At 37.1% G+C, this 57,671-nt stretch carries 46 protein-coding genes, 2 tRNA genes and 8 pseudogenes (2 of these 56 only partly in view); 23 read left to right on the top strand and 33 right to left on the bottom strand.

Annotated elements, in window-relative coordinates; translation table 11 throughout:
- Positions 1-6, bottom strand: partial view of a bile acid:sodium symporter family protein gene (locus WG932_RS07350; protein ID WP_483087484.1) — the start only. The gene continues 906 nt to the left of window position 1, outside the view; the window shows 6 of its 912 coding nt (coding positions 1-6); its start codon is at positions 4-6; its stop codon lies beyond the left edge, outside the window.
- 272 nt (positions 7-278) lie between these two features.
- Here WG932_RS07350 and gap point away from each other — a divergent pair, with 272 nt between their 5' ends.
- Entirely contained in the window at positions 279-1,283 is a 1,005-nt protein-coding gene (gene gap / locus WG932_RS07345; protein WP_483087483.1) for a type I glyceraldehyde-3-phosphate dehydrogenase, read from the top strand.
- Positions 1,284-1,574: 291 nt separating this feature from the next.
- Here the strand turns inward: gap and WG932_RS07340 are convergent, their stop codons facing one another.
- From WG932_RS07340 to WG932_RS07320, 5 genes are all read right to left on the bottom strand, one after another.
- Positions 1,575-1,787: a DUF1801 domain-containing protein gene (locus WG932_RS07340; RefSeq protein ID WP_483087482.1), complete on the bottom strand. Its 213-nt coding sequence runs from the start codon at positions 1,785-1,787 to the stop codon at positions 1,575-1,577.
- Between the two features lie 103 nt (positions 1,788-1,890).
- Positions 1,891-3,381, bottom strand: coding sequence for a hypothetical protein (locus tag WG932_RS07335; RefSeq protein WP_483087481.1), 1,491 nt, complete (start codon positions 3,379-3,381; stop codon positions 1,891-1,893).
- Positions 3,382-3,550: 169 nt separating this feature from the next.
- Entirely contained in the window at positions 3,551-4,684 is a 1,134-nt protein-coding gene (locus tag WG932_RS07330) for a mannonate dehydratase (protein WP_339675050.1), read from the bottom strand.
- Complete coding sequence (locus tag WG932_RS07325) at positions 4,677-5,885, bottom strand: glucuronyl esterase domain-containing protein (RefSeq protein WP_483087480.1); 1,209 nt, start codon at positions 5,883-5,885, stop codon at positions 4,677-4,679. Before WG932_RS07325 ends, WG932_RS07330 begins: the two co-directional genes overlap by 8 nt.
- A gap of 121 nt (positions 5,886-6,006) precedes the next feature.
- Entirely contained in the window at positions 6,007-8,349 is a 2,343-nt protein-coding gene (locus WG932_RS07320; protein ID WP_483087479.1) for a M56 family metallopeptidase, read from the bottom strand.
- Positions 8,350-8,979: 630 nt separating this feature from the next.
- Here WG932_RS07320 and WG932_RS07315 point away from each other — a divergent pair.
- Entirely contained in the window at positions 8,980-9,399 is a 420-nt protein-coding gene (locus WG932_RS07315) for a transposase (protein WP_014022615.1), read from the top strand.
- 451 nt (positions 9,400-9,850) lie between these two features.
- Here WG932_RS07315 and WG932_RS07310 read toward each other — a convergent pair.
- Positions 9,851-9,924: transfer RNA gene (locus WG932_RS07310), tRNA-Arg, on the bottom strand.
- Between the two features lie 36 nt (positions 9,925-9,960).
- Positions 9,961-11,174: pseudogene (gene sucC, locus WG932_RS07305) on the bottom strand (ADP-forming succinate--CoA ligase subunit beta).
- Positions 11,175-11,426: 252 nt separating this feature from the next.
- On the opposite strand from sucC, the gene WG932_RS07300 reads away from it, so the two are divergent.
- The 6 genes and pseudogenes from WG932_RS07300 (at position 11,427) to WG932_RS07275 (ending at position 15,914) form a co-directional block, all read left to right on the top strand.
- Positions 11,427-12,080, top strand: a complete 654-nt coding sequence (locus tag WG932_RS07300; RefSeq protein ID WP_149392902.1) for an ABC transporter ATP-binding protein — start codon at positions 11,427-11,429, stop codon at positions 12,078-12,080.
- A gap of 88 nt (positions 12,081-12,168) precedes the next feature.
- Positions 12,169-13,115, top strand: a pseudogene (locus tag WG932_RS07295) (acetyl-CoA carboxylase carboxyltransferase subunit alpha).
- Positions 13,116-13,205: 90 nt separating this feature from the next.
- Entirely contained in the window at positions 13,206-13,649 is a 444-nt protein-coding gene (locus WG932_RS07290) for a patatin-like phospholipase family protein (protein ID WP_483087478.1), read from the top strand.
- A gap of 65 nt (positions 13,650-13,714) precedes the next feature.
- Entirely contained in the window at positions 13,715-13,972 is a 258-nt protein-coding gene (locus tag WG932_RS07285; RefSeq protein WP_483087477.1) for a hypothetical protein, read from the top strand.
- A gap of 3 nt (positions 13,973-13,975) precedes the next feature.
- Positions 13,976-14,533 (top strand): 1-acyl-sn-glycerol-3-phosphate acyltransferase, encoded by a 558-nt coding sequence (locus tag WG932_RS07280; RefSeq protein ID WP_483087476.1) that lies wholly within the window; start codon positions 13,976-13,978, stop codon positions 14,531-14,533.
- Between the two features lie 427 nt (positions 14,534-14,960).
- Positions 14,961-15,914 (top strand): YihY/virulence factor BrkB family protein, encoded by a 954-nt coding sequence (locus WG932_RS07275; protein ID WP_014022609.1) that lies wholly within the window; start codon positions 14,961-14,963, stop codon positions 15,912-15,914.
- 397 nt (positions 15,915-16,311) lie between these two features.
- On the opposite strand, the gene WG932_RS07270 is transcribed toward WG932_RS07275, so the two are convergent.
- From WG932_RS07270 to WG932_RS07245, 6 genes and pseudogenes are all read right to left on the bottom strand, one after another.
- Positions 16,312-17,079 (bottom strand): SDR family NAD(P)-dependent oxidoreductase, encoded by a 768-nt coding sequence (locus tag WG932_RS07270; protein WP_014022608.1) that lies wholly within the window; start codon positions 17,077-17,079, stop codon positions 16,312-16,314.
- 265 nt (positions 17,080-17,344) lie between these two features.
- The gene (locus tag WG932_RS07265) at positions 17,345-17,560 is read right to left on the bottom strand and encodes a hypothetical protein (protein ID WP_014022607.1); all 216 of its coding nucleotides are present in this window, start codon (positions 17,558-17,560) and stop codon (positions 17,345-17,347) included.
- Between the two features lie 101 nt (positions 17,561-17,661).
- Complete coding sequence (locus WG932_RS07260; protein WP_014022606.1) at positions 17,662-18,360, bottom strand: TetR/AcrR family transcriptional regulator; 699 nt, start codon at positions 18,358-18,360, stop codon at positions 17,662-17,664.
- A 43-nt stretch (positions 18,361-18,403) separates the two neighbouring features.
- A pseudogene (tyrS, locus tag WG932_RS07255) lies at positions 18,404-19,692 on the bottom strand (tyrosine--tRNA ligase).
- Between the two features lie 175 nt (positions 19,693-19,867).
- A complete protein-coding gene (locus WG932_RS07250; RefSeq protein ID WP_483087475.1) occupies positions 19,868-21,214 on the bottom strand; it encodes a M56 family metallopeptidase in 1,347 nt (448 codons plus the stop codon).
- Positions 21,215-21,217: 3 nt separating this feature from the next.
- Positions 21,218-21,574, bottom strand: coding sequence for a BlaI/MecI/CopY family transcriptional regulator (locus WG932_RS07245; protein ID WP_014022603.1), 357 nt, complete (start codon positions 21,572-21,574; stop codon positions 21,218-21,220).
- A gap of 231 nt (positions 21,575-21,805) precedes the next feature.
- On the opposite strand from WG932_RS07245, the gene WG932_RS07240 reads away from it, so the two are divergent.
- The 3 genes from WG932_RS07240 (at position 21,806) to WG932_RS07230 (ending at position 30,313) form a co-directional block, all read left to right on the top strand.
- Complete coding sequence (locus WG932_RS07240) at positions 21,806-23,188, top strand: AGE family epimerase/isomerase (RefSeq protein WP_483087474.1); 1,383 nt, start codon at positions 21,806-21,808, stop codon at positions 23,186-23,188.
- Positions 23,189-23,403: 215 nt separating this feature from the next.
- Positions 23,404-26,826: a HEAT repeat domain-containing protein gene (locus tag WG932_RS07235; RefSeq protein WP_483087473.1), complete on the top strand. Its 3,423-nt coding sequence runs from the start codon at positions 23,404-23,406 to the stop codon at positions 26,824-26,826.
- Between the two features lie 229 nt (positions 26,827-27,055).
- Positions 27,056-30,313 (top strand): HEAT repeat domain-containing protein, encoded by a 3,258-nt coding sequence (locus WG932_RS07230; RefSeq protein WP_483087472.1) that lies wholly within the window; start codon positions 27,056-27,058, stop codon positions 30,311-30,313.
- A gap of 88 nt (positions 30,314-30,401) precedes the next feature.
- Here WG932_RS07230 and hisB read toward each other — a convergent pair whose 3' ends face one another.
- From hisB to argS, 10 genes and pseudogenes are all read right to left on the bottom strand, one after another.
- Positions 30,402-31,517 (bottom strand): bifunctional histidinol-phosphatase/imidazoleglycerol-phosphate dehydratase HisB, encoded by a 1,116-nt coding sequence (gene hisB / locus WG932_RS07225; protein ID WP_483087471.1) that lies wholly within the window; start codon positions 31,515-31,517, stop codon positions 30,402-30,404.
- Positions 31,514-32,584, bottom strand: a complete 1,071-nt coding sequence (gene hisC, locus WG932_RS07220) for a histidinol-phosphate transaminase (RefSeq protein WP_014022598.1) — start codon at positions 32,582-32,584, stop codon at positions 31,514-31,516. Before hisC ends, hisB begins: the two co-directional genes overlap by 4 nt.
- Positions 32,585-32,587: 3 nt before the next feature.
- A pseudogene (gene hisD / locus WG932_RS07215) lies at positions 32,588-33,878 on the bottom strand (histidinol dehydrogenase).
- A gap of 89 nt (positions 33,879-33,967) precedes the next feature.
- Complete coding sequence (gene hisG / locus WG932_RS07210; RefSeq protein ID WP_483087470.1) at positions 33,968-34,828, bottom strand: ATP phosphoribosyltransferase; 861 nt, start codon at positions 34,826-34,828, stop codon at positions 33,968-33,970.
- Between the two features lie 606 nt (positions 34,829-35,434).
- Positions 35,435-36,373: a Rossmann-fold NAD(P)-binding domain-containing protein gene (locus tag WG932_RS07205; protein WP_483087469.1), complete on the bottom strand. Its 939-nt coding sequence runs from the start codon at positions 36,371-36,373 to the stop codon at positions 35,435-35,437.
- A 528-nt stretch (positions 36,374-36,901) separates the two neighbouring features.
- Positions 36,902-37,248 (bottom strand): annotated as a pseudogene (locus WG932_RS07200) (translation initiation factor); the annotation flags it as partial.
- A 19-nt stretch (positions 37,249-37,267) separates the two neighbouring features.
- Positions 37,268-38,119, bottom strand: a complete 852-nt coding sequence (locus WG932_RS07195) for a universal stress protein (protein WP_041934832.1) — start codon at positions 38,117-38,119, stop codon at positions 37,268-37,270.
- Between the two features lie 79 nt (positions 38,120-38,198).
- Complete coding sequence (locus tag WG932_RS07190; protein WP_149392911.1) at positions 38,199-39,104, bottom strand: 1,4-dihydroxy-2-naphthoate polyprenyltransferase; 906 nt, start codon at positions 39,102-39,104, stop codon at positions 38,199-38,201.
- Between the two features lie 91 nt (positions 39,105-39,195).
- A complete protein-coding gene (locus tag WG932_RS07185) occupies positions 39,196-39,810 on the bottom strand; it encodes a glutathione peroxidase (protein ID WP_149392912.1) in 615 nt (204 codons plus the stop codon).
- Positions 39,811-39,812: 2 nt separating this feature from the next.
- Positions 39,813-41,601, bottom strand: a pseudogene (argS, locus tag WG932_RS07180) (arginine--tRNA ligase).
- A gap of 751 nt (positions 41,602-42,352) precedes the next feature.
- Between argS and WG932_RS07175 the strand changes: the two are divergent.
- The 4 genes from WG932_RS07175 (at position 42,353) to WG932_RS07160 (ending at position 44,986) form a co-directional block, all read left to right on the top strand.
- Complete coding sequence (locus WG932_RS07175; RefSeq protein ID WP_483087468.1) at positions 42,353-42,631, top strand: hypothetical protein; 279 nt, start codon at positions 42,353-42,355, stop codon at positions 42,629-42,631.
- Positions 42,628-43,290: a hypothetical protein gene (locus tag WG932_RS07170; protein WP_483087467.1), complete on the top strand. Its 663-nt coding sequence runs from the start codon at positions 42,628-42,630 to the stop codon at positions 43,288-43,290. Before WG932_RS07175 ends, WG932_RS07170 begins: the two co-directional genes overlap by 4 nt.
- A gap of 251 nt (positions 43,291-43,541) precedes the next feature.
- Complete coding sequence (locus tag WG932_RS07165; protein WP_483087466.1) at positions 43,542-44,255, top strand: DUF1003 domain-containing protein; 714 nt, start codon at positions 43,542-43,544, stop codon at positions 44,253-44,255.
- A gap of 395 nt (positions 44,256-44,650) precedes the next feature.
- Positions 44,651-44,986 (top strand): hypothetical protein, encoded by a 336-nt coding sequence (locus WG932_RS07160; protein WP_483087465.1) that lies wholly within the window; start codon positions 44,651-44,653, stop codon positions 44,984-44,986.
- Between the two features lie 103 nt (positions 44,987-45,089).
- Here WG932_RS07160 and WG932_RS07155 read toward each other — a convergent pair whose 3' ends face one another.
- The 8 genes and pseudogenes from WG932_RS07155 to WG932_RS07120 all read right to left on the bottom strand — a co-directional run bounded on the left by WG932_RS07155 (position 45,090) and on the right by WG932_RS07120 (position 51,215).
- Positions 45,090-45,683 (bottom strand): DUF6807 family protein, encoded by a 594-nt coding sequence (locus tag WG932_RS07155; protein ID WP_483087464.1) that lies wholly within the window; start codon positions 45,681-45,683, stop codon positions 45,090-45,092.
- Positions 45,629-46,036: a DUF6807 family protein gene (locus WG932_RS07150; protein WP_483087463.1), complete on the bottom strand. Its 408-nt coding sequence runs from the start codon at positions 46,034-46,036 to the stop codon at positions 45,629-45,631. The genes WG932_RS07155 and WG932_RS07150 overlap by 55 nt, the downstream gene beginning before the upstream one ends.
- Before the next feature lie 349 nt (positions 46,037-46,385).
- Positions 46,386-47,352 (bottom strand): annotated as a pseudogene (locus WG932_RS07145) (transketolase family protein).
- A 33-nt stretch (positions 47,353-47,385) separates the two neighbouring features.
- Positions 47,386-48,170: pseudogene (locus tag WG932_RS07140) on the bottom strand (transketolase).
- A 75-nt stretch (positions 48,171-48,245) separates the two neighbouring features.
- Positions 48,246-48,695, bottom strand: a complete 450-nt coding sequence (bcp, locus tag WG932_RS07135; protein ID WP_014022581.1) for a thioredoxin-dependent thiol peroxidase — start codon at positions 48,693-48,695, stop codon at positions 48,246-48,248.
- Between the two features lie 54 nt (positions 48,696-48,749).
- Positions 48,750-49,247, bottom strand: a complete 498-nt coding sequence (locus tag WG932_RS07130; RefSeq protein WP_483087462.1) for a hypothetical protein — start codon at positions 49,245-49,247, stop codon at positions 48,750-48,752.
- Complete coding sequence (locus tag WG932_RS07125) at positions 49,238-50,617, bottom strand: M23 family metallopeptidase (RefSeq protein ID WP_483087461.1); 1,380 nt, start codon at positions 50,615-50,617, stop codon at positions 49,238-49,240. The genes WG932_RS07130 and WG932_RS07125 overlap by 10 nt, the downstream gene beginning before the upstream one ends.
- Complete coding sequence (locus WG932_RS07120) at positions 50,604-51,215, bottom strand: fumarylacetoacetate hydrolase family protein (protein WP_483087460.1); 612 nt, start codon at positions 51,213-51,215, stop codon at positions 50,604-50,606. The genes WG932_RS07125 and WG932_RS07120 overlap by 14 nt, the downstream gene beginning before the upstream one ends.
- A gap of 348 nt (positions 51,216-51,563) precedes the next feature.
- Here WG932_RS07120 and WG932_RS07115 point away from each other — a divergent pair.
- Positions 51,564-51,651, top strand: a tRNA-Ser gene (locus WG932_RS07115).
- Between the two features lie 276 nt (positions 51,652-51,927).
- On the opposite strand, the gene WG932_RS07110 is transcribed toward WG932_RS07115, so the two are convergent.
- The gene (locus WG932_RS07110) at positions 51,928-52,146 is read right to left on the bottom strand and encodes a hypothetical protein (RefSeq protein ID WP_483087459.1); all 219 of its coding nucleotides are present in this window, start codon (positions 52,144-52,146) and stop codon (positions 51,928-51,930) included.
- Between the two features lie 3 nt (positions 52,147-52,149).
- On the opposite strand from WG932_RS07110, the gene WG932_RS07105 reads away from it, so the two are divergent.
- The 7 genes from WG932_RS07105 to WG932_RS07075 form a co-directional block, all read left to right on the top strand.
- The gene (locus WG932_RS07105) at positions 52,150-52,470 is read left to right on the top strand and encodes a helix-turn-helix domain-containing protein (RefSeq protein WP_317192127.1); all 321 of its coding nucleotides are present in this window, start codon (positions 52,150-52,152) and stop codon (positions 52,468-52,470) included.
- A gap of 114 nt (positions 52,471-52,584) precedes the next feature.
- Positions 52,585-53,790, top strand: coding sequence for a VapE domain-containing protein (locus tag WG932_RS07100; protein ID WP_149392920.1), 1,206 nt, complete (start codon positions 52,585-52,587; stop codon positions 53,788-53,790).
- Between the two features lie 211 nt (positions 53,791-54,001).
- Positions 54,002-54,331, top strand: coding sequence for a hypothetical protein (locus WG932_RS07095; protein WP_483087458.1), 330 nt, complete (start codon positions 54,002-54,004; stop codon positions 54,329-54,331).
- Positions 54,267-54,875, top strand: coding sequence for a toprim domain-containing protein (locus WG932_RS07090; protein WP_483087457.1), 609 nt, complete (start codon positions 54,267-54,269; stop codon positions 54,873-54,875). Before WG932_RS07095 ends, WG932_RS07090 begins: the two co-directional genes overlap by 65 nt.
- Positions 54,876-55,458: 583 nt before the next feature.
- A complete protein-coding gene (locus tag WG932_RS07085) occupies positions 55,459-56,022 on the top strand; it encodes a GNAT family N-acetyltransferase (protein ID WP_149392922.1) in 564 nt (187 codons plus the stop codon).
- Positions 56,023-56,028: 6 nt separating this feature from the next.
- Positions 56,029-56,916: a helix-turn-helix domain-containing protein gene (locus WG932_RS07080; protein ID WP_483087456.1), complete on the top strand. Its 888-nt coding sequence runs from the start codon at positions 56,029-56,031 to the stop codon at positions 56,914-56,916.
- A 605-nt stretch (positions 56,917-57,521) separates the two neighbouring features.
- A protein-coding gene (locus WG932_RS07075; RefSeq protein ID WP_482893843.1) for a DUF4221 family protein crosses the window boundary here: on the top strand, positions 57,522-57,671 show its 5' portion. 84 nt of this gene lie beyond the right edge of the window; 150 of the gene's 234 nt are visible here — the first part of the coding sequence; its start codon is at positions 57,522-57,524; its stop codon lies beyond the right edge, outside the window.

The raw sequence follows: 57,671 nt of genomic DNA, 5'->3' as shown, positions 1-57,671 counted from the left end.
TTCCATAAAGCAATTGAAGTAAAGATCAAAATTAATATAAATTTTCAGAACGAAAGGTTTGTCTGATAATTGATAAGTTTTTGAAACTATTCAAAACCAAAATTTCAATGATAAATTTAATTTTTATAAATTTGGCCATTGAAAATTTCGGAAGGAAAGATCAAATAGACCAATTGGCTAATTTTGAATTGTTCAGCACTAGAACTTCATTTTATTTCCAAGGCGGTGAACAGCAAAAAATAGTAATCTTTTAAACCATAGAATAGACAATCAACATTATGGAAAAAATTAAAGTAGGTATCAATGGATTCGGTAGGATAGGAAGACTCGTATTCCGTGCTGCACAAGAAAGAGAAGATGTTCAAATTGTGGGCATTAACGACTTAATTGATGTAGATTATATGGCCTACATGCTTAAATATGATTCAACTCACGGTCCTTTTAAAGGTGATGTTGAAGTTAAAGATGGCCAGTTAGTTGTAAACGGGAATGCAATCAGAGTGACTTCTGAAAGAAATCCTGCGGATTTGAAATGGTCTGAAATTGGCGCAGAGTATGTAGTAGAATCTACCGGTTTATTCTTAACCAAAGAAAAAGCACAAGGTCATATTGATGCCGGTGCCAAGAAAGTAGTGATGTCAGCTCCTTCAAAAGACGATACCCCAATGATCGTAATGGGAGTAAACGAAGGAACTTACACTTCTGACATGGTATTTGTTTCCAATGCGTCTTGTACGACCAACTGTCTAGCACCTTTAGCCAAAGTAGTGAATGACAACTGGGGTATTGAAGAAGGTCTAATGACTACCGTTCATGCTACCACTGCCACTCAAAAAACTGTTGATGGACCTTCAATGAAGGACTGGAGAGGTGGAAGAGGAGCCGGTCAAAACATTATCCCTTCCTCTACGGGCGCTGCTAAAGCTGTAGGTAAAGTAATTCCGGAATTGAACGGAAAACTTACAGGTATGTCCTTTAGGGTTCCAACTCCTGATGTTTCTGTAGTTGATCTTACTGTAAGGCTTTCAAAAGGAGCTACCTATGAAGAGATTTGTGCTAAAATGAAAGAGGCTGCTGATGGTGAATTGAAAGGTATTATGGGATATACTGAAGATGCAGTAGTTTCTAATGACTTCATTGGAGACGCCAGAACTTCAATTTTCGATGCTGGTGCCGGAATCCAATTGAATGATACTTTTGTTAAGTTGGTAGCTTGGTATGACAACGAATGGGGTTATTCTAATAAAGTTGTTGACTTGTTGGAATACATCGCTAAAAAATAATATGCCTTAGGCTTTAATAATTGATGAAATAGGGTTGGAATTTTTTCCACCCTATTTTTTTATGCTATTTTCGTAAGTGTTGATCCATTCTTGCATACTCACTTTTGTAATTAATTCACCTATCAAATCAAAGGGGATTTGATCCATTTTTTTAAGCGGATACAGCTTTTACCCATATCTAATTTGGCCTTACTGTGTTTTGGGAATTCCTCTTTAAACCATCGCATTAGTTCACTGTCAGCATAAATGCAGGAATGATACAAAGCCAAGTAGTTTTTTGATTGGCGATATTTACAAACGGTAAGGGAGTTTTGGATTGCAATGGTAACCTGCAGGATATGCTGAGTGAGGGACTACATAGCCAATCATGCCATAACTCATGGTCTCTTCAAACCCTTCAGGTAGGTTTGAAAGTATCGTTTGCCTTAATTTATTAAAAGCTTCTTTTCTTTCGTCAGGAATTTCTTCAAGATAGGCTTCAACTGAGGTGGCTTTGCTGTTCATAGAATTGGGTAAGGTTAATTTTTCTCTAAGGTAGCGGATGTTTTAGACAAATCATTCAGTAGTTTTAAAGTCTCCCTGTGAAGGATAGGGGCCGTTTCGGGACCTAAAGAATTAACTTCACCATAGGGGCAGTCTCTCGGCCATAGGTGAAAGGAGGTTTTTCATCCCATTGGCTTTTGGGTACAATATAACCAATCATATCATTGGCCATTCCACTAAAGAATTTATATTTGCCCGGCATCACGCTTTTTATGGCGGGCACTTCTACTGGTGCAATACCAAAATCAGCTCCTTCCGATGCTTCCACGCCACCGTTAAGGATTTCCGGGTACAATTCTCCCGGAATATGTACGAATGTGGCAGGGCCAAGTTTCCATACATTTACTTCAGACCTTACATTTCCCCATGACATAAAACCTCTGTCAAATACTCCTATAAAAGAGGCCAACCTGAATAATTTATTTTTCATGGGTAAAGTTACTGTCTTGGCTCGGATAGCCAAGTTACTTTGGTAAACCGTATCCATTCCTTTGGCCATGGTCTCAAAACTTATCTTGGCAAGTGCCAATCCTTGTGCATCTATTTTTTCTACGGTAGCAGCCTTTAGCGTGTCTTTGGTATAGGGGTGAATCACTGGATCACTAGGTCTGGTGGTCATCAATCCACCCAATGCACCATTAAGAAATATGGAAACACCTCCGAGGCCTTTGTGATAAATAGAATCGTTGTAAACAATGCCTTTTTCCATATATTCTCTCCAATAATGGGGAAAATCTGAACTTACCAATGTGTTATCAGCCCAGAGTGTTTCTGGATGGTTGCCCCAATTCATGATTGTTCCTAGGGTTTTGTCAGTTCCCATTTCCATTACCTGCATCAATCTTATGGCTGCATCATATACTTTGGGTGCTCTGGTGTCCCCAACCAATGGAGCTGCATCACTTTCGTTAATGGCAAATTTTAAATAAGCCGGTTTTCTATTTTCATAGGCCTCTAATACCGAGGCAGTTATTCCCTCAAACACCAGGGATTTATAGTGATCATCAACTCCTCTAGTAAATGGTCCCGGACCCCACATTCCCATCATGTCAGGAGAAGAATGCACATGTGTACTCGTGATAATTAAGTGATCTAGATCTGTTTGTTCAAGGATTTTTTTCCTTAAGGAAACCACTTCATCATTTCCAAACCCAATCATGTCAATGACACAAAGTGCAAATTTTATTTGGCCATTATCCAATACCATGGCCCTTGCCCATAATGGATCATTTATCCCTGATGCAGGCCTGTTTTGTTGAAATCCAGCCAGCCAAATAGGGTCAAATTTACCATTTTGATTGAGGTCGTTGTAATAATCCCCCTCTTCTTCATTGTATTCAGCATCTCCATTGACATCTTGCCAGGTATCATATCCCACGGGGCTGATATCTGCAATAGCAAAACCCGCGCTTAACCCTGCAGTGCCTTCATTTTGCAAGGAAAGGTTTAGGTCATAACCTTTGTGCCTATCCCGAAATTGATACAATCCAAAGACAAATAAAAATACCAGAATTCCTGCTAAAATTAGAAGAGAATATTTTAACCAACGATTCATAAAAACAGTTTTAGTTTATTACTTAAAAAATTGGAAAAAGGCCATTAAATTAGCTTTCTGATTATCAACAGGATGAAGCTGTTGAAAGACGGTATTGTGTTAGCCTTATCAACTTAAAGAAGTTTTATTGATAACATCGTTTATTTGAAAGTTTGATTTTATTATTCAATCAATTTTCACCTTTTCCTACGCCTTCCATAAGACCTCTAATGTAGCCAATGGCAAATAAGGTTCCAATGGTACTGTAACCCGGTTTATCATTACTGTCTCCGGCCATAGTAGGTACATGGTCAGGTCGCATTGGGCCTTTAAATCCAATGTCTCGATAAGCCTGCATTGCTGCAAACATGTCCGTCTTCCCTGCATCATGAAAGGTTTCTTCAAAGTTATGTTTGTTTCCAAGTACATCCCTAAAATGTACAAAATGGATGACATTCCTTTTTCCAAAATATTTTATGGCTTCAGGAATATTCACTTGCTCAGTACTATCTCCCATAGAGGCAAAACTTCCTTGGCAAAAAGTAATTCCATTATATACACTTGGATAAATCTCCAACATTTTTTTAAATGCCTGAACGGATGTCATGATGCGTGGAATTCCCTGGATATTGTCAATGGGTGGATCATCAGGATGTAAAGCTAATTTTACCCCATGTTTTTCAGCTTCCGGACATACAGCCTTTAAAAAATACTTTAAATTTTCCCACATAATTTCAGGTGTCAAGTTGCCGTATTCATTTATGGGCGGCTTATTTTTTATTGCCGTCACATCAAATCCACTTACTAAAGCACCACCTCTACTTGATTTGTCAACAATAGTTCTGGCCCAACTAATTATAGGCATCCAATTATAGCATATGGTATCAATCCCTTCAAGGGATAAATTCTTTATAAGAGTGATAAAGTTATCAATTTCTTCATCACGTCCGGGTAAGCCAAGCTTTGTTTTTTCTCCAAGGTAAGGAGGACCTTCTATGACTCTTAAGGTAAGCCCTTCACGTGTCCAAGCATTTTTTACGGCCTTAATTACTGTTCTTGAATTGTCTTTTTCTCCAGGCAAATTAGCCAATCCGGAATTGACAGGGCTAACTGCCCCAAGCACATCCATTTGACGTGATAGGGCTGTCTTTCTGGGTTCAATTCCCCAGAAATATGCAAGACATAGTTTAATGCCTAGATCTCTGGTATAATTTTCAATTTGTTCATACGTTTCGGAAATGTAAGGGAATGAAAGAGGGCCGGCTAAGGGAATACCTGTGAGTTTGACAGATTTTTGTAGGAAATGCCGTCTGTTTTTATTCATTATTAAACCTGAAATAGTTATCCGCAAAATCCATAAATAAATTCCAATCGTAAGGGGTCAGATTGTGTTTCCCTTCACGGATATGGTGACCTGCATAGGGTAGGTGAACAGGATTTCCCGGAGAGTTAATTGCTTTAGGAAAATCTCCTTTCATCTTATAAATCTCTCGATGCACCCTTGTTCCAAGTTGCAATGACATGTATTCTCCTTTAGGGTCTGCCCATAAATCCTCAGACGCACTGGCCACATACACGGCTCGTGGGGCCATGGCAGCAATTAACATATGTTGATCAATTGGAAGTAAGGCTTCATTATTATTGTATTTATTGAAATTATCAGTAAACCAATAAGGGAAAACAGTGTTGATTCTTTGGACAGTCTCTCCAAATTTCCTTCGAGATATGGCCGCACCACCGGCACCTGACTCATTAGAAATAGTAATGGCCCATCTAGGATCTGAAGCACCGGTCCAAAGAGAAGCTTTTCCTCCTCTAGAGTGTCCAATTACTGCTGCTTTTTTGGCGTCAATATCTTGACAAGTTTCAAAATAATCCATGGCGCGCATGGCTCCCCAAGCCCAAGCACCTAAACCACGCATACCATTTTCCTTTTCTAATTCTTCTGGATATAATTTACTTAAAATATCGTCTGTAAATGTAACTTTGTCATCATCAGCAACATCCTTTACATGAAAAGTAGCTGCGGCATAACCACGGCTTACAATTTCTTCGGCAGGCCAAAACCCCATTTTTATTGTTCGAGTTGGATCAATATTTTCCGGGTCCCTATGGTTAATCAATAAAAATACAGGAGCTGCTTCATCTCTTTCATTAGGAATAAATAATATAAGCCTCATTGTTGCGGATTGGGTCCTGTAAATCACTTCTATGTCAATTTCTTTTAAAGTGGCCATACCATTCATGGCCATTTTATCTTCATTAACTATAGTGAAATTCAACGCATCTATTGCTTTTGGCATAGTGCCATAAACATTGTTTTCAAAAAGATTAACTATTTCAGGCCTTCTCTTATATTCCCATTCCTGAATGGTATTAATTTCTTGTCCTTTTGAATTGACGAATAAGTCCGGCAAAGAAATATTAGGAACTTTTGATTCGTCATTATGAGTGTCTTTTTGGGCATAAGTTAATACCGGAAGCATTGAAAGGATTAACATGGAAAGAAAATATCTGAAGGTCATTTTAATATTTAATTTGATGGTTAAAATTGCAATATATAAAAAAACCTACCAAAAGGTAGGTTTGTATTTTCAATGGACATGTTTTAGTGCGGTTTTAAACGTTTAAATTTACAGTCGTAAATTACTTTGTTGTGATTACTATAACACCGTTTTTGGCTTTTTCACCATATACGTCCAATTTGTTAGGACTTACCACATCGAGGGTTTTTATGTTTTCAGGTTTGGGGAAGTTGCTAATTGGTGGAGCTTGATGTAGTATTCCATCTATCATATAAATAGGGGATTGAGCTATATTAAGAATTTTTGCTTCTTCTTCTTTAAAAACAATCTTAGTTATACCGGCATCTCTTAGGGCAGCTTGTACATTTTGAACTTCACCCATTTTAATATCTTTTCCCGCTGAAAAATTAACTAAAATAGATTGATGATCCACGGAGTGAAAGCTGGTATATGCTTTTATTAATCTCGGTAATCCTGAATTGACGGGCATGATGACACCATTGAATGAAATCAACCCTTCTTTTATAACCTGAACAGGGATTTCTATAGTTGTTTTTATCGCGTCTCTTTGCACATGGTAACCATCGATTTGAATGACATCACCATAATCATTATTCAAACTTGGAACTATATTATTACTATCAGAACCCGTAATTTTGAAAGATATAGGCAAAAGCAGTTGGTATTCATTTTTCTGCAAAATTGGTTTTAAGTTTGGTGCATTTGACAGGACTTCAAGGATTTCTTTTTCGAAACTGGCATCTATCCTTTGAGTAAAAGAAATTCCTTTTATACTTCCTGAAGAATCTGTTTTGAGGTTGATAATTGTTGTTCCGGATATATCTTTAGTAATATTGTCTTCAGGGAAAACCAGATTTTCAAGCAAGTGTGTCTTGAAGGCAGGACCTAAAGTTATTGCTCCGGATTTTAAGTCATCATTAACTGCTAAACCTCTGTTTTCAGGAAATGCATTAGAAAGGTTGGTTTGACGCTGATTCGATGATTCTTGGTTGGTGGTGGTTTTAAACTTGTTTGATTTTTTTAATTTAATATTGGTGTTTACTACTACCGCTACCGTCTCACCATCTTTTTTTCCGGGTATCCAAGTAGGGCTTTTTACATTGGTAAGGGCAGAGAGAAGCAATTGGTCCACCTCTTCTCCCAGACTCTTCTTGATGGATGCATTTACCACGTTTGCCTCTTTGTCAATAACAAATTCCAAGGCCACTAAGTCACCATCCATATGAATTCCTTCAATGAGTCTTGCGGGAATCTGTGACCTTAAATATTCCTCCCAAGCATTCCATCCTACTTTAGGCTCGGGTTTTTGATCTGCAAGTTGGTAGGAAAATGCATTCTCATATTTTTTATTTAGTTTGGAATTTGGTCTTAATGTTTCCACCAAGTTTAGGACTTTTATGTATTCCTGCTGGTTTTTAATTCCGGTAAATTCATAAGATAATTCCCCCACTTGAACATTTAATGACTCTTGATGTAGCTTTCCAATGCTTTCATAGTGAGTAGGGTTTTTTATATTCCTTAATTTTATGCCTACCTCTATGGAGTCTTGAAACGCCTCTATTTGATTTTTGAGAAATGAAACCGGAAGTGTAGAGTAATTATTGAAAGAAATAATACTATTGTTGCTTTTCATTGAAATCAAGCCAAAAACCAATACAGTTAAAGGTACCAGCATTGCTACCTTAAACCAATTTGTTTTTCGGTTGGCTTTCATCATCCTAATTCTTCTCAAGGTTGTTGAATTAACAAAATTACTACCTAGCGGAAGATCCATTCCTTGGAAAGCCATTTTTGCAACAAGTTTTGGATAGGAGTCCTTCAATTCTTCATCTTTAATGACACGGGCATCGGCTTGAAATTCATGTAAGTCAACTAATGCTCGATTCATTAAATGAATGATTGGGTTAAACCAAAATACATTGCTGAAAACCTGATAGATAATTATATCGTATGAATGCTTTTGTTTAACATGTTCAATTTCATGATTAAGAATCTGTTTTTTTTCTTTATTACTTAGTTGAAGAGAATCATCCCAAAAAACTTTATCAAAATAAGAAAACACCGGGGTTAGACCAAAATTAGGAACCTTGAAGTATTTTTCCTTAAGTATATAAGAAGTTTGGTACCATCCTTTTCTTAGAATCTCTTTTAATTGAAGATATTGCCAGTAAAACCTGGCAAATAATAACAAGACAACTACAAGATAACCAAAAACCAAGTAATCTTTAAAACCCCATAATGTGGGAAGCCTACTATCCGTTACGGTAACTTCAGGAAGACCATAAGCCCCTGCAATATCCCTTTGGCTGTCCAATTCTAATGCCTTTAAAAAAGCAGTATTTTCTAACGAAATGCTGGGTGTTTCAAAGGAAACAGGAATCTCAATTAAAGAGAATGCAACAGCAAGGAAGGGAGTGACCAATAGGTAAACTCTATTAAACACAAATGTTTTTTCATCTTTAAGGAAAACCCAATAAAAAATGTAGAAAAAAGAGAGGCAAATAATACTCTGCCAGATGAAGTTTATTATTGAAGCCATATTCAGTTTTTAATAATTTGCAGATTGGATTATTAATTCTGTTTTTTTACAATCATTATATTCTCTTAAGGTGATCAGCTTAATTGGATCTCAAATTTCCTTCAATTTTGAGAATGAATTTTTAATGAAACTTCCTTCTTATTCATTTCATTAACAGGGTGATAATTTGGATTATCTCAAATAAGCCAATTAAACTTATCGATTTAGTTTCAGAAATCCTAATAAACTTGGAAAAATACCTAAATGATTAAATCATAAATTTTAATCCATTTATTTTTTGACTTTTAATAATACAAATTTTTTTAACTTCATCAGTATAGCGTTAACGTAGACGATATTTCTCTAATTTTCAATTTTTAGATGCCTTGTGTTATATCTTTTTTCCTTTTTTATGATATTTTTTACAACAATTTATATTTATAATGCGTTTTGATTAAGTATATAAAAATTAAATAGATTTTACGGTACGGATTTTGTAAAATAAATAGAAATAAAACGTAACTTCGCTTAATTTATCATCTAAATAATTATTTTATGTCTATTCAAGAATTTTTAAACAAGTATTCAGATCTTTCTAAAACCAACGCTGTGGTTTATATGGAAGATGCGGATGGGAATATTTTCCATTCCATTGACGAAGCACACAAAAAGGGGAAACATCCCTTTGTAACAAAAAATCTAAAAGATTCAGCTATTGCTGATTTAGATAGTTTAGGTTTAAGCTCAAAAGGTGAGGCCTCTAAATTAATGGGTATCTTACAGTTTATCTATGGGGTTGATGCCAAAGCTGAAAAACCAGCCACAAGAGGTAGGAGAACTTATTCTGCTGAAGAAAAAGCAGGCATCCTTGCTGAATGGAAGAAAGCTGAAGCTGAAGGAAAAACCAAAGCTGATTTCAGTAAAGATACAGGAGTAACTTATCAAACTTTATTCAAATGGATTAAAGAGTCATAAGGAAATTAGATTATTTGATGCCCGAAGGTAGGGCTGAAAGATAATTTTATAATTCCTTATAAATTAGTATTAATATAATCTTTTTAGTTCTGCACAAACTTATTTGTTTGTTTAGATAAAGTATGTAGCACTTGGTTCTTACCAAGTGCTATTTTTTATATCATAGATTAGGGGAGGAATTGTGTTGATATATTATCTGATTTATTTTTGTTATAACATTAATGGTAATTCCCACCCATGTAGAAAATAAAATATGGTTTGCTAATTTGCTGTGCTTCTTGTCTGAAAATAAGATTTTATCCTTATTTGATAGGTTTTTATTTGTATTGAACGAAGGATATGGAGAGAAGACCCAATGCACCTACTTGAAAAAGTTAATGGGAGCACTAGAACTGACTGAAAATAGTAAGCAAAAAAGCCTTCTTATGAACCACATAAGAAGGCTTTTTTGTACACCCGGAAGGATTCGAACCCTCAACCCTCGGAGCCGAAATCCGATATTCTATCCAGTTGAACTACGGGTGCATGCAGGCCACTAGGGCCGCAAATGAATTTTATTTATTAAGCACTAAGCACATTTTGTACTTTTTCTGCAGCTTCTTTTAAAGTAATAGCAGAAGTTACTTTAAGTCCGGATTCATCGATGATTTTAGCACCTTCTTCAGCGTTTGTACCTTGCAATCTTACGATGATAGGTACACTAATGTCTCCAATTGACTTATAGGCTTCAACTACTCCTGATGCAATTCTATCACACCTAACAATTCCTCCAAAAACATTAATAAGGATAGCTTTTACTTTAGGATCTTTAAGGATGATTCTAAAACCTGCTTCAACGGTTTGTGCATTGGCTCCACCTCCTACGTCTAGGAAGTTAGCAGGCTCTCCACCGGAAAGTTTGATCATGTCCATAGTGGCCATCGCTAATCCTGCTCCATTTACCATACAACCTACGTTACCGTCAAGCTTCACATAGTTAAGGCCTGATTCTGCAGCTTCTACTTCAAATGGATCCTCTTCATCAAGGTCTCTCATGGCTGCAAGATCTTTGTTTCTATAAAGTGCATTGTCATCTAGATTTACCTTGGCATCTACTGCCAAAATTTGATCATCTGATGTCTTCAAAACAGGGTTGATCTCAAATTGAGAAGCATCACTTGCATCATAAGCAGCATATAAAGCCATGATAAATTTCACCATTTCTTTGAATGCATTGCCTTCTAAACCTAACTTAAAGGCCACGTTTCTTGCCTGGTAAGGCTGAATGCCCAACATTGGATCTACCCATTCCTTTATGATCTTTTCAGGAGTACTTTCGGCGATCTCTTCAATATTAACTCCACCTTCTGTAGAGGCCATGATAATATTGCTACCGGTGGCTCTGTCCAATAGGATAGAAAGGTAATATTCTTTTGGTTCGGAATTGCCCGGATAGTAAACATCTTGGGCAACTAGGATTTTTTGACCAATTTTCCTTCCTCACCTGTTTGGATGGTCACAAGTGTACCATTCAATATATCTTTGGCTTTTTCAGGAACATCTTCTAACGATTTAGCCAAAACCACACCTCTTGATCCGGTTTCTTTAATTTCTCCTTTACCTCTACCTCCGGCATGTATTTGTGCCTTTAGTACATACCAAGAAGTTCCAGTGTCTGCTGTAAGCTTCTTGGCTGCCTCTAGTGCAGCTTCAGGGCTATCAGCGACAATCCCTTCTTGAATTTTGACTCCGTAAGATTTTAATACTTCTTTAGCTTGATATTCGTGTATATTCATTATGGTCAAATTTTTGCCCGAAGTTAATGTCAAATGTCCGATTATTCAAGATTTATCATAGGCTTTTTGTTGATTCTTTTAATGTTTGTTTGCTGTCATGGTATTATTATCTTTTCATAGGATTAAAAATCAAGCCAATAGCGGGTAAAGGGCTTGCTGTAAATTTAACCTCCCAAAGAAATATTATTTTTGATTAATTTTAAAATACACCTATGTTTGTCCCAAACACTCACATAAATTACCTTTAAATATATGTTCGTTGCGCAGTCAGTTCAAAAATATTATGGAGACCTTCATGTCCTGAAAGGGGTAGATGTAACAATTCAAAAAGGAGAAATTGTTTCCATAGTCGGAGCTTCAGGCGCCGGTAAAAGCACCTTATTGCATATATTAGGAACCTTGGATAAGCCTGATGAAGGAACCTTGACAGTAGATGGTATTGATGTTTTGAAATTAAGTGGAGATAAACTCGCCAGTTTCAGAAATGATAAAATTAGTTTTATTTTCCAGTTTCATAATCTGCTACCGGAGTTCACTGCCGAAGAAAATATTTGGATTCCGGGTCTAATCGGTAAAAGATCAGAAGATAAACTTAGGAAAAGAACCAAAGAATTGGCAGCACTGCTGGGAATCTCCTCACGTCTAGGGCATAAGCCTGCTCAATTATCCGGAGGAGAGCAGCAAAGAGTGGCTGTGGCAAGGGCATTGGTGAATAACCCTGATATTATTTTCGCAGATGAACCTAGCGGGAATCTTGATACAGAAAATGCCCAATCTTTACATGAATTGTTTTTTAAACTTAGAGATGAGTTGGGGCAGTCTTTTGTAATTGTTACGCATAACCAATCTTTGGCGGGGATGTCAGACCGCATGTTAACCATGAAAGATGGTAAAATCATATCCTGATATAAAATGATTAATAACCATCTTTGATAAAAGTTGGTCAGGTAATCAAAAATTAATTTTTATCTTTGATGCTTCAAAACTTCACTTTATGGTATTAGAATTTGAAAAGCCTATAGCTGACCTTGAACTTAAACTTCAAGAAATGATTCAGTTGGCAAATGAAAAAAACATAGACTTGTCTTCAGATATTCAATCTTTAGAAGAAAAGCTTCAATTATTAAAGAAAGAAACTTTTCATAACCTTACCCGCTGGCAAAGAGTACAGCTTTCCCGACATGCGGATAGACCTTATGCCTTGGACTATATCTATGAAATGACCAATGATTTTATTGAATTGCATGGAGATAGGACAGTAAAGGATGACAAAGCAATGATTGGTGGCCTTGGTGATATTGATGGAAGGTCTGTCATGTTTATTGGTCAGCAAAAGGAAGAAATACAAAACTCCGTCAGGAAAGGAATTTTGGGATGGCTAATCCGGAAGGCTACAGGAAGGCATTGCGGCTTATGAAAATGGCCGAAAAATTTAATAAACCTATCATTACTTTAATAGATACTCCCGGTGCCTATCCGGGCATTGAAGCAGAAGAAAGAGGACAGGGTGAAGCCATTGCTAAAAATCTTCGGGAAATGTTCAAATTAAAAGTTCCTGTGATTTGTATCATCATAGGGGAGGGGGCATCTGGTGGAGCTTTAGGCATTGCCATAGGAGACAAAGTAATGATGCTTGAAAACTCTTGGTATTCTGTTATTTCTCCCGAAAACTGCTCCACAATTCTTTGGAGAAGTTGGGACCACAAAGAACAGGCTGCTGAAGCCCTAAAGCTTACAGGTACTGACATGAAAAACAATGGTTTGGTTGATGCCATAATAGAAGAACCACTTGGTGGGGCACATCGAAACATGTCTGATATGGCTGCTAGAATTAAAGCCAAGATCAAGGAAGCTCTGGTGGAACTTGACAAAATGAAAGTGGACAAAAGAATTGAAAAAAGAATAGAGAAATTTTGTGCTATGGGCATCGTTCAGGAGTAATGTATCAGTTATAGAGATTATTAGGGGTGTATTTTAAACTGATTTCCTATTAATTGTTATTTTGAAAAAAAGAATAAAATAGGCATTGCCTTGTCCGGGGGTGGGGTGAGAGGAATCGCTCACCTAGGTATCTTGCAAGGGCTCAATGAAGAAGGAATATCTCCCGATTATATTTCAGGAAGTAGTGCAGGAGCCATTGTTGCGGCTTTGTATGCGCATGGATATCCGCCGGAAACAATCTTTAACATTATCACTCAGACTAATTACTTCAAATTCTTTAAACCTTCCATTAGTTTTAAAGCTTTGTTGAAAATGGATCTGTTGGCAGATTTATTTGCTAAATATTTACCGGAGGATGATTTCTCTGCATTAAATATTCCCATTTTTGTTACAGCTACCAACTTTCAAAATAGTAGAACCGAATATTTCTCGGAAGGTCCATTGATCAAGCGCTTAATGGCTTCCTCTTGTATACCCGGTATGTTTGAGCCAATATTACTCAACGATATGCTATATGTGGATGGGGAGTACTAAATAATCTTCCGGTAGAACCACTTATTGGCTTGTGCGATACCATTATTGGTGTGAACTGTAATAATTTGACGATATTAAAAGGGGAGCCTAATATCAAAGGGCTGATAGAACGGTCGGTAATAATGTCCTTGAACTATAATGTTTACAGTAGAAAAAATCAATGTGATTACTTTATGGATCCTCCAGGTTTGGCTCAGTTTGGGGTATTAGAAGTGAAAAAAGCTACAGAGATTTTTGAAACAGGTTACCTTTTTTGTAAAAATTATTTAAAAGAAAATCAACCTTTACTTGATTTAAAAAATCAAGATAGCAACAATCAATAAATCATGAAATTACTTGCCCGATTAATATTTTGGATTTCAGGTTGGAAAATCTCTGGAAAATGGCCCGAAGGCTTAAAAAAAGCGGTCCTGATAGCCATACCCCATACAAGTAATTGGGATTTAATTTATGCGCTTTCCGCTTTTTATCTGATGGAAGTTCCTGTCAAGTTTACCATTAAAAAGGAAATCATGGTGGGCCCTTTGGGCTGGTTAATCAAAGCTTTGGGAGGTATTCCTATTGATAGAAAAAAGGTGATTGGAAAGCGGAAACAAACTTATACCGAGGCCATGATTCAAATGCTTAATGAATCAGATGAATTGGTGATGATGGTTACTCCTGAAGGTACCAGGAGTTATGCCCCAAGATGGAAATCCGGGTTTTATCATATTGCACTTGGTGCGAAAGTACCTGTAGTGGTTGGTTTTTTAGATTATAAAAGAAAATTAGCCGGTATAGGCCCTGTTATTCAACCAAATGGAAATCTTCAAGACCAAATGGATGAAATGAAAGCCTTTGGAAGAACAATTACCGGAAAATATCCTGATCAAGGAATTAGGTAAGCCTAAACAATCTTTACCCTTTATTTTCAGGAATTGTTGAAGGGGGATAAATGAAGATTTACATTTTATTTAATACTACCATATGCTTTCACGACTTTTTAGCCTTTTTTTGGCAAGTTAAACCATTTCCTCACTAACCTGTTTTAGAATAACCTTCCATTAGGTGCTGGAATATCTTCAGAATCAGCTTTTATGTGGTTTTTATTTTGACACCGTATCAAAAGCTTTTCTAAACCTCTCAACGGCCTGATTTTCATTGGGTGACAATGTTCACTCCAAATCCTATTTCATGATTCGGGGTCAATGGTGAATGTATCATTGGGTTGTACCGGTATGCTCAATAAGATTACCTTTTATTTGGGCTTAGGTAGGAAAATAGGAATGGTTTTTGGTACAATTCTCACGAAAAAATGTAGGCAATAATTATATGATAAAAAGTAAAATAAAACGGCTGAAAAAGTATTCCGTATTTGAAATATTAATAGATGGGGTAAAAGATTTTGGTAAAAATGATTCTTTTACCTTTGCTGCTTCCACTGCTTTTTATACAATATTTTCACTACCTGCCTTATTGATCATTATTTTAAATATTGCCTCGGTAATTTTAAATGAAGAGACAGTAAAGGAGGAATTATTGGCTCAGGTCTCTAAAATGATGGGTTCTGAAAGTGCCGCAACGCTGGAAGATGTAATGTCCAATGTATCTGTGACCGGACAAACCATGTACGCACGGATTATAGGTATAGGAGTTCTTGTATTTTCTGCAACCACCGTTTTTGTAAGTTTACAAAATAGTATCAATCATATTTGGCACATCAGATCAAAACCGGAAAAGGGATTTTTAAAATTTTTAATGAATCGTTTCTTAAGTTTTTCAATGGTTGCTTCCATAGGCTTTCTGTTATTGGTATCTCTTCTAGCAGATGCATTTATTGTTATCTTGTTAAATTATTTTTCCGGAATTTTTGAGAATAGTACCTTAAGGTGGGCCTCGGTAATCAATTTTTTAGTTACTCAATCCATATTTGTTCTTGTGTTTGGATTAATGTATAAGATCCTCCCCGACGCCAAAGTAAAGTGGAAGGATGTATGGTTAGGTGCTTTTGTGACGATGTTGCTTTTTGGCTTGGGAAAATATTTAATTGGCCTGTACATAGGTAATGCAGATGTAGGCAGTTACTACGGTACTGCAGGTTCACTGGTAGTGGTATTGATTTGGGTATATTATTCAGTGCTTATTTTTCTTTTTGGGGCCCAATTGACCTACTATATTGCTGAAAATATTGGAGGGCATGTTACACCCATAAAAGAGGCTGTGAAAGTCAAAATTATTGAAATAGAAGAAGAAAGTGATGAAGAAAATGAAGCCTCTGAGAAATAGAAGTGAAAACTGAAATACTGGATGTGTCCAATTCTAGATTTAATCCGAAATATGCATTAGACAATCTATTAGGTGCTGGATTCGATTCAAATTCAACCACTTCGTTGCTTCTTTTGATTTCACAATAGCGGTGCTATCCCAAAACTTTCCAACAGCCTTATCTTGTTGCAAGATGGCAACACTTCTCGTAAACGCGGGACAGGTATCACCCATGTCCATTGACAGGACGGAGAAATCCTACTAAAATATCCTGGTTTAATCAGGTAAAAACTCAAAGGTATAGGTAAAATTAAAGCCATAAAATTAGGATTTTATGGCTTTAATTTTAAAAACTTTGGTGAAATCTGTACTTTAGATTTCGATCAATAATATTCTCGCAGAGTTATATAGAATTAAATTACGCTTGAAATCCTCCATCTACAGTAAATACACTTCCTGTAGTATAACTAGAAGCTTGAGAGGCCAGAAATAGGGCCATGGAACCGATTTCGTCTTCTTCTCCAATTCTTTTGAGGGGGAGTTCACTTAGAAATTTTTCTCTAAGGGCTTGATTTGACCACAACACTTCCGAGAACTTGGTTTTAATCAAGCCCGGGCAGATGGCATTTACTCGAATATTATAAGCTCCCCATTCTTTTGCAAAAGCTTTGGTTAAGGATACCAGTGCCATTTTACTCACACTATAAAGGCCTAAGCCTTTCTCTGGAGATAATGCGCTAATTGAGCTTATATTTATAATTGATGCTGCAGAAGATTGTTTCAAAAAGGGAAGACTTAATTTTGACAGCTCATAAGGTGCTTTAAGGTTTACGTCCAAGATTTTGTCAAAAACGCCTAAGTCTGTATCCTCTATAGCCCCATAAACCGGATTTGTAGCTGCATTATTAACAAGTATATCGATCTGACCATATTTATTTACGGTCTCTTCGATCAAGTTTTTACGGTCATTTTCATAACCTATGTTATTGGCAACGCCCATGGCTATGTATCCCTTTTCCTTTAGTTTGCCAATAGCCTCATCTAGTCGTTCTTGGTTTCTACTATTTATCACCACTTTGGCTCCTGCCGCAGCAAAAAAATGGGCAATTGAAAAACCAATTCCACTACTTGCGCCCGTAATTATAGCGACTTTTCCATGTAATGAAAATAGTGAGCTTAAATCCATATAAATTTCGTTTTAGGAAGTCAAAACTGTGTCTAGTCAAATTTAAAATTTAAAGCCGAATTATCCAACAGAATTTTATTTCCTTAGTTTCCTATTAAGGAGAGTTGAGCTTGATTTTTAGTTAATAATCCTCAATTTTTCTTATAGATCAGACCAATTGTGTTATTGTCTCTCCGGACAAATGTGAAATATAAATAAGTCTTACTCAAAGCGTTGAATTGAGAGACAAAGTTTTTAATACCCTATTGAATGATTTAAAGCCTATTTAGGAATCGTTTTGCCGGCTTTTCAAGTCCCTCTTTACATTTTCACCCTCTTGTTGTTTTTCAATATTAGTAACCTCTTTACCCAAAACCTCTTTGGCTGAAATTTCTTGTTCAGCATCACCATTGAGTTTTTTGGTTTTGAAAATTTTATTGTAAAGTAAAAATATTGCAATTACAATTGCTACAATTGTTAAAGCTCCAATTAATAAATCCATAGTATTTTCTTTAGTTTATTGTACATTATAGAACAATAACAATGCCTAAAGTAAATATTAGTCGGATAATGGGATTTTAACCTTAAAAAAATATATCTCCCCTAGAAAAGATTACCTTGCACCGGTTGAGATTTTACCGGGCTATTTGTTCCTTTCAGAATTTCAAATAGAATTTTGTTGAAGCCATTTTTCCAACTTTCTGCGTTGATTTTAATGTCATTTGGTTCAAGATTTACTGAGCCGGATAACCTACAATACCCAATTAACATGCTCCAAATGGTATAGAAGGTGCTGTCTGCTTGTAAATCAGGACGCATACTTCCATCTTTGATCCCTTGTGAAATGGCTTTAATACCAATTTTTGCCAAATCGTTATGGCTTTGGAGCAATTTATTAAAATATTGACTTTCCAAAAGCAAAGGGTTTACTTTATCCTGGTCTTGCTGATACAATTCCAAAACTGATAGGAAGTAGAGAATGGCATCATGAAATACTTTCTTTTCTTGAACAAAAAGAAAATAGCCATTGACCAAGTCAGTCATTACTTCTATGCCTGTCTTGTCTTTTCCTTTGCCGAAAGATTTATTGAAGACCTCTTTTAATTCCTCGATCCCTTTTTTAGTGATAGCCATGTAAAGGTCTTCCTTACTTTTATAATAAAAATAAACAAGACCTTTACTAATTTTAGCCTTTTTAGCTACGTCTTCTACTTTGGTGGCATGGAGACCTTTTTCACCAAACAAAACGATGGCGGATTCAAGGATTTTTTTCTCTTTTTGCTGTCTTTCGTAAACGCCCATATGCTATTTTATGCCTATTAATCGTCAATCCCTATTTTAAATTTTATGAAAGCACCTTGATTATATAATAATTTTTCTTTCCTTTTTGTACCAAAAGGTATTTATCTTGGAGTAAAGTCGTCTCCACCTTATTGTTTGGATCCTCTATTTTCTGCTTGTTAAGAGATACTCCTCCTCCTTGAATCATTTTCCGGGCTTCACCTTTAGATTTAAAAATTGTTTGGTCCGTGGTCAATAAATCAAGAGCGCTTTCTGCATTTTCATAGGTAGCTTGATCCATTTCAATCACATCTACACCATCAAAAACCTGAAGAAAAGTACGCTCATCTAAGGTAGCCAAATCTTCGAGCGATGATTTTCCGAAAAGAATTCCAGAAGCTTTAAGGGCCACCTCGTATTCTTTTTCACTGTGAACCAGAATGGTGATGTCTTTTGCCAAGGCTTTTTGTAAAGCCCGAAGATGGGGCGCTTCTTGGTGCTCTTTCTCTAAATCCTCAACAGTTTTTTGGTCCAAGGTGGTGAAAATCCGGATGTACTTGGATGCGTCTTCATCAGAAACATTAAGCCAGAACTGGTAAAATGCATAAGGGGAAGTTTTTTCTGGGTCTAACCAAACACTTCCACCTTCAGTTTTCCCAAATTTGGTGCCATCAGCTTTCGTAATCAGAGGAACGGTAAGTGCATAAGCCTCTCCACCTTCTTTTTTCTAATCAATTCAGTACCTGTCACAATGTTTCCCCACTGATCAGAACCGCCTAACTGTATGCTGCATCCTTTGTTTTTCCATAGGTAATAAAAATCATACCCTTGAATCAGTTGGTAGGTAAACTCTGTAAATGACAATCCATAGCCATCTTCAAGCCTTCTTTTGACAGAATCTTTTGCCATCATATAATTGACGGTAATGTACTTGCCAACATCCCGGATGAATTCCAAAAATGAAAATTCAGACATCCAGTCATAGTTGTTTACCAAGAGGGCTTTATTTGATGCCTCTGCATCAAAATCTAAAAATTTCTCTAATTGCTTACGGATCCCGGCAATGTTTTGATCCAGGGTAGCCTTGTCCAATAGGTTTCTTTCAGCTGATTTAAAGGATGGATCTCCAATCATACCTGTAGCACCACCTATAAGCGCAACGGGTTGATGTCCTGAACGCTGAAAATGGAGTAAAGTCATTACCCCAACCAAATGGCCTATATGAAGTGAATCGGCAGTGGGGTCGAAACCAAGATAGGCTGCTGCTGTTCCTTTTTGTATATGTTCTTCCAATCCTGCGGTCATGTCCTGTATCATGCCCCGCCACTTTAATTCAGCTATAAAATCATTCATTCTACTTGGCTTTTTATTATGCGTGCGCAAATATAAGGCATCCTGATAAAAGGAAGGAATGAAAAGGGTTTATTAATTTGTTTGCAGGTTTTTTTAACAAAAAGTTCGAAAAATCGAGGAAAGTGCTTTTGGTTGATTTGGAAGAGCGTAGATAAATTTTCTTTTATAAACTATCTTATTTCAATTTAAATCTAAATTCAATTTCAACCGTTTTGCCTTTAAGTTCTTCAATGTTGAGGATTGGAAGATCTTTAATTACTCTTTTGCATTCTTCATACAACCTTGGATGCTGGTTTGATTCATTAATTAGTATGGGTTTTTCTAATGGATTGCTCACAAAGCCGACGATTACAATGTCATCCCTTTTAAAGGGATCACGTTTTAGGTTTCCATCCGGTAAATAATAAACCTCTCCGGCAGGTTGCACTTCATAAACTCCTGTCAATTCACCATTGTTATTTGTTTTAAAATATATAGTCACCAATCCAACCTGTCCAAATTTTTTCGACTCTTCGGGGTACCTTAGCGATTTGGAAAAATACCTAGTCATTTCATCTATAGTAGTAATCTCATTATTAGTTGATTTTCCTTTGACTAATGGGATTTCTGTTGCCATTAATTCTTTTTCCAGACTATCACTTTCTTCGATTGTAGGTGTTTTTTCAGATAAGCCTGCCAACAAGATTAGAAAGATAGGTAGCAGCCCTATTTTCCTTAATTTTGAAAATTTCGATGTGTTTTGAGATTTCATCATGAGGATACGGTTTTTGAGGTTATTAGAATTGAGCTCTGTGAATTGAGGTAAGGCCATTCGATCACTGACCATAGAAATCAATGCCATTTGGTATTTCCTCATATTCGATTTTTCCACTACTTTGGCATCAACTTGGTATTCGAGGTTTAATCTAGTTGCTTTATTGAGCATATAGGTTGCAGGATTATACCAATGGAAGGCTGATAACAATTCAATCATAAATAAATCAATGAAATGCTTCTCCCTGAGGTGCACCTTTTCATGGTCTATTACCATTTTTAAGTCCGGGTGATGAAGGATGTTTTTCCCAATAATGATCTTATTAATGAAGGTAAAAGCGCGAATGTTTTTTTCGGATAAATAGACCGTTTGACCTTCTATTTGGTTTCTTTCTGCTGCTTTGTAAATCTTATATGCTTGAAAGTAGCTTATAACAAATCTTGCAAGACCAATTATTATTCCAATACTATAAATTAAAGTCAATAGGAAAAGCCAATTAAAGGTTTCATCATGACTCGTTTGCTGAATTATTTCACTTGAACTTGAAGTAATTGAATTGATTCCCCTGATATGCACAGTGCTTGTTGAAAGATCTTCCTTGACAGGTATTTGTATCAATGGGATGATATGTGACAATGGGAGAACAAGTAGCAGGTAAATGCGGTTAAATGAAAATTGTTTATACCTCTTTAGCAAAAAATGGTAGGAGAGGTACATTACATTGGTAGAGATCGATACCTTCAATAAATATATAAAAAGAGCCTCCATAACTTATTTAGATTGTATTAATTTGATCAATTCTTCAACTTCTTTTTCATCCAACTCTTCCTCTTTCACAAAGGCTGCAACAGCACTGGGAAAAGAATTGTCAAAGTATTGGCTAACAATTTCTTTCATGTAAATTTTACGGTAGGCTTCTTTCTTAAGTAAAGGATAATATTCGTAGGTATTTCCATAGGCATTGAATCCAACGATTCCTTTTTCCTGCAAGACCCTTATAAGAGATGAAACGGTGTTGTAATGTGGCTTAGGATCCGGGTATTTGGCTACAATGTCTTTTACAAAAGCTTTTTTAAGTTGCCAAAGGATTTGCATTAGCTCTTCTTCCTTTTTGGTTAACTTTTCCATACTGATTCGAATTATAAATTTATATAAATATACAACGGGTTTTTCAGTTTATCAATTGTTTTACCAGTTTAATAACTAAATAGTTAAATAAAAACCAGTTATTCAACTTTGAACTGTTTTGAAATAGGCTTTCCATTTTAGATTTATTTCCTTTATCGCCTTAAAATTTACTTTGTTGGAAATCCCAAAGAATGAAATTAAATTTAAGTAATTATTTAAACCCAAAATTTCATGAAGTTTCTCTCCCTTGTAGTTATTGTGATTACCTGTCTTGTACAACCAATTCTTGGCCAAAAATCCGAAAGAATTAAATTGGCAGATGAAATGGCTTACTCCATCAATAATGAATTAATCAATCACTGGTACCCCAAGGCCTATGATACCCAATATGGAGGTTATATTAGCTCTTTTGATGCTGCATTTAATCCTACTGAAGATCAGGACAAGATGATTGTTTCACAAGCCAGACATTTGTGGACTTTGTCTAAAATGATAGAAAGAAGTCCCGATACAAAACATTATTATGAAGGTGCAAAGCTTGGATTTACGTTTTTGAGGGATAAGTTTTGGGACAAGGAAAATGGCGGTTTTCATACATTACTTAGTCGGGAAGGAAAAGTGAAATCGAGTGGAATTGGTCCCAAAACAGCCTATGGCAATGCCTTTGGCATATATGGATTGGCAGCTTATTATAAGGTTACTTCAAACCCTGAGGTACTAGAACTGGCTAAGAAGGCCTTTTATTGGCTAGAAGAGCACAGTTATGATCCGCAATTTGGAGGTTATTTCCAATCCTTGGCTTTGGACGGTACAGTTTTGAAGCGTGACAGTAACACAGCCTCTACCGCTACTATTGGGTACAAGGATCAAAACAGTAGTATTCATTTATTGGAAGCTTTTACTGAATTGTATGGAGTTTGGAAAGACCCCTTGTTAAAACAGAGAACTAAAGAATTACTTGCCATTATTAGGGATAAAATCGTACAAAATGAGGGGTATTTACAACTGTTTTTATTTCCAGATTGGACGCCGGTAAGTTTTAGAGATAAAGGAAGAGATGTTATAGAAAAGCATCATTCCATAGACCATGTATCTTATGGACATGATGTAGAAACGGCTTATTTGATGATGGAAGCCTCTCATATTTTAGGACTGGAAGAGGACTATGAAACTTGGGAGATTGGAAAGAAAATGGTAGATCATTCTCTCAGGTATGGTTGGGATAATGAAGTGGGAGGTTTTTACGATGGAGGTTATTATTTTCCCGGTGAATCGAAGCCTGAAGTGATGAAGGATACAAAGAATTGGTGGGCACAAGCTGAAGGCCTAAACAGCCTTTTGATTATGGCAGACCTTTACCCGGATGATTCATTGAACTATTTTGAAAAATTCCAAATCCAATGGGGTTACATACAGCGGTATTTAATTGACCATGAGAATGGAGAATGGTTTCCCGGTGGCTTAGATAAGCAACCGGATTTAAAAAATGCTAGGAAGGGACAAATTTGGAAAACCGCTTATCACAACTTTAGGGCCTTAAATAATTGTGAACAGAAACTCAGAGACCCCTCACACCTTGCTTTGACCATTAAAAAGGGTAGGAATGGACATTAACAGTAGATTCTAATCTTTGTAAAAATTTAATTTTTCACTTATAATCTTTTCCTTATATTTCTGGACTGGTATATAAAGATATATTGCAAAATAGTATCGGATATATGCCTTAACAAAGGAGACCTAATTCTTAATTTTTGAAGATAGTTTTCCTTTATCTTCTGTTTTTTTCTATTGTAGTAAAAGCAGACTTCCTAAATTATTAATTGTAAACCATGAAGCAATTGACAGTTAAATACCCTCTTTTTTTGAGTTTCTTTTCCATAGGATGTTTTTTTATTTTTCTTGGTTGTGGCTCAAAGGAAGAACAAGACCTAAAAATAACCAAATTTAACGCTTTAGAAACCCAAACGTGGGCTGCAGAATTGGAAGAGCAATTGAAGCCTGAAATAGATTCAGGTTTGTTTGTGAAGGTTTGGGCATCAGACTCCATGATTTTTGATCCCATTTCAATTGATTTCGATGAACAAGGAAGGTTGTATTACAGCCGAACCAATAGACAGAAAAATTCAGAGCATGATATTAGAAGACATCAAGATTGGGAAATAAGGTCCATCGGATTACAAACCATAGAAGAAAAGCGTGCATTTCTCCGAGATGAATTGTCCCCAGAGAACAGTCATAAAAATGAATGGTTAAAAGATGTCAATGGGGATGGATTTCACGACTGGAAAGACATGGCTGTGGAGAGAGACCATATTTATCGTGTTGAAGATACAGATGGAGATGGTTTGGCAGATGAATATCAGTTGGTATTTGATGAGTTATATGAGGAAGTGACAGATGTGGCAGGTGCAGTAATGAAGCATGGTGATGAATTATTTGTAGGGGCTGCTCCTGACATGTGGCGGGTGAGTGAGGATCCAAAGACAGGATTGGCATCCAAGAAAGTTTCTATTTCTCATGGCTATGGACTTCATATTGGTTTTGGTGGACATGGAATGTCAGGTTTGGAAATGGGACCTGACGGTAGAGTTTATTGGGGTATTGGGGATATAGGTTTCAATGGAGTGGATCAAAATGGGATTGAGCATAAGTATCCGAATAGGGGAGTAATCGCTCGTTCTAATCCTGACGGGAGTGATTTCGAAATTTTTGCAATGGGTGTCAGAAATACCCATGAGTTCGTTTTTGATGATTATGGAAACCTTATCAGTGTTGACAATGATGGTGACCATCGTGGTGAAAGTGAACGGCTTGTTTATTTGGTTGAAGGCTCTGATACCGGCTGGAGGATCAATTGGCAATTTGGTAAGTACAGAGATCCAAAAAACAATGGGTATAAGGTTTGGATGGATGAAAATATGGCTAAACCCAGACAGGATGGACAAGCGGCCTACTTTCTTCCACCCTTAAAAAACTATATCAATGGTCCTACAGGTATGTTATACAATCCCGGAACTGCATTAGGAGAAAGGTGGAAGAATACTTTTTTTGTAGCCGGTTTTTCAGGTAATCCGGCTAGATCTGGTATTTATGCATTTAAGTTAAATCCCAAAGGGGCAGGTTTTGAAATGACGGAGTCTCAAAAAATCTTAGGAGGACTACTGCCTACCGGAATGGATTTTGGCCCGAACGGTGCCCTTTATTTTGCCGATTGGATTGATGGTTGGGGTACCAAAGACAATGGAAGAGTATGGAAGCTTGAAGATGCAATAGGAGTAAATAGCCAAATAAGGAAAGATACAGAGATTTTGATCAGGGCTGATTTTAAAAATAAAGATAAGGAAGACCTTGGGAATTGGTTGGGCCACCCTGATCAGCGTGTGCGCCAAAAAGCCCAGTTCGAATTGGCCAAAAGGGGCAGCGAAGGGTTGGAAATTTTTAAGGAAAAACTAGCCGCAAATAATGAGCAGTTAGCTAGAATTCATGCCATCTGGGGAATTGCTCAGTTGGCTCGATCGGGGGAAGAAAATGCCGGCGATTTATTACTTCCTTTACTGGAAGATTCGGACTCAGAAATCAGAGCACAAGCGGCAAGATGGTTAGGGGACATAAGATATACCCTTGCAGCAAACGCAATAATTCCACTTCTTAAAGACAAGGCTCCACGCGTACAATTTTTTGCAGCGGAAGCTTTGGGAAGAATCAAAGCTCAAGCTGCTGTTCAACCAATCATAGGTCTTTTAGCCAACAACAATGATGAAGATGTTTATATTCGGCATGCCGGAAGCTTGGCCCTGGCAAGAATAGGAGATCTTTCAGCAATTGCAGCCTTGCACAATCACCCTTCTAGGGCTGTGAGGGTGGCTGCGGTAGTAGCTTTGCGACGGATGCAAGCTCCGGAGGTAGCATTATTTTTAGATGATCAGGAAGAATACATATTGGCTGAAGCAGCCAGAGCAATTAATGATGACTTTTCTATCGAAGAAGCTTTGCCTAATTTAGGGGAAATTTTAAATAGGAGAGGATTAAGTTCTGAACCATTACTCCGAAGAGCAATCAATGCCAATTTGAGGGTTGGTAATGCAAAATCCTTAGGCTTAGTGTTAGATTTCATAGGTTTGGAATCTGCTCCCGAAGAAATGAGGATTGAGGCCATCGAAGCTTTATCAACTTGGGACAGCCCATCATTGCTTGACAGGGTTACGGGAAGGTTTAGAGGTGAAATGAAGCGAGACCTTCAAGGCATTAGCGCTATGGCCTCCGATCCATTAATGAAATTAACAGCCCATACCAATTCTGAAATACGAAAATCAGCAGTGGCTGCTATCGGAAGCTTAAAAATTTCAGATGCTTCAGATAAATTGTTAAGTCTATTAAAAACAGACAAGGTAGCTGCGGTCCGAGAAGCTGCTATCAAGGCTTTGTCCAATATTGATTCTGATGAAATAGAAGTTGCATTGGAATTGGCAACTACAGACCAAGACAAAAGTGTTAGGATAGCCGGCTTGGCTATTTTGGGAGAGCTGGACCTTTCCGGAAATACTGCAGCCAACTTGTTGGAAAAAGTTACATTGAACCAAACATTAGAAGAACGGCAAGCAGCTATAACAGCTTTAGGAAAAGTAGATTCAACTTATGCTGTTCCAGTTTTTATCCGATTGCTAGAGGCCATGAAAAATAAAAGTTTGCCTTCTGCCGTTGAATTGGAATTAAGTGAAGCACTTGAGACATTAGGGAATGAAGCTTTGTTGACAAAATACAATTCCATTATCTCGGAAATGTACGAAGGTGATGTAATGGCAAGTTATAATAGTAGTCTATTTGGAGGAGATAAAATAGAAGGTAGAAAGATTTTCTTTCAAAACCAGAGTGCTCAATGCATGCGATGTCATTCTTACGATGATTTTGGAGGTAGTGCCGGGCCTCGATTAAATGGTGTCGCAAAAAGATTGAGTAGAAAAGAATTATTGGAGGCTCTTGTGGCTCCAAGTAACAAAATAGCCGATGGTTATGGTGCTGTTAGCTTAAAACTAAATGATGGTAAAAGCGTTTCAGGTATAGTAGTCAAGGAAAGTGAAAACGATATTATTTTAAAAATAGGCAATGAACCTGAAAAGAAAATATCCAAAGATAATATAAAAGAACGTACCAATGCCTTGTCTTCCATGCCGGATATGAAGGCGCTATTGACCAAACGAGAGATTCGTGATTTAATTAGCTTTTTGGTTACTTTGGATAAAGAAGATCACTAGCCTATTTCAGCCACGATTAGTAAAACTATACCCGTCTTAATATATAATGAATGTCCATGTTGAGAAATATTAAATTGAAAAAGCCTTATAAAATTTTTAATTTTTTCCTTTATGTTTTATTATAGGTTTATACTTTACCGCATGTAAATCAGATGAAAAAGCGGTTCCACTACAAGTAAAATCACTATCGAAAGCTGAGGTAAATCAACAAGCCAAAGCCATTGAAGCTTTGGTAAATCCCGAATTTCACCAAGACTTAAAATTGGATTTATGGGCAGTTGATTCTTTGGTGGCAGATCCGATTTCTTTGCAGATCGATGATTTTGGTAATGCCATCTATTCTAAGACGAATAGAAGGAAAATTTCTGAGTTTGATATTCGAAGTCATCAAGACTGGGAAATAGCCTCTATTGGTTTTAAAAATGTAGCAGACCGTAAAGCTTTTATCCGTGAAGAACTATCTCCTGAGAATAGTGAAAAAAATGAATGGCTTCCTGATATCAATGGGGATGGCTCTCATGACTGGAAGGACCTTACCATTGAAAAAGAGAATGTGTTTGAGGTAAAAGATACCGATGGGGATGGAAAAGCGGATCAGTCTCTTTTAATAGCAAGTGATTTTAATGAAGAAACTTCAGATGTTGCCGGGGCAGTATTAAAGTATGATGACGCATTATTTGTAGGTGTAGCCCCTGATCTTTGGAGAATGACTGATACCAATGGTGATGGATTGATGGACAAAAAAGAATCATTGGCGCATGGTTTTGGTGTTCATATTGGCTTTGGTGGACACAATATGTCAGGTCTGAAAGTGGGGCCTGAAGGTAAAATATATTGGGGAATTGGAGACATTGGTTTTAGTGGTAAAGATGATAACGGGAAGCTTCTGGATTATCCCAATTGCGGAGTGATCGCACGTGCAAATCCTGATGGATCAGATTTTGAAATTTTCGCTTATGGGGTGAGAAATACTCATGAATTTGATTTTGATGAATACGGAAACCTTATCAGTGTAGACAATGATGGTGACCATAAAGGCGAAAGTGAACGCATTGTTTATTTGGTAGAGGGCTCAGACACTGGCTGGCGAATTAATTGGCAGTTTGGTAAATACCGTGATCCAAAAAATAACGGGTATAAAGTGTGGATGGATGAGAAAATGCACTTGCCAAGAAATGAAGATCAAGCAGCCTATTTTATTCCAACCATCGCTAATTACATCAATGGACCTACCGGTTTCCAACATAACCCCGGTACCGGTTTAGGAGAACAGTGGAAAAATAAGTTTTTCGTTGCTGAGTTTGGAGGGAATGCTGCCAGGTCAGGAATCCATGCTTTTGACCTGAAACCAAAAGGTGCCGGATTTGAGATGGGAGAGACCCAACAGATATTAACAGGGATTTTGGCCACAGGTATGGACTTTGCTCCGGACGGAGCATTGTATTTTTCAGATTGGATTGATGGTTGGGTGAATAAGGGGTATGGAAGAATTTGGAAATTTACAGATGAAACTTCTAATTCAGCCATTAGAAAACTAACTGAAACCCATTTAAGTAAAAACTATTCCGAATTATCGATTGAAGAATTAAAAGATTTGCTGGGCTTTGAAGACCAACGGGTAAGGCAAAAGGCACAATTTGAATTGGCCAAAAGAGGGGCTGAAGGAATGGAAGCATTTAAGGCAGCGTTGGCCCATACAGGCAATCAGTTGGCTAGGGTGCATTCCATTTGGGGCATTTCTCAACTAGCCCGAGATAATTCTGGTTATGCAGAGGCATTGATCCCTTACTTGACAGACAAAGATCCTGAAATAATAGCCCAAGCTTGTAAATGGCTTGGAGATTTAAAATATACAAAAGCGGCAGGAAATATTCTGCCATTGCTTGATTCTGAGGCGCCGAGGGTTCAATTTTTTGCTGCGGAAGCATTAGGGAAATTGAAGCATCAAGCAGCATTTGAACCAATGGTGAAATTGTTACAGGACAATGACAATGAAGATTTATATATTAGACATGCAGCAAGTCTGGCGCTTTCCAGATTGGCTGAAGCTTCTACAATTGCTGATTTGTCCAAGCATCCGTCTGAGGCTGTTCGTCTAGGAGCTGTTATTGCGCTAAGAAGATTGGGCGATCCGGAAATTACCTCATTTTTACAGGACGAAAATGAATATATTGTAGCAGAAGTAGCCAGAGCAATCAATGATGATTTCTCGATTGAAGCAGCCATACCGGAATTAGGAAAAATATTGACCACTACTCACTTTTCTTCTGAGCCTTTATTAAGAAGAGCTATTAATGCCAATTTGAGATGGGGAACAGAGGAAGGCTTCAACAACTTATTGAGCTATGCAAATTCATCTCAGGCTCCTGAGGCCATGCGTGTGGAAGCCATAGCCGCCTTAAGCACTTGGACCTCGCCATCTGTGCTTGATAGAGTTGATGGATGGTATAGAGGAGAAATCACTAGAGACATAATGGCTTTCCAAACCTCAGCTGCTGAAATTTTGATGGACCTGAGCAAAGACGGAAGCAGGGAAATTAGGGAAGGTGCAGTTCTGGCCTTAGGGGAATTAAAGATTGAAGCTGCCAACCAGCATTTACTTACCGTATTATCAAATGACAATGATGCAGCTGTAAGAGCAGAGAGTTTACGGGCTTTGGCCAAAATCCCCGGTTCACCCATGGACAAGGCCGTGGAAAAGGCGCTTTCTGATAGCCAAAGAAGTGTGAGGGTAGCTGGTTTAGATTTATTGGAAGAATTGACCATTCCGGATGAAAGAAAAGCGGCCCTATTGGACGAAGTAATACAGAAAAGGACGGTTGAAGAGCAACAGGCGGCAGTTAACACATTGTCCAGACTTGATCAAAAAAGTACCAAAGATATTTTCGAAAAATTATTGACTCAATATGAATCGAATAAATTGCCTCAAGCCATAGAGTTGGAATTTTTTGAAGCCATGGAAACCAGAGAAGATGCCCAATTGAAGGAGAGGTACAATAAAGTGCATGAGAACATGTCTCAAGATGATTTATTGGCTTCATATAGTGGAAGCTTGTATGGTGGAGACCTTGTGAAAGGGAGAAAAATTTTCTTTCAACATGCCACTGCGCAGTGTATCAAATGTCATGCTTATGATGATTTTGGTGGAAATGCAGGGCCTAAATTAAATGGTGTAGGGGCAAGACTTACCAGAGAACAATTACTTGAAGCATTGATTGATCCAAGTAAAAGGCTTGCACCGGGTTTTGGGGTGGTTACACTTTCTTTAGATAACGATAAAAAGGTTGCAGGAATAAAAATGGATGAAACTGAGCAAAGCATAACCTTGAAAATGGGAAATCAGCCTGACACTCTTATTATGAAAAATCAGATATTGGAGAGAAAAGACGTGCCTTCCAGTATGCCTGATATGAAACAGTTTTTAAGCAGAAGAGAAATCAGAGATTTGGTTAGTTTCTTGGTGACTTTGGAAGAGGACTTTAATTGATGATCGGAAAGGTATTCATTTAAAAAGCAGAAGGCCCCAATTTCATGAGGCCTTCCGCTTTTGTATTAACTGAGAATGGAAAGTGTAATTATAAAGTGCCTTTGGTACTTGGAAGTTGATCCAAAGCATCAAGGTCTTTCTTTACTGCCATTTTAATTGCCCTTGCCAGGCCTTTAAATATGGCTTCTATTTTATGGTGTTCATTGTCACCTTCAGCCTTTATATTCAAATTACATTTAGAAGTATCACTAAAAGACTTGAAGAAATGATAGAACATTTCGGTAGGCATATCACCAATTTTTTCACGCTTAAATTCGGCTTCCCAAACAATCCAAGGACGCCCTCCAAAGTCAACAGCAACTTGAGCCAGACAATCATCCATAGGGAGTAAAAACCCATATCTATAGATGCCTTTTTTATCTCCCATTGCTTTCAGATAAGCTTCGCCAAGAGCCAACCCTGTATCTTCTATGGTATGGTGTTCATCTATATGTAAGTCTCCCTCTACCTTTATCTCTAGGTCACAACCTCCGTGCTTGGCGAGTTGATCCAGCATATGGTCAAAAAATGGTAGACCGGTACTAATACTGCTGTTTCCTGTGCCATCGAGGTTCAATTTAATGTCTATATTGGTTTCGGCTGTTTTTCTCACCACCTCTGCCTTCCGGGGAGGAAGCTTCAAGAATTCATAAATCTTATCCCAATTGTCCACCGATATATCCGCAGCTTTCACCGCTTCTTTACCAAAAAAGATAGATTTTGTACCTAGATTTTTGGCTAAGGTTACATCGGTCTCTCGGTCTCCAATTACAAAGGAATTCTCCAAATCATAATCCCCGTTAAGATAAGCAGTAAGTAAAGCAGTCCCTGGTTTTCTAGTAGGGGCATTTTCATGCTCAAAAGTCTTGTCTATATGAATGTCTTTGAAAAACACACCCTCTTGTTCTAGTGTTTTAAGCATTTTGAACTGGGCCGGCCAGAAAGTCTCTTCCGGAAATGAATCTGTCCCCAAACCATCTTGGTTGGTTACCAAAATTAATTCAAATTCTAGATCTTCTGCAATTTTAACCAAGTTGCTGATTGCCCTAGGGATAAATTCAAGTTTTTCCAGACTGTCTACCTGAAAATCAGTAGGTGGTTCTTTAATAATGGTACCATCCCTATCTATAAATAATAGCTTTTTTTCATGCTTTAATTTGTTCAAGTGGTTTTCGTATGGACTTGTAGGACCTCTTTTAAGGCCTGAATAAATTGCTTGTTTTCCTCCTCATTTCCTACCGTTATACGCAAACAATCCTCACAGCGTTGAACCTTTGATCGGTCCCTTACAATAATCTTTTCTTCGATCAATTTTTGATATACTTGGCTGGCATGGGGTACTTTTGCCAAAAGAAAATTAGCTGCTGAAGGATAAACTTTTTCAACTTCAGGAATCTCTTCCAAAGCCAAAATTAATTTCTCCTTTTGAACCAAGATTTCCTTCACCATGTCTTCCAACAGCTTTGTGTTACTCAAGGCATTTAGCACCGTTTCTTGTGTCAATCCACTAATATTATATGGAGGCTTTATTTTATTCAGAATACCAATTATCTCCTTCGAGGCATAAGCCATTCCCAAACGTAATGCTGCCAATCCCCACGCTTTGGAAAGTGTTTGCATGACAAGCATGTTTGGATAATGGTTTAGCTCTAAACTGAAACTAGGTTCATCACTAAAATCAATATATGCTTCGTCAATCACTACCAAACCATCAAAATTGGTCAGGATTTGATAGATGGATTGGCGGGAAATTTTATTTCCACTAGGATTATTTGGGGAGCAGATAAAAATAATTTTCGTGCATTCATCTACAGCTGCCAAAACCTCTCCCACCTCAATCTCGAAAGAAGTGGAAAGAGGTACTTTTTTAGTTGCTATATCATTTATACCTGCACTTACTTCATACATCCCATAAGTAGGGGGCATGATTATCACATTATCTAATCCCGGTCTGCAAAAAGCCCTAAATAGCAAATCTATTGCTTCGTCACTTCCATTACCAAGAAATATATTGGTAGGAAGTACTTGTTTTAGCTCACCTATTTTTTTCTTTAATTCTGACTGATAAGGATCAGGGTATCGGTTAAAAGCTTGCTCAGATACTGAGCCTATCGCATTTTCATTGGCATCAAGAAATATCCCTTCTTTACCTGTATATTCATCTCTGGCGGAGGAATAGGGCTTCAATGCAGCAATGTGTGGCCTTAGCAATTTCTGAAGATCAAATGCCATTTCTTACTTGTCTTTTTTTCGGTAATTCAAACGGATGCTTACTGCTTGTTTGTGCGCCATAAGCTGTTCGTTTTCAGCCATGACTTCTATAACAGGCCCCAATTCTTTTAACCCTTGCTCGGTGATTTTTTGATAGGTAATCTTCTTTACAAAACTGTCTAGGGAAACTCCTGAAAAGCTTCTCGCGTAGCCATTGGTGGGTAAGGTGTGGTTGGTGCCTGATGCATAATCTCCGGCAGACTCAGGGGTGAAATTGCCTATAAATACAGAACCGGCATTAACAATTCCTGCCACTGCTTTGTCCTCATTTTCAACATTGATAATTAAGTGTTCGGGAGCATATTCGTTGATTAGCTCCAATGCTGTTTCCATCTTATCAATGACAACCGCTAAGCTATTTTTCAATGCTTTTTCAGCAGTTTTTTGTCTTGGAAGTTCCTTCAGCTGTTGGTCTACCTGTTCCATTACTTTATTTACAATGGTCTCAGAAGGACAAACCAACACTACTTGACTGTCTGCACCGTGCTCTGCTTGCGAAAGCAAATCTGCTGCAACGAATGCTGGAATGGCAGTTTTATCTGCATAAACCAGCACTTCGGAAGGGCCTGCAGGCATATCAATGGCTACTCCCTTTTTGGCCGCCAATTGTTTTGCCGCAGTAACATACTGGTTTCCGGGGCCAAATATTTTGTCAACATTGGGAACGGATTCTGTACCATAAGCTAGTGCAGCAATGGCTTGAGCACCCCCAGCTTTGATTACCTTAGTAATGCCAATCAGTTTGGCAGCATATAAAATAGCCGGGTGAACTTGCCCTTTTGGGCCGGGAGGTGTACAAAGTACAATCTCTTGACATCCTGCCAGTTTTGCAGGTATGCCAAGCATCAATACTGTAGAAAACAATGGAGCCGTTCCTCCGGGTACATATAAGCCTACTTTTTGTATGGCAACACTTCTACGCATACAGGTGACCCCATCCATTATTTCAGTACTCAAGTCCGGAGTTTCCTGAAGCTTGTGAAATTTTTCAATATTGGATTTAGCCGTCTTTATGGCACTCTTTAGTGTTTTGTCGACATGCTTTCCTGAATTTTCTATTTCCGAAGGATCTACTACTATCGATTCTATTTCCACATGATCATACTCGAAAGCAAATTTACGTAAGGCTTTGTCTCCTTGCCGCTTTACTTTTTCATGATCGGTTTCACGATCTTTTCTATGTCCTTTGTTTTTTGAACAGGCCTTGCCAGTTCTTTTTCCAGCTTTTCTTGCTAGGATTTACCAGGATTTTCATACGCTTTGAAATTTGTAATGGGAACAAGTTCTTCCTAGGTATTGTATATTGTATGGGAAGAGATTTGTTTATCAGTTTACAATCGATTCCTATATTAGCATTTTCTCAATGGGAACAACCAATATACCCTGGGCTCCTGCATTTCTTAATTCTTCAATATTCTCCCAAAATTGATCTTCACTAATGACCGAATGAACAGAAGACCAACCGGCTTCAGCCAAAGGCAATATGGTAGGACTTCTCATTCCGGGGATTAGAGATAAGATTTTATCCAAAGAATCGTTCGGCGCATTTAGTAAAACATACTTGTTCTTTTTGCCTTCTTGGACAGCCCCCATCCTAAAGAGTAATTTCTCAACTGTAGCTTGTTTTTCAGAAGTGATGTCTTTATTGCTAATAAGAACAGCCTCAGATTGAAAAATTTCCTCTACTTCTTTAAGGCCATTCATCATTAAAGTGGACCCTGAACTCACAATGTCACATATCCCTTCAGCAAGACCTATGCTAGGTGCGATTTCAACAGAACCACTGATTTCATGGATGTCAGCATTTATGTTTACCTTTTTCAAATAATTTCCAAGGATTTTAGGGTAGGAGGTGGCAATGTTTTTACCCTCAAAATAATTAATTCCCGAGTATTCTTCTCCTTTTGGAATTGCCAATGACAGTCTACATTTTGAAAAGCCTAACTTCTTTAACACATTGACATTTTTATCTTTCTCTACCAGCTCATTTTCGCCTACTATACCCAAATCAGCAATGCCATCTGCTACGTATCCTGGGATGTCGTCATCTCTTAGGAACAAAAATTCAATCGGAAAGTTGGTGGATGAAGACTTTAATTTACCTGTGCCGTTATGAAATTTAATGCCACACTCTTTTATAAGTTTAAGAGAATCGTCACTTAGGCGACCACTTTTTTGAACGGCAATCCTGATAATGTTTTCCATGGAATAATGTATACAATAAATACTAGAATATATTTCGTTTGATTATTTCCCCTGGGTAAGGGATGAAAAGGAGGGGAATTGCTATTAGGAGCAATGATGACCTGCATGATGCATAATTGCATTCGCCGGAGATAAAAATATTGTGTTATTGAAGAAACTTCCTGATGTCATCATAGTATTGCAAATTTAGTCAGCTATTGCAAACTTGCAAAAAAAAATGGTGATTACTGCGATAAAAAAAGCCTCTTTTTGAGAAGTTTAGTAAGGAGGAAAGTAAAGTCTTACTTTAAGCTTCCAATTTGATCCAATACAGAAAGATTTGTCGTAACTTTTATCCAACCTGCTTAAGGATGCTTTACTTTACTTAAGATTTTTAAGTTATAAGATGAAAAAATGCATAGGTTTTTCAGAGATAGTAGGGCGAGCATTTCCAATTTGAAAGCTAATTGACAAAGCAGCTTGGCGCTTAATTCAAAAAAAACACGGGATAAACCCGTGGTAAAAAGTAATATTTATGTTTTGGCTTAACCAGTGAAAAGTTGAAAATTTCTTTTGAATTATTGCCGAAAGCTTTAATTACAAAGCCCAAAGATTATTTAAAAAGGATTAATTATATTGATAAAACTCGTTGACAATTTTATCGTAGTTGATGATATCCTTGTATTGAGTATTCCGTTTGATTTTTTCAATGGATTTTTTTAGTAAAATTTTATTTCTTTTATGATGGACCAAATCAAAATTTGATAAGGGCTCATTAGAAGTTAAAACCTTTGAATATTCAATTTGGTTTACGTTTTCTTTAAGATATGTTTTTATCAGCCCCAACATTTTTTGCGCTTTCTTATTATCGATCCAGTCAAAGAATTTTTGATTCTTTTTAATAACTAGAGGTTTGGCTTTTTTCAACCATTTTTTATTGATTTCCATCTTTTGCTCAATTATTTTATAAATGTCAGTAAGGTTAAATGGTATAACTTGGTTATAATCACTTAAAACTGATGTTATAGTGCTCTTAATAGATAAATCAATAAAAATCTTGGTGTCAAGAAAATCATGTTTAAAATAATATGATGGCAAAAATCGATCTGCATCCTCTAAAGTAGAAATTAGAATATCATTCTCACCTATTACATTTTCAACTTTATTCAAAGGTTCAAAAGTAAAATTGTTCAATTCTTTTCCTTTAAAATTAAGGCATGAAGTTATGCTTTTGTCTACTATTGTGATGTTCCCATAGCCTTGGTTGGAAAGGTTTCGGTATATTCTTTTGCTCAATGCGTTGAATCCAATTATTGCAATTTTAGGTCCCCTTACGTTATTTACCAATTCAGTCAGTAAATCGGAAACAATATAGGAGATGGAAAAATTGGGTAATTGATAATCCGCTTGTTCTTTAAGGAGCTTATCGGTACTAATTAGGTTATCCCACCATTGCTCCAAATATTCACCGATCATTCCACTTTCAGCAGCAAAATCATAGGCTTTGGAAAATTGAGGAAATAGGGGTGTGGTGCCATAGTTTGATGCCTGTACCCCAAAACACAATTCGGATAGATGAATAAATAATTTTTCTTCATCTGATGTCTGGTTGAATTCACTTTTGATGGGTAGTACATTACCCCCTTACAGTCAGCTACTGCTTCAAAAATTTTGTCCTCCAAATCAAAATTACTGTAGTATAAAATTTCTATCCTTTCGGGGAGTGATAAAATAAAAGATTCTTGAATTTCCGGCCATGACTTCAGCTCCAGCATCAACTGTTTTGTTTCCTCGAAGTCTAAATAAAACGCGTCGCTTTTTAAATTGTATAAATTTGTACTAAAGCTCATTAATCTAAACTGTCCCATCATGCCTTTCTATATTTATTGTTTAATGTTAAAAAACTTACGAATTCTAACATTCACCGGATTTACCGGCTAATAAAAGTTTGTACTCAAATGTAAAAATTATATAGAAGCGACTAATAAATAGTCGATTAACCTAGAAACATTGTCGGTTAAATTGTCAATTTCGTCGGTGAAATATTTTGTGGAAATGCTTTAAGGAACCACGATTTTAAAAAAAAATCCGGAATTATCCTCCGGACTTTTTGGCTTTATAGCCCATACCAATCAAATAATCAATTACTTTATCTCTTTGATCCCCTTGAATAAGGATTTCGCCATCTTTGGTATTACCTCCAACGCCACATTTGGCTTTTAATTCTTTACCCAAAGATTTTAAATCTTCTTCCTGACCTATAAATCCAGCTACAAGGGTTACTTGCTTTCCACCTCTGGACTTTTTATCCAACATTACTTTCAAATTTTGCTGCTTGGGTGGAAGAGTAGTTTCATCCCCGTCGTTTTCCAGATCAAAATCAAAGTTGTCAGCGGTAGAATAAACTACTCCATCTCTTTTTTCCAATCATTACTTTTTTTCTACCCATTTAATGTCAATTTATTTTTTGAATTTCATTGTCCAAACCGGCTTTTTTGAACTGTTGACCACATCCTCGGCTATACTTCCTCCCAAAAGATGTAAAAAACCTGTTCTACCATGTGTAGCCATTGCAATCATGTCTGCATTTACAAAATCTGCAAATTCATTGATACCTTCTTCTTCGCTATCTCCATTGAAAATATCTATTTCTGCATTTTCCAGCTTGTTTTCTTTGATAAATTCATTGATGTTATTCATTGAAACAATGGTTTTTTCAAAAGAATTAGGTGTATTGATTTTTACAAGCCTAATTTGGGCACCTAATAATTCTTGCAAATATTTCAGTTTTTTGATTACCTTTTTGCTATTGTCGCTGAAATCACTTGCGAACACAATCCTCTTGATGTCATCAGCACTGACTTTCCCTTTTACTGTAATGACAGGGCAATTTGAGTGCCTAACCACCTTCTCTGTATTTGATCCAATCAATAATTCTTCCAGACCGCTTGACCCCTTAGAACCCATGATTACCAAATCTGCTTTTACCTCAGCTATTTCTCCGGCTATTCCGGCATAAGGATTTCCAAAAGTCAAATTTGTGCTGAATTGGTAGGGCTTTCCGGCATGTTCTTGTTCCAACTTCTTAAATTGTTCTTTTCTTTTATTGGTTAAATCAACCATATAAACTTTATCCATAAAGTTTTCTCCCATGGTTACTTCACCCATTGTATTGAAATTCTGAGAAGTTGGAATTTCTAGAATATGTATAAGCTTGAGATTGCAAGCAGCTTTGGTAGCTATTTCTTGTGCAAGTTCAAAGGCATAATTAGCCTCTTCTGAAAAATCATAAGGTACTAAGATACTTTTCATAGACATGATGCTGTTTAAATTAAGAAACAATTAAACTATATAAAAGTAAACAATTATGAGGACAAAAAAGATCGATGAACTAAAAAATCAGCCAACCAATACCAAAAAACAAAACACAAAATAAAGTGGACATTGCCATGACTTTTAAATAAGGATCTAGTTTTTCAGGAGCTTCAAATTTAGCCACTGCCCATCCGGTTTTTAATATGGAAGGTGCCATCAATAGATAAGCCAAAGCTCCATAGGCATGTTCTATGATTACAAAAAGCAGCAATAAAACCAAGGCACTAATGATTAATCCCCAGTGATAGTTTTCTGCTGCTTTTTTACCAATTCTAACAGGTATGGATAGCTTTCCTGCTGCTTTATCTGATTGGATGTCTCTAATATTGTTGATGTTTAATACGGCTGTACTCAATAAGCCTATAGCCGCTGCAGGCAACCATAAAGTTGGGTCAAAACTAAGGGTGTGTAAATAATAGGTCCCCATGACTCCCACACAACCAAAAAACAAGAACACTGAAATGTCTCCTAATCCTGCATACCCATAAGGCCTTTTACCGGATGTATAGGCTATGGCAGCAATAATGGCTGAAATTCCTATACCTAAAAAAAGTAAAAATAAATAAATATCTTCTAAGGCAAGATACAAGAGAAACAACCCACTAAATAAAGAAAGAATAGAAAATAGGATAACCGCTACTTTCATTTCAGCCGGTTTGATAAGCCCGGATTGCACAGCTCTAATAGGACCCTGCCTGCCTTCATGGTCTGCGCCATTGATACTGTCACCATAGTCATTGGCCAGGTTAGACAAGATTTGTAAAAGAGTGGTGGTAATAGCTGCCATGATCAATACCGACCATCTAAACCCGGACTTCTGGTATGCGATAAAACTTCCCATAAATATACTCGATAATGCTAAAGGAAGTGTTCTCAGTCTAAGGGCGTGAATCCAAGCTTGCTTTTTGGTGAAAATGGTCAATTTTAATTGGTTTTTGCTATAGTAAAGGATCCAATCAAGTTTCTTAGCAACTTATCTGGATGTTTTCAATGATAATGAATATATGGAGTATTCAAGAGTCTTCTGCTTCAATTAATTCAATGATCTCCTTATCCATTGGCTTAACTTTTGAAGGAAAGAACTTTACCAATTCTCCATTTTCATTGATAAAGTATTTGCAAAAATTCCAAGAAGGCTCTTCATTGTTCCAACCATTTAATTTTTTGTCTGAAAGCCACCTGTACAGAGGATGTTTGTCTACTCCTTTAACAGAAATTTTTTCAAATATGGGAAATGAGATGCCATAATTTTCTGAACAGAAAGATTTGATATCTGCACTTGTGCCGGGTTCTTGGCCTCCAAAGTTATTTGCCGGAAAAGCTAAAATAGTGATTTTGTCTTTATAGGTTTCATACAAGTCCTGTAAGGCTGCGTATTGAGGGGTATAACCACATTTAGATGCTACATTTACAATCAACAATTTTTTCCCTTTATAGGTAGAAAGCTTTACAGGTTTACCGTCAATATCATTTAGTGTAAAATCATAGATACTATTGTTCTCCGCCACAGATCCTAAGCTGTAATTTTTCACATTGTTTGCTTTTACGGAAAGGTATGGTCTTGTATTTCCCATTGGAAAGGGAAAGGCAATCACTGAAATAGCGAAGGCTAAGAAAACTGATTTCATCGTTACATTTTTTGTGGAACATCAATGCCTAATAACTTCATTCCTGCACTAATTGTTTTTGCAACTTGTGCAGACAAGGATACCCTAAAGGCCTGTACTTCATTTTTTGTTTCACTAAATATAGGTAGTTCTGCATAAAATCTGTTGTATTCTTTGGCTAAATCAAATAAATACTGGGCAATTACAGCAGGTGACAACTCCTCTGCTGCCAAAGCAATTTTCTTTGAATAGTCTGAAAGCATAAATACCAATTGATTTTCTACCGCTTCTAGGGTTTTCAGACCCTCAAAATTATTGCTTTTGTAATCCAACCCAATTTGGTCTGCTTTTCTCAATATGGCTGCTATTCTGGCATGGGTATATTGAATGAATGGCCCGGTATTTCCTTGAAATTCTATGGATTCTTGAGGGTTAAATAGCATTCTCTTTTTGGGATCCACTTTTAATAAAAAGTATTTGATGGCGCCAAGGCCTAGCATTTCATATAGCTTTTCAGCCTCCTCCTTCGAGAATCCATCTATTTTTCCTAGCTCTTGAGTATGCGTTCGAGCAGTATCCACCATTTCCTGGATCAAATCATCAGCATCTACAACTGTCCCTTCTCTGGACTTCATCTTTCCGGAAGGTAAATCTACCATGCCATAGGAAAGGTGGTGTAAGTTGTTGGCATACGGACGCTCTAATAATTGCATGATTTTAAACAAAACTTCAAAATGATAATCTTGTTCATTGCCAACTACATATACAGATTTGTCTATACCATGATCCTTGAACTTAAGGTCTGCAGTTCCCATGTCTTGAGTCATGTATACTGAAGTTCCATCAGCTCTTAATACCAGTTTTTCGTCTAAACCTTGATCGCTCAAATCAGCCCATACAGACCCGTTTTCTTTTTGAAGAAAACTTTTTTCTCTAAACCTTCGGATACAATATCTTTTCCAAGTAAGTAAGTGTCGGATTCATAATAATATTGGTCAAAAGACACTTGCATTTTTTTGTAAGTTTCATTAAAACCATCATAAACCCAATTGTTTAATTTTTTCCAAAGGTTGACTGTTTCTTCATCTCCCTGTTCCCATTTGACCAACAAATCCTGCGCTTCTTTCATCCATGGGGCTTCTTTTTTGGCTTCATCAGCTGTCATTCCCTTTGCCACAAGCTCTTCCATTTGCTTTTTATAGGCTTTGTCAAACAATACATAGTATTTGCCTACCAAGTGATCACCTTTCATTCCGGCCATCTCCGGGGTTTCTTCATTGCCTAATTTTTGGTAAGCCACCATGGATTTACAGATATGAATGCCTCGGTCATTTACCAGGTTGGTCTTGATTACCTCATATCCATATGCACTGAGGATGTTAGAAACAGAAAAACCTAGAAAATTATTTCTTAAATGCCCTAAATGAAGTGGCTTGTTGGTATTGGGCGAACTGTATTCTACCATTACCTTCTGATTTCTTGGCTCAAAATGGCCGGGAGTCTTTTCTTCCATCAATTTAGACAAGAGTTCGATCCAGAAAGCAGATGAAAGACTGATATTTAGAAAGCCTTTTACAACATTAAAATCAGCAACCGATGGGTGGTTATCTTTTAAAAAATTACCGATTTTTCTCCGGATTGTTCCGGAGAACTTTTGGTGACTCTCAGGAAAGGGAAAAGCACAAAAGTATAACTACCTTCAAATTCTTTTCTGGTAGCTTGAAGGCTTAGGTTTTCACTTTCTACCTTATGATTAAATAGTTGTTCAAAGGCCTCTGCTATTGTCTTTAAAATGCTTTCTTGAATATCCATATTGTCAATTACTTCCTAATTATAGAGGCGCAAATATAAGGTTTTCCTTTCAAAGAGGAGAGAGCTAGACCTAAATTATATGAGAAGGAGCTTGGACAGTAGCTTCTTGTATTAACGGAAATGAAACAATAGCGTAAGTGGAGGAAATGTTATTTCTTTTACCTAAAGTCCATGTATCTGATAACCAGCAGATTCCCAAATCGATTCTTCCTAATGTGTAAATTTTCTAAGTGATGCCAATTCATTTTATTGGATTATGAGACTTGAAATAGGATTTACTAAGCACTTCTTAAGAATTATGTGGGTGAAAAATAAATTATTAGTAACAACCCACAACTATTAGACTAAGTATTTCGTAATACAATGCGATTACCTTTACCTAACTAAATAAGTAATAAAATTCATAAAGTTTAACATAGGTCTTTTATATGAAACACAGTCTCTTATTGCTCTTTTTTATTTCCGGGATTTCTACTGCTTTTGCGCAATTTGAAAAAGGAGATCGGTATGTTGGGGGATTTTGGTTTCTCCATCAATACCAGTGAAAACTCAAACCCAGGCCGTTCCACCTATCTTGCTATAAACCTCAGTCCAAATTTGGGTTACTTTATTAGTGACTTATCTGTCCTAGGTATCAATCCTCAGGTTAATTTTTATTGGAATAAAAACATTACATCAAATAACGAAAAAATTAGTTCTAATACAGTTTCAGGAGGTATAGGCTTGTTTTTCAGAAGATATTTTCCGGTGGTTGATAATTTTTACTTTTTTAGAACCCAAAGCCACCTATAATTCATCCTTTGATGAGGAAAGTAAGCCCAGATCATTTGGATTGTCTCTATCCCCAGGCGCATCCTATAAAATTAGCCCCAAATGGATGGTAGAAGCTGCTTTGGGAGGGCTGGTTTATCATAAGTCTTATAATTCTTCAGGGGCAAATCAGGGTTATGATGATTCCCGATTTGCCTTTGATTTAATCACCTCCAATAGTATAGGGATCGTTTATTTCATTAATCAAAAAGACCAATGAAAAAGTTCTTAATCCTTTTTGTTTGTTTGGGGATTTATTCCGTGTGTCAAGAGGTAAATGCTCAGATTTCGCAAGGAAATCAATCTGTGGGCTTGGAATTTGGATGGAGTGATAGGTCCGTAGATTTATTTGATGAAGGGACTCAACAGGATAATTACTTTATTTTAATGCCTAGTTATTCCTATTTTATAAAAGATCGACTCAGTGTCATAGGTGGTGGGAGCTTTTATAAAAGGAATAATAAAAGGATCAACCAAAACCCCAATTCTTCTGGATGGGAAAGAAAAGAATTGCTGGTTTTTGTAGGGGTGAGAAAATACATTGAAATCAGCCCCAAATTATTTATGCTAGCTACCTATGGATTAGAGTATTTATGGACTGATAATTTAGTCGAATCAGTTGTTCCCCATGAAGAGTGGTTATATTCTTCCCAACAAAAAATAAATCAACTGGGCCTTTTTGGGAACTTGGGATTGGCCTATTTCCCAAGTGAAAAATTTAGCTTTGAATTAATATTTATAGAGGGGCAATTTTTTAAGGTTTATAATAAACATATATGGGGTGGCCAATATAACAGCAACTATCAGAACAATGGTTGGGGTTTTGAAGTGGATGGTTTTCTGGACCAGCCAAGCCTTGCCGTAAGGTATTATTTTTAATTCGAGGAATATAGCAAGCCTTTAGTTTAGCGAAAGTAGCATTTTCCTTTTTGGGAAAGGTCTTATTGTGTTCATAATCCTATGAAGGAAGGAACAATGGCATTTACTCCAAGATAGAAATAGACTGTTATTATAAATATACCAATGCTTATTTTGGTCTATTGATGGAAATCCATAAATTGATTTTATACTCGTATTATGCATTAGAGTTTAAATATGGCGTAACGAGGGTGTTTTAAACCTATTCTAAAATGAACAAAAGCCATTTATCAAAAAAGAAATCAAGAGGGGAAGTAGTCAATGGGAATGAAATCCGAGACGGAATTTTTGAATTTATTAAATCTCAATACCCTGATTTTTCCAGAGAAAGCAATATTTCAATTGGAGAGCTAAATAAATACCGGCGGTTGTATTTAACCAAACTGATCGAGCAAGAAAAAGGTGATTTAGCGGCTATTGATAAGGATATTATGGATGCTGTTCGTAACAATTCCATACTTTCTGAAAACTTACAAGATGGCATCGATACCGCTGTAACTTTAGGTCAAAGGATGGCGGATAAAATCGCTTCTTTCGGAGGGAGTTGGACCTTTATTATTGCTTTCTTTTCATTCCTGACTCTGTGGATCGTTGCAAACATTTGGTTGCTAGCCAGCAATACTTTTGATCCCTATCCATTTATATTGTTGAATTTAATGCTTTCCTGTATTGCTGCTATACAGGCCCCGATTATTATGATGAGCCAAAACCGGCAGGGACATAAGGACAGGCAGAGGGCTAAGCTTGATTACAAAATCAACCTTAAGTCAGAACTTGAAATCCAACTGCTGAATGAGAAAATTGATCATCTATTGGTTCATCAAAATAAGAAAATGCTTGAAGTCCAGGAAGTGCAAATGGATTATTTAGAGGACTTGATGAAGGAATTAAAAACAGCAAATCAGGTCAAAGGAAATAGTAAGTGAAGCTGTTAAACTTATGCGAACAATCATAAACCCTTCTTTTCTCAATTTTTATATCATTTTTCAGCTTATTTCCGATAATAACAGAATTATTTACACTATTCAAATTAAAAATATACTTTTTATATAAGAAAACAACCTTTTGTGTAATTATGTGTAAATTGTTAATGTTATTTACAGTTTGTGGTTTTGGCTCTACATATTCCATAAGATTCATTTAAAAATCGTTTCAGTTATTTTTTAAAAAATATGGCTTATTTCAACTTTAACGTGGGTTTTAAATAAAATATGATCTTATAATATTTATTTGGCATTAGTTTTGGCTAAGAATAGTTGTAAATGATACATGAATAGTATTGTTTATTTAACTATTATTATAAACCATAAATATCCAAATTATGAAAAAGTTAATTTTAAGTATCGCCGCAATGACTGTTTTTGCTTTTGCTAATGCCGGTACAGCCATAGTTCCGGTTTCGCAAGAATGGTACCAAGAGACAACCAAAATCGATCCTGAAAGTCTTCCTGATAAAGTTAAGGAGGCCATTCAAAATGATCTTGAGTTGAAAGACCTGAAAATTTCAGAAGCGCATCAAGTGACAGAAGAGGGTAGTGTTAATTATCTGGTGAAATTTGCATCCACTACACCCGGTGAAGAGATCAAAAAGAAATTTGATGCTATGGGTAAGGAAATATTAAAAATGAAAGCCCCATTGGAACCGGTCAACAAGTAATGATTTAAAAAAATCAATTATATCTAACCTAATTACAATAAAAGCAGAGGTCATTGACTTCTGCTTTTTTAATTTCTCCTATAGTTAACCAATATCTCCTTACTTAATTACCCGTGTTTTGGTTTCTAAATATTCTGTACTGATTGTTAATTTCCCTAATAGACATCCCTTGGTGAACAAGTAATTGGTTTCTGAAGTGCAAGGGTTCTTTTTTATTTAGTAAAAGAGGCTCTCTACCTGGAAAAGCCATGTTCTGCATGCTGTTTCTTTTTCTAAGAATCCAACCTTGATAGGAGGGGAGTTTATCGGGTTCACCCATGATCACCACTCCAGGGTCATTAGGTTCTTTTGATGTGATATTGATCCAGTCACCTGCAGAGACGGGTAAATTGTTCGGAGTTACCTCACCATTTTCATCATAAAAACCTACCGTTTCTGATAATTTTAATCTGGGAGAGAATCCTCCATAACCTTTTGCATCCTCTGATCCACCTATGCGTACACCGGAAACAAGCGGTTTTAGGGTGATGTCAAAAGTGATTTTATAAGATTGATTTCCAATAGGCTGGTAAGTAATGGTTGTATTTTCTTCAATAATTTTCTTTTTTGAAACTTTATTAGCCTTCCATATTACCTTGACAGCTATGGTGGCTGAATTATTTGGATGAATATCTGTGTGGACTTTTTTACAACCCATTCAACACCATCACTAATCCAGGGATCTCCAATTCTCAAATCATTAACCCATAGTTGGTGCCAGGTCCAAAAAATTCCTCTGTGATGTAAATGGTCATCAGGGAAGTCTTCTGTTACAATCTCCCCCTTAGTGTCAAAGACAGGGTGAAGGTAGTTGGCCCTTGGATATTCTCCGTCTAGGCTAATCATGTCCTTTTGGTAAAACAACCTAGGTTTTCCGTCTGAAAGCAATAATACCCCATCCTCTTTTTCTTCAAAAGTCAGGATTTGAGCGGAAGCAGTGATTACTTTGGCAAATACAAATATTGTTGTTAAAAGGATAAGTGCTCTTGGTTTAAAAGATAGGGGTTTCATTTGAGTAGAAATTGGTTAGTTGTATATAAAAGTAAATGATAAGCTTGGGCTAACCAAGTGTCTATTTTATAAGTGGCTGAAGAAAGTTATATTGTTTGGGAATGTTTCGAAATATACAATTTACTTTCTATCACATGGTGAAATCTCTAAAAAGCTTGGTTTTCCTGCAATAACAACATTCCCTTAGCAAGCTCAAGACATGCATTGGTGCTTTAGTTTTTCTATCTGAGTGTTAGCGGTTTGAATGTTTTCCAATAGGGCATTCACCTTTTGAAGCAATCAGTTCAGCTTAAACAAAAAAAGCGGGGAAAATTCCAAGTTTTCCCCGCTTCAATTTTGTAAGAACAATTTATTTTCTTGAAATAGCTCTTTTTGCTGCTTCAACAATATTCTTGGCATTCAATCCATATTTTTCTAATAATTCTTCAGGCTTTCCTGACTCACCAAAAGAATCGTCTACACCTATGAACTCTAATGGAGCAGGTTGATTTCTAACAAGGGTTTGGGCAATACTGTCATTCAAACCACCGTTGAATTGATGTTCTTCTGCACTCACTGCACAACCTGTTTTCGCTACGGAAGCCAAAATAGCTTCTGTGTCCAAAGGTTTGATGGTGTGGATGTTGATAAGTTCCACTGAGATGCCTTCAGCTCTAAGTATAGCTTCTGCTTCCACTGCCTCCCAAACAAGATGTCCGGTAGCAAAGATGGTTACATCTGTACCTTCAATCATTTTCCAGGCTTTTCCAATTTCAAATTCCTGATCTTCGGGGTAAAAATTGGCCATTTTGGCCTCCCAAATCTCAAATAGACAGGGCCTTCATGTTCAGCTATGGCGATGGTTGCTGCTTTGGTTTGGTTGTAATCACAAGGGTTGATGACAGTCATATGGGGAAGCATTTTCATCATGCCCACATCTTCCAAGATTTGGTGGGTTGCTCCATCTTCACCAAGTGTAAGACCGGCATGAGAAGCACAGATCTTTACATTTTTATCGGAATATGCCACAGACTGTCTGATTTGATCATAAACACGTCCCGTGGAAAAGTTGGCAAATGTTCCGGTAAAAGGGATTTTTCCTCCTATAGTTAGTCCTGCAGCGGCACCAATCATGTTGGCTTCTGAAATACCCATTTGAAAGAATCGTTCAGGGAATTCCTTTTGGAAAGCCCCCATTTTCAATGAGCCAATAAGGTCTGCACAAAGTGCAACTACATTTTCATTCCTTTTACCGGCCTCAAGTAGGCCATCACCAAATCCGGATCTGGTGTCCTTTTTTCGGTGTAAGTATATTTTGTATCCAATTTATTTTCCATTATTCAAAATTTATAGATCTGTTATCACCGAAATCAATAATCTCCTAGTGTTTCTTTCAACTGGCCAAGGGCATTTTCAAGCTGCTCATCATTCGGAGCTACACCATGCCATTTGTGGGTTCCGGCCATGAAATCTACCCCGTAGCCCATATCGGTGTGCAATAGGTTTAACACAGGTTTGCCATTACCTAGCAAACTTTTGGCTTTTTCCAGTCCTTCGATCACACTTGCCATATCGTTTCCTTTCTCGGTTACGATGACTTCCCAACCGAAAGCTTCCCATTTGGCTTTTAGATCTCCTAAATTCATGATGTCCTTGGTTGGGCCATCTATTTGCTGACCATTAAGGTCTATGGTTGCAATGATATTGTCCAACTTATGATGAGGAGCACTTAATGCAGCTTCCCAAATCTGCCCTTCTTGTTGCTCACCATCGCCCATAAGGACATAGACATTTTTGTCATCTTTGTTGATTTTTTGGCCAAGGCTGCCCCAATGGCAACTGATAAACCTTGTCCCAACGAACCTGAAGCTACTCGGATACCAGGTAAGCCTTCTTCTGTAGCCGGGTGACCTTGCAACCTGCTATTTAATTTCCTGAAAGTCTTCAGTTCACTTGTATTGAAATAACCGCTTCTGGCTAAAACACTGTACCATACTGGGGAAATGTGTCCATTTGATAGGAAAAATAGATCTTCACCGGTTCCATCAAGGTCAAAATCCGGATTGTTGGTCATTTGGTCAAAATACAGGGCGACGAAAAACTCAGTACAGCCCAAAGATGCTCCCGGATGACCTGACTGACAGGCATGCACCATTCGTAAAATATCTCTTCTTACCTGGGAGCCAATTGCTTCTAATTGTTCAGTTGATTTTTTTCCATTGATTTGGAATTATTTAATAATTTGATTGGTGTGTTCCTTTGTTTTAACTTTTGAAATAATTTCTTCAATTACTCCCTTCTCATCAATAATGAATGTGGTTCTGGCGGTTCCCATGTATTTTCTACCATACATGTTTTTCTCCACCCAAGTACCATACTTTTCATGGACGCTTTTGTCCTCATCCGCGATCAATGGAAATGGTAAATCGAATTTCTCAATAAACTTTTTATGAGATTTCTCCGCATCTGAACTTATCCCTAAGACTACATAGCCGGCTTTTTGAAGACTTTCATAATTGTCTCTCAAGTTACAGGCCTGGGCTGTGCATCCGGGGGTGTTGTCTTTGGGATAAAAGTATAAAACAACTTTTTTACCTCTAAAATCGGACAACTTGATAGGGTTCCCATCTTGGTCCTTGGACTCAAATTCAGGTGCCGTTTGGCCTACTTCTAATGACATAGTTGTGGCTTTATTGTTTGATTATTAATTTAAGGGCTTAAATATCGGAATAAATTAAATCTTTCCATTATAAATGGCCTCGTTATTTGCTCGATCTCTTACTTTTAAGACTACTTCGCCTTTTAAAGTGGTTCCGGGGAGTGGTGCAGACCAAATTACTGCTTGTTTGTGTTCGTACTTCATCTGAGTCCATCTTCCATCTACCCAAGCTTCAAAATCCTTAATTCCCGATAAATTGTCCTTTATTACAAACCTTATTTCTCTTCCATTGATCCGAGTGGGACGAATAGAAGGTGGAATAGAATCGGTAGCCAATACAAAATCACCCAAAACCCGGGTGTTGAAATTGATAAAAGGCCCTTCCCATTTTCCACCTAGAAAGTTTCGGTGTCCATTTCTATACAATTGGTACATATGGGTTTTTGATTGGTCTCCCATAAAATCACCCATATTTGCTTTCACAGAAATCGATTGCCAAAGGTAATCAAACTGATCGTTTAAACTCAAGCCTTTCATCCCTTTGTCTTCAAAAGTATTGACCCTTAAATACAAGTCTTCAAGAAGGCTTTCTTCCTCAAAAGAATTTTCACCATTCCATTGTCAATAAGCGTTTCTTTTTCCGCAGGAATTTTGGCTATTACTTTCGGGAAAATGGTTTCGGAACATAGGTTAATGGAGTCGGGAATACCCAAGGCCATGTCCCAAAGGTAAGTTCGTTTATTTTTCCCTGCATAAGCATAAGGCAATTCCATACTTAGCCCATGAACATGAACTTGAGCCAGATCACCGGCACTTGCTTCACTGCTGTTTATTACTAAAACATTCTCTAAATATTCTATTTGTTGATTACCGGAAGTATAATTCGTACCATCCAGGGTTGTGGGTGCCAATTCTCCTAAAAAATCAATTTTAAGTTTGGATGCATTGGCATAGGCATCCAGAAGTTGGACCGTAATAGACTTCTCTTCTCCCGGTAAAGCGGAAATAGCCCCACTTAATACACTGTCCGGTTCATAAAATGAAAACTTGTTGTTGGGTTTTTTGTACAATCGAGTATATCGGTTCCGGTAGGTATGCAATAGAATATGTCGTCCTATGTTGAAATCTATTTCATTCACTTCGGCTCTAAATATTCTGTTTTCAGCATCATAGATTTCAAAGATTGGGAAACCGTTTCTATTGTACATCTCATCCAACTGGTCATATGCAAGGATTTCTATGCCCACCTTTCCGGAAATGTTAATGGTTGGTTGTACTTGAAAAGCACCGGAACTGTAAATCAAAGAGAATTCTTGCCTGCGATACATGCCATTTACTCTACTTTCGGGAGTCAAAGGACTGATGGCCACCCTTCGTACGATGGGGGAGGTGTTATCCACGATTTCCCTGAATCCGGCGTGTAAAGGGTCAATGGCCCGATTGAGGGAATCGCGGATTTCAAAATGCAGGTGTGGTCCACCTGAAGATCCTGTATTTCCGGAATAAGCAATGGTGTCCCCTTGGGATATGGGCAAGTCGCCAGGTTTAGGATTGTATTCCAATTCATTTTCTCGGGCTTCATAGATTTTCTGTTGCATGAATTCCGCGATCGGAGAGGCAAAATCTTTCAGGTGGGCATAAACGGTGCTTGTACCGTTGGGGTGTTTGAGGTAAAGTACGTTGCCATAGCCAAAAGAGGAGACCTTGATTTTAGCAACATATCCATCGGCTGAAGCGTGCACAGGTAACCCTTGTCTGCCTTCCGTTTTGATGTCAAGTCCGGTATGAAAATGATTGCTCCTTATTTCGCTCATATTGCCAGCAAGGAAGTTTTGCTGGTCGGGTTTGATGGGAAATAGGTAATATTCTTTCTGAGTTTGAGAGAGAAAGACAAGGGCAATGCATACGAATAGTAAAGTGTATAGGCCTTTATTTAATTTCAAAATCCAGCAATTTTTCATCTTCCACATAAGCCTCCAACCTGTCACCAATATTAACTTTGCCCACACCTGCAGGTGTACCGGTATAGATCAAGTCACCGGTTTTAAGGGTGAAAAATTGGGATATATAAGCGATAATTACATCAAAAGAAAAGAGTAGAAGGGAAGTGTTACCAGTTTGGCGACGTTCCCCGTTGATGTCAAGGTGAAAGTTGATATTGGAAATATCTGGAAAATCGCTGATCGGTTTAAACTGACCTAATGGGGCAGAGCCATTAAAAGCCTTGGCAATTTCCCATGGAAGGCCTTTTTCTTTGCACTTTTGCTGCAAATCTCTGGCAGTAAAGTCTATGCCAATTCCAATTTCGTTGTAATACTTGTGGGCAAACTGCTGTTGAATGTATTTGCCTTCCTTATTTATTTTTAGGACCAATTCCACTTCATGATGAATATTGTCGGAATATTCCGGATGATAAAAAGGGGCATTGTCTTTTAGCAAAGCCGTGTCCGGTTTCATAAATACAACAGGTGAATCAGGTCTTTCGTTGTTAAGTTCTTCTATATGTGCCGCATAATTTCGGCCTATGGCAATTATTTTCATCTTCAAAGAAATAATAGTATGGCTTGCAAAGAAAGGAATTCTAGGTCGATTTTAAAAGAGGCTTTATTTAATCGGGGAAAAGTTTAGAAATTGTTTTAGAATTTATCCTACTGGCTTAAAATCAATTAGCCCTCGTTTCCGGCTAAAGCGATAAAAAAGTCCCCTTTTTTCTTGTTTTGGTTTTGTTAAATTGAAGAATATTGGTTTATATTTGCATCACTGATCGGGAAGCGGTCGGAATTGACATTTAGTTGTGGATTTGAGAAAGCATTTTTTGTTGATTGTTATATACAATAAGCAGGCTTTAAAAAATCAAGATTAATTTGTTTACATGCTTCACCAATACTTAGAGAGTTGGGTGAGTGGCTTAAACCAGCAGTTTGCTAAACTGTCGTACGCCTAATAGCGTACCGGGGGTTCGAATCCCCACTCTCTACTGAACAAAACCCTGGCTTATTGATTTTCAATAGGTTAGGGTTTTATTTTTTTAATCAGGGGCGAATTCAGGGGCGAATTATCCAAATTTTCACTCTAACCGCTTAATTCAAATTAAGCATTCCTGTTTTTTCATTTTCTAGAATTTGCTGATTTTTTTGATGAGACCTAATTGTTTCCAACTTCAAATATTTTTTCATTACAACAATTGGGTGGAGTGACTTGAAAATTGAAATGCACTTAATTTTAGAATAAAACTTTTAGCTTTTCCTACATATCATCCAACGGCCAGTTTCAAACTTACATTTTCAAAATCTTTGATATGCTTCCGTGCAAGAATGAAGTCATCTCTTTCAATGGCTTGAAGGATCATTCTTATCAGTTCAATAAGCATTTTGCTTTCATGCAATTTTTTCCCTTCAAAACCCTCCATTCCAGCCAATAGTGAAGGTTCCCAAAAACTTGGGGTACTACCCCACCTAACTACCCCTGCCAACTTGTGACCATATTCGGCCAACAAACCAAACGAAAACTGAATATGAATGACATGATCTTTTCACCAATTGACAAAAGACAACTTATCCAAGAGATAGCTGAAGAAGTAGCTTCAAGGATAATCCCAGAGTTGCAACCAGCCACTCCCGACGATGAATTGATACAGATACCTGAGGCCATGAAACTGCTTGGGCGCTCCCGCACTACGATCAACAACTGGAGGAGGGAAGGGTTCCTGAAGGAACAAGTAATTAACACCAGGGTGTATTTCAAAAAGTCGGATATACTCAATGCCGGTCACCAGAAAAACGTTCGGAAAAAATAAAAGCGGATCATGCCCGATCCGCCTTAATTAATTTCATTAGGAAATGGTATCCCGTTTTTAATGAGATAAATATACCATTTCTGTATGGAATAATCAACCCAAATCTACAGAAATATGGCCGATGAAACCCCTATCAAAAAGATTGATGAGAAATCTTCGAGTGCAACCATTCGAATGATCAGATTCCTTATGACAAAATATGAGTTTAAAAATAACATGGTACTCAACGAGGTCTTTGCAAAAGAAAAAGAAGGAAAGAAGTACCACCCAGTCAATCCCCATACGCTTTACATAGAATGCCGTCAGGAGGGATACCGTACCTCGGTAGCAGAGATCAATACCTTTCTGTCTTCAGATTTTATTCCAAAAACCAACCCTTTCGTGAATTACTTTAAGCATGTCCGGGACACCTGGAGTGAAGCCAATCATGGGGATTATATCCGGAAATTCACTCGATATATTCAGGTACATGGACAAGAACGTTTTGAGATCCAGTTCAAAAAATGGCTGGTGCGCTGTGTGGCCTGTTGTCTCCGCGATGACTTTTTCAATAAGCAAGCCCTGATCTTTGTACAGGAGCAACAGAATAGTGGTAAAACCACACTTACACGTTTCCTGATTCCAGATCAGCTGAAGACTTACCAAGCTGAAAATATTTCTGTGGACAAGGACAGTCTAATCGCCTTGAGTCAGAATTTCGGAATCATTCAGGATGAGCTTTCCACACTTTCCAAAACAGAGATCAACGCACAGAAAACGCTGATGAGTAAATCACAAGTCAAAGTTAGGCATCCTTATGACAAGAAGCCTAAAATGGAACCGAGAAGGGCTTCCATTTGGGGATCCACTAATAAGGCTGAGTTTCTCACGGATGTAACAGGTAGTGTGCGTTGGCTCTGCTTTACGGTAAGGGAAATTAATTGGAATTACATAAAGGAAATTGAAATCGATAGGGTTTGGGCACAGGCTTATCAGTTATACCTGACGAATTTTCATTATGAAATGACAGCGAAGGAAATCCGGGAAAATGAAATCATGAACAACCAGTACAAAACCATTTCTCCTGAAGTAGAGCTAGTGCAAAAGTTCTTTACACCAGGCACCAAAGAGGACCATGACAAATTCATGACTGCAACGGATATCTGCCATCAGCTGGCTTTAAATATTTCCGGCAATCTAAGAATTAGCCCTGTGGAGATTGGGAAAGCCTTGAAACTGCTTGGTCATGTTCAGACCCAAGTACGGAGAAACGAAACCCAAACCTTCCCCGAAAAGGGATACTACATAAAACAAAACCAACCTACTACTTACTACAAATAGGGGTTAAATATTTGATATGCAGATAATTAACATGTAGTAAGATTAAATAATTAAAATTACTACAACCTACTACATATTGCGCTTTTGTAGTAAGATGCTTTTTAAGTCAAAATAGGTGTAAGAAACTGAATATCAATAGTTAAAGGGGTGTTTGTAGTAAGGTAGTAACTGTAGTAAGCGGATTTTCAAAAAAAAATTAAACTTAAGAGCAATGAATGCAAAAGAAGCAAATAAAATATCCATAATAACCTATCTGGACCAGATGGGAATCAGACCAAGTAAAGTAAAAGCAGGTTATTGCTTTTACTATTCTTCCTACCGGGAGGAATCAACCCCTTCTTTTAAGGTAAGCCCGAGCAAAAATCTATGGGTAGATTTTGGAGATGGTAATGCTGGGGGTACGTTGATTGACCTGGTTCTTAAAATGAATCCTGCTTATACTGTTCCTGATGCCATTAGGGAAATCAAAACAGTAAGTGGGTCTTCTTTTTCTTCACCAGCCTGCTATTCCCCGACCCGAATCATCCGAAGAGTCAGCTGAAGGAATCAAGATTATAAAAACCAAACAACTAGGAAACAATAGTGCCATAACGGAATATCTTCAATCCAGGCGAATCCTTCTGGATACAGCTAAAGAATTTTGCCGTGAAGTCTATTACCGCATTGGTGACAACAGGTATTTTGGGCTAGGTAATCCTCATGAAAACGGCTGGGCAATTCGTAACAAATATTGGAAAGGCTGCACTGCCCAGGGAGTATCTACATACTGTAATAATTCAACAGATCTATGCCTGTTTGAAGGAATATTTGACCTGTTGAGTTATAAGGAGATGAGAAAAGGGGACCAATACCGAGAGGACTTTATGGTGCTTAATTCTTTGGCCAATTTACAGGGATATTATTCGAAAATAAATAAGTACAGGCGTGTAAACTTATTTTTGGACAGGGATAAGGCTGGGAAAGAGGCGTCCAGAAAATTAATGGATAGGCTACCTCATTGCAGAGACCAGTCAGAATTATTTCATCCCCATAAAGATTTAAACGAGTATTGGATGAGTAGGGAAAATTTAGGCGTAAAAAGGTAACTGAACAAATTAAGATTTTTAGGATACTACAGAAAAATGTTTAGAGGATTAGATGAGACTTAAGGCTTTGATTTACAAATTTTTAAATATGCAAATATGCCTATATACCAATACTTACATACATTCCTATTCAGATAATGCTATACATAATTATATTCCGAAAGGGAGGGGGAATGACGAAAAATGGAATGTTGAGTTCCAATAATAAATGCCTATTCAGGTATCCAAATACACATTTGACCATATATTTAAAGATCCATATATCTCAATAAAAATATAACATTAATTTGCATATACTTAGATAAAAACATATGTTTAACAATATTATTAGTAATATTTAGTTATTAATTTATATTAAAACAGTTCTTTACTTAACCTACTAGAGGCTAACTAACACCTTGGAGCCACTAGGATTCCGCTGTGCGCGGTCCTTGCAAGTTGTGTCTTTGTCCGACAAAAAACCGCTGGTTTTTTCTGCCAAAAACGAACTTGCCCCTCCCGTTCCCCTTCCTGTTTGACAGTTGTGTAATGTGGAGTGGAGAAGAAAAATCCTCGCAACTCGGATTTTAACAAAAAAAATCAAATGAGAAAAGCAACCCAAAATGACAGGGAAAAGGTCGTAACCATCCTGTTGAAAGCATTCAAAAAAAACAAAAGTGTCAACTACATCGCTGGTAAAGAAGAAGAAAAAATTCGCTATTTGATGGAGTATTCTTTTGAAAACTGCATTAATATGGGGGAAGTTTTTATTTCGGAGGATGGCAATGCTTGCGCCATGATACAGTTTCAGGATAAGAAAAAGTTCTCTTGGAAAAGTACATATCTGGATATAAAGTTAATCTTAAAAACCATTGGTTTGGGAAATATTCCCAAAGCCTTATCCAGGGAATCCTTTATCAAGAAGCATTATCCAAAAGATCCATTTACCTACCTATGGTTTGTTGGGGTCAGCCCGGAAAAGCAAAAAAATGGCTTTGGCACTAAGATCCTGAGGCATGTATTGGATTATTCCAAAACACTTGACCGACCTGTTTATCTGGAAACATCTACGGAGAGCAACCTCCCCTGGTATCGAAAACACGGTTTGGAAATTTATACCGTTTCCGAAAAGTTTGGATTTCCCTTTTACTTCCTGAAAACTGCCTAAAACACTATGACTGTTCTGAATACTGAAATTCACATTGTAACCCTAGTATTTGTTTTGCTGGAGGTGATGATGTTTTCTCATCAACTGGTATTTTATCTCCAAAAACCGAATGAGAAGAAGAGGAAATATTACCTGATTTTGCTTTTTCTTCTGATCCTTTACAATTTGGCCGGAGGGCTTTTTCCAGACGAAGATTTACCTCTGTCAGTAACTTTGCAATACATTCTTGCCTATGGTGCCGGTTTCGGTATGGGAGCGTATTTTCCTTATTATTTTTACAGGGCATTCAATATTACTCATTTAGAATTTCATGCCAAATACGGGGTGCTAATATTTTTGATCTTACCGTTTGTACTTTTCTTTTGCATATTATATCCTTTAGGATTGGATCTAATGACAGTGATCTACGTGGGAATGATCATCCCGTTTGCCTATGCTTTTTACATGGTGTACAATATCCTTTGGGGCATTCGCCAACGCTACAAAAAAAGTAAAGCCTCCTTCGACGCTATCCTATCTTATGTTGCTGTAGCTCCCTGGACATTGATGCCGCTGCTAGCCTATTTAGAAGTAACACAGCTGACAGAAGTTTTATTGACAAATGGTGGCTTTCTGGTAATCACAGTCCTGTATATCCGGAACATGGTCGAAGAAAATAGAAAAGATTTGGAAACCCTCAATCTTCTGCAAACAAAAAATGAAGATGAAATTTTCACTATTCGATGTAACAAGCTTGGCCTGACAAAACGAGAAATTGAAATCTGCGAATTGGTCCGGGAAGGACATATATACAAGGATATAGCTGACACTTTGTTTATCTCCGAAAGAACTGTGAATAAGCATATGCAGAATATTTTCAAAAAGCAGAAAGTAATAACAAGTTTGATTTGTTGAATAAGATTACCAAGAATGTGAAGACGGCGTGAATTGAGGTTGAGGAAATTGGCTAAACCTCCCAGTTTGAGAAGAACATAAGCTTTAACTGGACAAATTAAGAGGCTAATTTTTACTATGTATTTTTAAAAATAATCCTAAACAACAGTTTAATGGATCTGATTTTTGAGAAAAATTACTATTCAATCAAGCTGATACAAACTCTATATCTCGAAATTGTGCGTTTCATTTAGTTATTGTATTCCTTGTTTTTTAGTTATGATTAATTTTCCTTAATTTAATAGCATTAAGTGTATAGTTTCCGAATGTCCTAAAGTGGTTTTTAAATAATAAAATTATTCAACAAAATAGGGAATGGTAAAATTTAATTTTGGTTTATTTAATATTGATGTCAAAAACAAATTAGAAGGGATCTATTTGACGTGCCAATGTAAAAATTGGAACTGGAGGCATTTGTGGTTTTATGCAATTATTTATGTATCCTTCTCATGTCAAGAAAATAAAACTAAACAAGATAGCCAGGTAAATAGATATTCGGTAGACACGGTTTTAATAGATTCAAAAAATCGAATCTTGGATTTAAGGGGAAATTTAAGACATTTATCTTGGATGATAGTAGAAAATCATTTTTCCTTTTAAATCATTTTGATCTTTCAATCGATGAAGTAGACCTCGATAGGCATATTTTAGTCAAATCTTATCCACTAGAGCCTGAAGGACCAAACGGCGTTGGCGATTATATCCGTAGTCTTCAA

This window comes from Cyclobacterium sp. SOCE241, assembly GCF_056867545.1.
The sequence above is the reverse complement of the archived record's forward strand: the minus strand, read 5'-3'. Positions and strand labels throughout refer to the sequence as shown.

Coding starts and splice junctions, on each gene's coding strand:
- hisC (WP_014022598.1), bottom strand. CDS start 32,584: ATGGCATTTGATCTTCAGAAATTGCTAAGGCCACACATTGCTGCATTG.
- WG932_RS07120 (WP_483087460.1), bottom strand. CDS start 51,215: ATGAAAATAATTGCCATAGGCCGAAATTATGCGGCACATATAGAAGAA.
- hisG (WP_483087470.1), bottom strand. CDS start 34,828: ATGGAAAACATTATCAGGATTGCCGTTCAAAAAAGTGGTCGCCTAAGT.
- WG932_RS07275 (WP_014022609.1), top strand. CDS start 14,961: ATGATAAAAAGTAAAATAAAACGGCTGAAAAAGTATTCCGTATTTGAA.
- WG932_RS07340 (WP_483087482.1), bottom strand. CDS start 1,787: ATGAACAGCAAAGCCACCTCAGTTGAAGCCTATCTTGAAGAAATTCCT.
- WG932_RS07195 (WP_041934832.1), bottom strand. CDS start 38,119: ATGAAAAGTATCTTAGTACCTTATGATTTTTCAGAAGAGGCTAATTAT.
- WG932_RS07300 (WP_149392902.1), top strand. CDS start 11,427: ATGTTCGTTGCGCAGTCAGTTCAAAAATATTATGGAGACCTTCATGTC.
- WG932_RS07085 (WP_149392922.1), top strand. CDS start 55,459: ATGAGAAAAGCAACCCAAAATGACAGGGAAAAGGTCGTAACCATCCTG.
- WG932_RS07315 (WP_014022615.1), top strand. CDS start 8,980: ATGTCTATTCAAGAATTTTTAAACAAGTATTCAGATCTTTCTAAAACC.
- WG932_RS07100 (WP_149392920.1), top strand. CDS start 52,585: ATGGCCGATGAAACCCCTATCAAAAAGATTGATGAGAAATCTTCGAGT.
- WG932_RS07250 (WP_483087475.1), bottom strand. CDS start 21,214: ATGGAGGCTCTTTTTATATATTTATTGAAGGTATCGATCTCTACCAAT.
- WG932_RS07260 (WP_014022606.1), bottom strand. CDS start 18,360: ATGGGCGTTTACGAAAGACAGCAAAAAGAGAAAAAAATCCTTGAATCC.
- WG932_RS07185 (WP_149392912.1), bottom strand. CDS start 39,810: ATGAAATCAGTTTTCTTAGCCTTCGCTATTTCAGTGATTGCCTTTCCC.
- WG932_RS07335 (WP_483087481.1), bottom strand. CDS start 3,381: ATGAATCGTTGGTTAAAATATTCTCTTCTAATTTTAGCAGGAATTCTG.
- WG932_RS07095 (WP_483087458.1), top strand. CDS start 54,002: ATGAATGCAAAAGAAGCAAATAAAATATCCATAATAACCTATCTGGAC.
- WG932_RS07245 (WP_014022603.1), bottom strand. CDS start 21,574: ATGGAAAAGTTAACCAAAAAGGAAGAAGAGCTAATGCAAATCCTTTGG.
- WG932_RS07270 (WP_014022608.1), bottom strand. CDS start 17,079: ATGGATTTAAGCTCACTATTTTCATTACATGGAAAAGTCGCTATAATT.
- WG932_RS07265 (WP_014022607.1), bottom strand. CDS start 17,560: ATGGATTTATTAATTGGAGCTTTAACAATTGTAGCAATTGTAATTGCA.
- WG932_RS07170 (WP_483087467.1), top strand. CDS start 42,628: ATGAAAAAGTTCTTAATCCTTTTTGTTTGTTTGGGGATTTATTCCGTG.
- WG932_RS07165 (WP_483087466.1), top strand. CDS start 43,542: ATGAACAAAAGCCATTTATCAAAAAAGAAATCAAGAGGGGAAGTAGTC.
- WG932_RS07240 (WP_483087474.1), top strand. CDS start 21,806: ATGAAGTTTCTCTCCCTTGTAGTTATTGTGATTACCTGTCTTGTACAA.
- WG932_RS07160 (WP_483087465.1), top strand. CDS start 44,651: ATGAAAAAGTTAATTTTAAGTATCGCCGCAATGACTGTTTTTGCTTTT.
- WG932_RS07155 (WP_483087464.1), bottom strand. CDS start 45,683: ATGGGTTGTAAAAAAGTCCACACAGATATTCATCCAAATAATTCAGCC.
- WG932_RS07235 (WP_483087473.1), top strand. CDS start 23,404: ATGAAGCAATTGACAGTTAAATACCCTCTTTTTTTGAGTTTCTTTTCC.
- bcp (WP_014022581.1), bottom strand. CDS start 48,695: ATGTCATTAGAAGTAGGCCAAACGGCACCTGAATTTGAGTCCAAGGAC.
- WG932_RS07080 (WP_483087456.1), top strand. CDS start 56,029: ATGACTGTTCTGAATACTGAAATTCACATTGTAACCCTAGTATTTGTT.
- WG932_RS07330 (WP_339675050.1), bottom strand. CDS start 4,684: ATGAATAAAAACAGACGGCATTTCCTACAAAAATCTGTCAAACTCACA.
- WG932_RS07280 (WP_483087476.1), top strand. CDS start 13,976: ATGAAATTACTTGCCCGATTAATATTTTGGATTTCAGGTTGGAAAATC.
- WG932_RS07325 (WP_483087480.1), bottom strand. CDS start 5,885: ATGACCTTCAGATATTTTCTTTCCATGTTAATCCTTTCAATGCTTCCG.
- WG932_RS07150 (WP_483087463.1), bottom strand. CDS start 46,036: ATGAAACCCCTATCTTTTAAACCAAGAGCACTTATCCTTTTAACAACA.
- gap (WP_483087483.1), top strand. CDS start 279: ATGGAAAAAATTAAAGTAGGTATCAATGGATTCGGTAGGATAGGAAGA.